Source organism: Mesorhizobium sp. M0833, assembly GCF_040319905.1.
Taxonomy (GTDB): Bacteria; Pseudomonadota; Alphaproteobacteria; order Rhizobiales; family Rhizobiaceae; genus Mesorhizobium.
Window position 1 is genome coordinate 1 of record NZ_JAMYOQ010000040.1, and the last position, 52,917, is coordinate 52,917.

The window sequence follows — 52,917 nt, forward strand, 5'->3', positions numbered from 1 at the left end:
CAGCCTGAAGGTGCCGACCAGATCGGTTCCCTCGACCACGGCCTCGGCTAGCGGCCTGTCCTTTTGCTGATGGAGGCCTGTGCCTAAAAGGGCCGCCCAGTTTTCTCGGGTGAGCCTAGCGGCCGTCAGGCCTGACAGTTTCTCGAATTCCGGATTGGCATAGACCACACGCTCCTCAGCGGCAAGGTCCGAAACGGCTATGGCGATCGGCACCTGGTCAAGGAATTTCTTGAACTGTTCGCTTTCCAGTGCGGTTGCAAGGTCAGGTGTATCAAGCAACTGCTCGACCGCTTCGGCCTTCTCTGAATCAGATATCATTTGCGCGCCTGTTCTGCGCGTACAATATCAACGATGCAGCGCGCCCGCCATCGCGCCAAAGCTGTAATTCACGCTCCACGTCATGCACCTGACAACAAGCCCTGCGTCGCATAACGGCCGCACGTCTGACATTGCTGCCGGCCGAAGCAGAGCGGCAAGGGCCCGGCTGCAATCCTGGTGCCCTGAACGTTCAGGCGGGCCCTCGCTGCGTTGCCCATTAAAGTTCTGGTAACTCTCTCAAGTCGGGAGCCAAATGTTACTGGCTCGTTTTGTCCTCCAAAGGTAGCCTGATGTCGAGGCGAGACAGGCGAGACAAAGGAGAAGAACTAAATGGCCACCGTATTGAACGCCAAGGGTGTGCCACTCCCCTACAGCGGGTCCTCGGTAAAGTGGTATTCGGCGACGAATTCGGGCCCGCTACTTTATGGCAGCATCTATAACGACTCGATGTACGCCGACGGCGGCGTTGCCGTCACAATGTATGGCGGCAAGGGCGATGACATCTATTATCTGTATTCATCCAAAAACAAGGCGGTCGAGCTGCCCAACGAGGGTATCGATACCATCTCGACCTGGATGAGCTACAAGCTCCCGGCCAATTTCGAGAACCTGACGGTCACCGGGGACAAACACTTTGCTTTCGGAAACGAGCTAAGCAACATCATTACTGGCGGCTCCGGCCAACAGACGCTCGACGGCCTCCGGGGAGACGACGTTCTCAAAGGCGGGTCCGGGGCCGACATTTTTGTTGTGACCCCCGGGAATGGCAGTGACCTGATCCTCGACTTTGGCGCCGACGATACAGCGCGCGTCGGAAGCTACGGCTTCACCTCCTTCGAAGAAGTGCACGCCAACATGGTGCAAACGGGAGCGAACGTCCGACTCAACCTGTCCGAAAACGAGTTTCTCGTGTTCGCCAACAAGACCATCGACCAGTTCACCCCAGGCCAGTTCGATCTTGCCCTGGACAGGTCGCATCTGGAACTCACCTTTTCGGACGAGTTCAACACGCTGGACCTGTGGAATGGCTCGAGCGGCACCTGGGATTCGAACTTCTGGTGGGGTGCCCCGAATGGCAGCTCGCTCACGAGCAACAAGGAGCTTCAATGGTATATCGACACCAACTACGCTCCGACGCGTTCCGTTAACCCCTTCAGCATCGAGGATGGTGTTCTTACGATTACCGCCGCCCGGGCTCCCGCGGCTATCCAGCCCTACATAGACAATTACAAATACACGTCAGGTTTGCTGACGACCTATGAATCGTTCGCGCAGACCTACGGCTATTTCGAAATTCGGGCCGACATGCCCGAAAAGCAAGGTGTGTGGCCGGCCTTCTGGCTGCTGCCGGCAGACGGCTCCTGGCCACCGGAACTGGACGTCGTGGAGATGCTCGGCCAGGATCCAGGCAAGCTCATTATGACAAGCCACTCGAACGAGACGGGAACTCATACGACAGTGTCCTCGACGGCCTTTGCCGCCGATACGGGAGGGTTCCACACGTACGGGGTGCTGTGGACGGAAGACGAACTCGTCTGGTATTTCGATGATGTGGAAGTTGCCCGTGCCGCAACCCCTTCCGACATGCACGACCCGATGTATATGCTGGTCGATCTGGCAGTCGGTGGTCTCGCGGGGGCGCCTGCCGACGGGCTTGCGACACCTGCGGAGATGCAGATCGACTACATCCACGCCTACGCGCTGAACGATTGGCTTATCTAGGCGCGGCGCCTGGCTGCGGCGGTATGTAGACGTTGTCATCGAGCCTGATTTCGGGCACGATCCTTGCGCGTGGGACCGAACTGAAACCGATGTGAAGGCGATGTCGCATTCCCATTCGTCCGAGCCGCCGCGAACAACGCTCGCTGCGGTCTTGGCCTCTTTCCGCCGCGCGATCGCTGGAATCGCCCTGATGAGCGGTGTCGTCAATGTTCTGGCGCTGACCGGCTCGTTCTTCATGCTGCAGGTCTATGATCGGGTCATACCCGGCCGCAGTGTGCCGACACTCATCGGACTTGCTGTGTTTGCCGGCACGCTTTTCGTCTTTCAGGGTGTCCTTGAACTCATCCGGTCACGTTTGCTTGTACGCATCGGCATGGCGCTGGACGCGCGGTTGAGCGGGCAAGTGTATACCGCCCTTATGCGTTTGCCGTTGCGCACGAAGCTCCCAGGCGACGGCCTTCAGTCTTTGCGGGATCTTGATCAGGTTCGTTCGTTTCTGTCGAGCACTGGTCCGACAGCGCTTTTCGACCTGCCCTGGATGCCGCTGTATTTGATAATTTGCTTCCTGTTCCATTTTTGGATCGGCATGACGGCGCTGGCCGGCGCCATCGTTCTCGCCAGCCTGACTCTGCTTGCCGAAGTTCGCACGAGGGAGCCGGCGAAGAGGGCAAACAGCCAGGCGGCGGCGCGCAATACGCTTGCGGAGGCGACGCGCCGCAATGCAGAGGCTCTGCAGGCGATGGGCTTTGGCGCGCGCATTGCCGAGCGCTGGGCAGGCGTCAACGCCGATTATCTCAACACGAACGCAACAGCCAGCGACCTGGCTGGGACACTCGGGACGATCTCGAAGGTCCTGCGCATGATGCTGCAGTCGGGTATACTGGCGATCGGCGCCTATCTGGTCATTCATCAGGAAGCGACAGCCGGTATTATGATCGCCAGTTCGATTATGATGAGCCGGGCGCTCGCACCGGTCGAACTGGCTATCGCCCATTGGAAGGGCTTTGTCAGTGCTCGCCAGGCATGGACCCGGCTGAGCCAGCTTTTGGCCATGCTTCCCCAGACCGCCACGAGTGTCTCGCTGCCCGCGCCGGTATCTGCTCTTGCCGTCGAAAGCATCAGCGTCACGCCACCCGGCGAGCGGCGTGTGGTTGTGCAGGATGTCGGGTTCGCGCTGGAAAAGGGTGCCGGCCTCGGCGTCGTCGGACCGAGCGCGTCTGGAAAATCTTCACTTGTCCGGGCAATCGCCGGAATATGGCTCCCCATCCGGGGAACGGTCAGGCTCGATGGCGCGACCCTCGACCAATGGTCGCCGGAAGAGCTCGGCAACCACATCGGCTATCTGCCGCAGGATGTGCAGCTGTTTGATGGCACCATAGCCGAGAACATCGCGCGCTTCGAATCTCGCCCCCCGTCGGACAAGATACTGGCGGCTGCGCAAGCCGCCGGCGTTCACGATCTCGTCGTCCATCTGCCTGAAGGTTACGAAACTCGCATCGGCGAGGCTGGGGCGGCGCTTTCGGCGGGCCAGAGACAGCGAGTTGCACTCGCACGAGCCCTCTACGGCGACCCGTTCCTCGTGATTCTGGACGAGCCCAATTCCAACCTCGATGCAGAAGGGGAGGCCGCGCTGGCGGCGGCAATTGAAGAAGTGCGGGCGCGAGGCGGTATTGCTGTGGTGGTTGCGCATCGGCCGAGCGCGCTTGCAAGCCTGGATCAGGTCCTTGTCATGGCTAACGGCCGTGTCCAGGCGTTTGGGCCCAAGAATGAGGTCCTGGGGAAGGTAACCCGCCCGGGAGGCGTTCCTCTGAAGGTCGTCTCCGGCCCTGAGGAGGCGACACAGTGATGACGCAATACGCGGCGCCCGCGATCGATCGGACCATTCGCCGCTATCTGTTCGGTGGTGTCGCGGTGTGCGTGCTTCTGGTTGGTGGGGCGGGAAGCCTGGCCGCGGTCACGGAGCTTTCCGGAGCCGTCATTGCTTCGGGAAGGCTGGTCGTCGATTCCAGCGTTAAGAAGGTGCAGCATCCAACGGGTGGCGTCGTCGGTCAAATCCTCGTTCGAGAAGGCGATGCCGTGAAGGCGGGCCAGGTCTTGATCCGTCTCGATGAAACCGTCACCCGGGCGAATTTAGCCATCGTCACCAAGAGCCTGGACGAATTCGAGGCCCGGCTGGCCCGCCTCGAAGCCGAGCGCGAGGGCAATGACACCATCGCCTTCCCAGCTTCGCTGAGCTCGCGGCAGGGCGATCCTGAGATCCGGCGTGCGATGGGAGGCGAGCAATCCCTGTTCGAGTTTCGTCGCCAGGCACGCGCTGGCCAGAAGGCTCAGTTGGAAGAGCGCATTGCTCAGCTCAGCGAGGAAGTTTCCGGTCTGACCGAGCAAAGGGATGCTAAAAGCCAGGAAATCGAGCTGATCGGGCTTGAGCTCGACGGGATGCGCAAGCTCTGGCACCGCAAGCTGGTTTCAATCGATCGCATAACGACACTTGAGCGTGATGCAGTCCGGCTTGAAGGCGAGCATGGCAAGCTGACTGCGGCAATCGCGCAATCGAAGGGTCATACGTCCGAAATCCGTTTGCAGATCATTCAGATCGACCAGGATTTGCGCAGCGAGGTGGCAACCGAACTCCGTGACGTCCAGGCAAAGCTCGCCGAGTTGGTTGAGCAAAAGGTCTCTGCCGAAGATCAACTCAGGCGTATCGATATACGCAGCCCGCAAACTGGCGTCGTCCATCAGCTTGGCGTGCATACGGTCGGCGGCGTTATATCTGCCGGAGAGCTCATCATGCAGATTGTCCCTGTGACAGACGACCTGACCGTGGAAGCGCGTGTGGCACCGCAAGACATCGATCAGCTGACACCAAGGCAGAGCGCAACCTTGCGGCTTTCGGCTTTCAACCAGCGGATAACGCCTGAGCTAAATGGTGTAGTCAGTGAGATCTCCCCCGATCTCAGCATCGATGAGCGAAGCGGCACGAGCTTCTATACCGTGCGGGTCACACTGCCGCGCACAGAGCTTACACGGCTGAAAGGCCTAACCTTGGCGCCCGGCATGCCTGTCGAGGTGTTCTTCTCGACCGGCAGCCGGACAATGCTGTCTTACCTCGTGAAACCTTTGGAAGATCAAATCCAGCGGGCATTCAGGGAGGAGTGAGTTCGCGCGCCGGCCTCGGCCATACTGCCGACACTCTCGACCGCATGACCGCATGCGGAGCGGAAAGAGCAACGCATCGCTCCAGCGGAAGTTAAGCCCATCGGTCGCATATGTTGAGACGACTATTGCCGATGCGCCAATGCCGAACTCGTCATGGCACTCGTTGTGACCGGAGGCGCTCGCTTATGGGCTGTGCTGGAGTACGCGTGAAGTATCCGCCTGCGCGCCGCTTCGTTGATTTCCCGGCCTTTTAGGAAGTCGTCAATCTGATCGTATGTGAGACCATATGCATCTTCGTCAGGCCGAAGCGGGACGAGGTTCTCCAGGTCGGCGGTCGGGATCTTGTAAACAAGTTCAGGCGGAGCGCCCAGATGCGCTGCCAAGGCGCGAACCCTGCGTTTGTTCAACCCGGAAAGAGGAAGAATGTCGGCGGCACCGTCACCGAACTTGGTGAAGAAACCCATCAAGGCCTCAGCCGCATGATCGGTGCCGATGACCAGCCCGCGCGTGGCGCCGGCGAGCGTGAACTGGGTGATCATGCGTTGACGCGCCTTGATGTTGCCAAGCAAGAAATCCTCGCGGCCGGCATCGCCAAGCTCGACCCCAGCCAGCTTGATCGAATCCAGCATCGCGTCGGCAGCCGGCTTGATGTCGACCCGGTGCACTTCATCCGCCGCTATGGTGTCCAAGGCCCGCTGGGCATCATGCTCGTCCGCCTGGGTGCCGTACGGGAGACGAACGGCCAGGAATGTAGCGTCGTATCCTGTCATTCGCAGTTCCTCGACGGCGCGTTGAGCCAGAAGAGCGGCGGTGAGTGAATCCACTCCGCCGCTGATCCCCAGCACATAGGTGCTTAGGCCCGATGCACGCAGATAGGTGCTGAGAAAGTCCATGCGCCGGCGCGCTTCCAGCGCGACGTCGAAGCTCGCAGTGACGCCCAACGCTTCGATAATCATTTCCTGTTCTGTCATTCGCCGAGGTGCTCCCGATGTCACAACATTCTGTCCAGTCGAGCGGCCAGGAGGTCGGCGGTGGTCACTGTCTCGACCTGCATACCGTAGCGGCTCTCATAGATCGCCAGCATGGCATCGTGGGTCGAGTCAGCTCCGGAACATACCGCGTCAGCGACGATGATCACCCGGTAGCCGAGATCGATCGCTCCCATCACAGAGGCGAGCACGCAAACCTCCGTCTCCGCGCCCGACACGATGAGTGAATCAATGCCCGCAGACCGCAGGCGAGCATGCAGTGACCCGTGCCAAGCGGACATGACTGGTTTGTCCTCAAGCAAAGCGGGCGGCACGAAGCGCGCCAGTTCCGGAACGAGATCAATCAGCTGACAATCAAGCCGATCGCGGGTCATCGTCTCCCACTTTTGATAGTACCGTCGCCAGGCGCCGCCAACGTCGTCGGGAGATCGAGGGGGAATAAACCGGGTGAATATCGTCCGCGCCGGGTCCAATTCGACGAGGGCGACGACATTGGGCAATACGCGCTCCATCCACGGCGTGTGCCATTGCGTCGGTTCGGCAAACATCCGTTGCATGTCGACACAGAGGTGAACCCAGCGCTCACGAAGCGGTCCAAACCGCAGGCCTTCGTCCAATTTCGTCAATGCCGGACCACTTTCCTGGCAGTGCTCTGCGCCTCGGACTGTTCCAGACCAGCCACGATCTTGGCTTCCTTGCCATCCGTGGCTTGGCAGCCGGGGAATAACTCCCCGATATTCCAAAGCTTGTTCAGTGGCATGTCGGCGAACGCATATACTGGATGAACCTGGTGCAGCAGGAGCGGAGCTGCCCCTAGGTTATCCTGTTTGGCGGTTCCCCCGCTCGACTCCTCCCGCCGCCCACACACAAAGAGATTTTGTTGATCGACGTGGTCATCCAATTCGACCATTTGCATTCCTCGCAGTCAATTGAGCTCGATCCAGGCCGGCGCATGGTCGCTTGGCTTCTCCCACCTGCGAAGCTCGACGTCCACGCCAGCATTGCGCAGCCGGTCGGAAAGGGAGGGGCTCACCAGGAGATGGTCCATTCGCAGGCCGGAACTCCGATCGTAGCCGCCACGGTAAGAGAAGTTCCAATAGGTGTAGATGCCCTTCTCCGGATGGATGCGCCGCACGGCATCTATCCAGCCAGCTTGGAGCATTTTGGCATAGGCCTGCCTGCTCTGCGGGAAATAGACCGCATCGCCCAGCCATCGGCTCGGCACCACGGCGTCGATCGGGGTTGGAACGACGTTAAAGTCGCCGCAGAGAACACTTGGCACCCGGTCCTGGAGCAAGTGCTGGCCGTAGCTGATGAGACGATCGAACCAGCGCAGCTTGTAGTCGAACTTTGGGCCAGGCGCTGGATTGCCATTGGGCAGGTAAAGACAGCCCACGACGATCCCATCCACCTCGGCCTCGATATAGCGGCTGTGGGTATCGTCGGGATCCCCGGGCAGGCCGCGTCGACGTTCCATCGGCTCGATTCCGCGAGCGAGGATTGCAACACCGTTGTAGGATTTCTGACCGTGCCAGATCGCGCCGTAGCCCGCCTCCCTGATCGCGTTGGCAGGAAACTTGTGGTCTGACGTCTTCAATTCCTGCAGGCACACAATGTTGTGGTCAGTTTCGCTCAACCACCTCAGGAGCACAGGTAGTCGGCCGTTGATACCATTCACATTAAAGGTGGCGATGCGGGTCATGTGAATGCCCTCTCATGACTACTGGCGGCAGTCGGCGCACAGGGCAACGTGGCCTATGCCCCTTCGCTGAACCTCGAGCTTTTGTCGCCAATTTCGCCGGCGTCCTGTGCGGCCCAGGCTCACTCCTTGCCCAGCTTATCTTCGGCCTTCTTGCGATTGTTGCCGAGCGACTTCACCGCCGATTTGGGGTCGGCTTTGCTGGCGCCGGTTTTGCTTGCCTCGTAATTCATGTCGTGGCCGTGCCCACCAGCGACCCTTTACCCGGTCCTTGGTTGCGTCCACGCGTTGTGCCAGTGTTCGCCATTTCCATCTTCAACAATTGCCATTCCAGTCACCAGACAACGCGGCCGGACTCTTCCGGTTCAATCCGGCGACGCGCGTGGTGCCAGCTCCCCGGCAAGGGTATCGAATGAGCCCATGTATTCGGATCCGGCATGTCACTACCGCGGGGCGGCCTAGCGGCCCGAAGGCCTGGGAGGACTATTTCGACCTGGATGATCTTGCGCAGGACAGCCGTGCTCCTCTCGCTCAACACGTCACGCTCCGCTCGTTGTTTGCGTTCGCCCACGGCGCTGCATCACCTGGCGACGTGTAGGAAAGGGCCTTCGTCTGGGAGGTCGACGCGTACCCAAAAGGCCCACCATCTCCTAATTGGCGCCGTCACCTTCCCAACTGGAGACTTGAACATCAGAGATCTTCGTCCCGGAACTCCCAGGCCAGACGACCGTTTCGCTTTGTGTGATACAATGGAGGATATGTCATGGACTGGAATCGCGTCGAAGGAAATTGGAAGCAGGTCAAGGGTAAGATCAAGGAACAGTGGGGTAAACTTACCGATGATGATCTTGATCGCATCGCTGGCAATCGCGATCAGCTCGAAGGCAAGATCCAGGAACGATATGGTATCGAAAAGGACCGTGTTCGGCAGGATATTGACGACTGGTGTGACCGGCAAGTCTGGTAGGATCACATTAGGCAGCCATTTACAAGAAGAGGCGCTGTTTACTTAACGGCGCTCATTGTTGCGCTGGCGGTTGCAAAGCCATAGCCAGCTCGTGTTGAGACGGCCTGAGGTCTGACCGGCTGCCGCCCGACCTTCCATGATAACGCCATAGGCGCGAGCGTGGCCGCTGTTAAGTTCTCCGGGCGGCGGACCTGATGTCCCGGTTACCTGCTATTTGGATTCGTGCTCACTCCGGCGTCCTTGCCCTTGGCGGTACGCGAGGCAATCTTCGGTTGGCGCTGGATCGCTTTTTGGTGGCACGCTTATCCGCAGCGTGGCCTGAGTTAACTGTCCCATACGTCGCCAGCACGGCTTGCTCAGGAGGAGCAGTCTTCCGAGGCCTCGTTTGCGGGCGAATGCCTGTCCGCGGGATTTCCTCACGACCGGGGCGCAAATGATCCCGCGACATCCGTCATTATGCAAGACGGCACGCGCGTCGAGATGGCCCGCCATACGGTCCTCGGTACCACACTTCTGCAGCAGGCCTTGGCGTGGATCGTCTCGCCCAAGCCGGAAGACTTAACCACCTGCTGCTTGCAACCCTTTGATCTAAATGCAGTCTACCTCATTCAAACAGACGAGGACAGTAGGCCAGCCCGCCTCTACCGTCAGTGGTCGTTGTGTCGAACTCGCCGGGAGCAATTATTCTAGGTTGTGCGGAAATTGAAGCAACATGCAGACACTGTTGCACTTCATACGCTCGCATCCCGTAGGGGGGACATTGTCGAAGAACGATTGGGGGAACAACGATTTTCTCGGTGTGACCGCAAAAATCTACAAACCCCATTCGGTGATATGCCACCAAGATGACCCCAACGATGGGATATTCATCGTAAAATCGGGTTGGGCTCTCCTTTATCGCGGACTACTGGACGGAGAACGGCAGATCATCGACACTCCTCTGCGCGGGGACATTGTCGGTTTCCGTTCCGTGGACGGACCCCGTTTAGCGTCCCTGGCGTCCATAACCGAACTGGCTGTTTATGAAATTTCCAGCAAAAAGCTGCTAGAGGCCATTTTGTCGGAAGGTCGCCTCGCTAAGAAGATCGTCTGCTCCCTGGCCCGACTGAACGCCATCCTTGCCGAACATCTCATGAATGCCGGGCGGCGGAACGCGATGAGCCGCACCGCCCATTTCCTGCTCGAGTTGGAGGAGAGGCTCTCCATCGTTGGCCTGTCGGCCCATGGAAGATATGAGTGCCCCCTTACCCAGCATGAATTGGCCGACATCCTCGGAATGACCACCGTTCACCTCAACCGGACATTGAGGGAACTCCGCAAGGCCGATCTCGTCGCTTTCAAGGCAGGCCATGTAGAGGTGATCAACCGCAAGAAGTTGGTCAAAATAGCCGGGTTCGACAGCGAGTACCTCAGGTAAAGGTTATTCCCTCTGCCTCGGGCGTTCGCATCGCCTCCCCTGCGGGCGGTGCTGTGCGCCAACGCCTCGGCCATCAGCAAATTTTCTGCTGGAAGACGACAGTGCTCCGTCGCTGGAGCGTTCCAGATGATGTTTTCCGAACGACTGGTAGTGCGGTGCCACGAACTGCGCCCTGCCAATATTCACCTTCAGGAATTCTCGTCTACAATCGCGAGGCGCTGCCGATCCTCCTTCGAATGCCTGCTGGGGCTGGGGTTGGCTGGAATCGTTTCAACGGTTGGCATGCGGCCAAGAGATTGAATCTCGCCAGTCCCGCGCGTCACGATCGAACTCGCGGGACCTTCAAGGCGGGGTGACGCTGCCTCGACACGTGCCCTCTCAGGCGAGACCGTTGGCGAGAAATTTACCGAAAATTAACTTATGTTAGAGAACGCTTATAAATACTCTGTAGGCTGCACAAGCTGTTCTCGTTGGGGCGAAGAACTGCTGGAGACACGGAGCTGGGGTAGCCTCACGCTCTCACAAGGGCTGGGTATTCATCCAAAAGGAACTCAAACAAGGCGCTATTCAAACTTTCAGCTCCGAGAGAAATGGGGGTATTTTGGCAGCCGCAGGGCGGCTTGTGTGGAAAAGAGCGGAAGCGGATATTGATATGGGTTCCACCACAACAGGACGGCATAGTTACACTTGGGCCAATCGGTCAGGAATTCTGTCCAGCGGAACGAGCGTCCACCGACAAGCAGGCAGGGGGTGCCTCCTCATCCTGGACGAAAGGGCCCTTGACTGCGTGTGTCTCGCATCGGCCCTCGCGGACCACAACCTCGGCATGGAAATCGCCGCCATGGGTTCGATCGATGACTGGCGCGTGAAGAAGGGCTCGGCCCCTCCCCTTGCAGTCATACTCCTCAACCTGGGCGGCCGGAAGGTCACGGATCATGGCACCGCAGACGAGATTAGGCATATTTCGTCCGAGTTCAAATCAGTCCCGGTGGTTATCCTGGCCGACACCGAAGACCTTGCACACATACTGACCGCTCTCGAATGCGGCGCACGCGGCTACATTCCGAGCTCGGTCGGAATCGATGTCTGTGTCGAGGCTATCAACCTTGCGAAAGCGGGAGGCATCTTCGTCCCGGCGAGCAGTGTCCTTTGCATGCGCCACCTGATAGGTTCGGGCAGCCGCGACACGCAGCCTTTAACAGGCATGTTCACGCTTAGGCAGGCCGAGGTCGCCCAAGCGCTCCGACGCGGAAAGGCGAACAAGATCATCGCCTACGAATTGAACCTGCGCGAAAGCACCGTGAAGGTCCACATCCGGAATATCATGAAGAAGCTGAAGGCGACCAACCGCACGGAAGTCGCCTACAAGGTCAACGATCTCCTCGCGGAAGGAACTCTGGCTGACGCCTATCCCAAGCAGTAAGACGGCCCGCCTTGGGTGGAGGGAAATGCGCGACTTCCGCCAAGTCGGAAGGTTAACTTCCTGCCGCTGAATCCGCCGATCCCTCTGCAATGTCGGGGAAACTGTGTCTGGCCACCCAACTTATGGCTTCTTCGATCGTATCGAAATTCTTGTGCTGCCCGCTCAGCAGTCCGAAGCCTGTCTCAAGGAACCATTTGCCCTTCGTGGAGTAGGCTTCCTCGTCGATCTGAGTAAGGACCGCGACCAGTTGGTCCCATTTCCACACCAGAACCCCAGATTCTCCGCCCTCGACCGTTCCGATCCGGGCTTTTTTGAACGAAAATCCATGAGCAATTTTTGCTTCGCCCACTTTGAATGAATCCCTCAACTCAAAAGGGAAAGTAAGAACGGTCGGCTTGAATCGCCAGTTCTGTACTGTCTTTCCTTGTAGATGTCTTTTGCCGGTCCGCTGTAGACGAATTGTTAGCAGATCGCCCGGTGAGTTCAAGGCCTCGATTTTTTGTTTGCGAGAGAATGTGTGCATACTGCTAAAGAATTTTGGCCTCCGGAGCGAGAAAGCCTCGGCGCGAAGGATCATATGTCAAGCGCGGAGGCTGTCACATCGGATGAGTGTTCTTGACAAGGTGGTACTCCTTTTGTGCTTCAAGTAGCTCTTGAAGATGGTGACAAGGCTAGATAACCGTCTTTTCGGTCCCCTGACGACCCATTGCCGGGAGCGGAACTGAGCATACCATGGTTCATCGCCCAAACTGCAGCCTGCGTACGGTTACCTACCCGAATCTTTCGAAGGATGGCCTTCACGTGCACCTTCACCGTCGCTTCGGCAATGTTAATCTTGCGCGCGATTGTTTTGTTAGAATCCCCTCCGATCAAGCAACGTATAATACACTCTTCCCGAATTGACAACATTGATGGTTCTCGCTCTGCCTTCTCCTCTGACACAGCCAAATTTGCAACCTCATTTACAGAATTATATTTCAGACCATGTCTTATGTCCTGAATAAACGTTGAAGTTTCTGCAGGTAGAACCGTTTGTCCTAGCATAACTAATTCGAGAGCTTTGATGAAGGCGTCGTGAGCGGCAACTTTCGTCAAATACGCGTCAGCCCCCGCACGAAGGGCTGAAACTATATCGTTCGGTCGACAGTGGTCGGCTAGCGCAACGACATGGCTGGTGGGATAAATCCCTTTAAATTCCGAAATTTGTGCGAATCCAGCATCCGTATCAGAATCGTCGACATCCATGATGAGCAAGATGGACCGATGCGTGGGTAGCGGCTTCTGCAGAAGGTCCTGAACACAAGGTGCAGAGAACAGAACGCGAAACTTTGCTGCATCCAAAATTAGAACAAGACCCTCTCGGAGTAACTCGCTTTGACTGACAAGCACTGTTACAAAAGATCTTGTGGTCACCAAGGATTTCGTTGCCATTGTAACCTCCCTTGACGCGATTGGGGTACCCGCGTCTCGCAAGGCGCTCCCTCGCGTAGTTTCTTTTTTGACCATGTTTACCTTACGCCAGGAGAACCCTAGACAAGAACACCCTCTTTAGGCGTAGCGTAGCTTCGTCGAGGGTTACCCCGGATTCTAAACCTGAGGGGTGCGAGCCCTGGCTTGCGCCGGATGCGTGCGCGGCAAGGGTTGCCGGGCCTTGATCTCCCGTCGGCCGTGACTACTGCTGCCCGCTGGCGCGGGCGGCGCGGCGTCACGGGGCCCAGGGGGCCGCGCCGTGGGCCAGTTTGGGATGAGGGCACAGGCCAAGGACAAGGCGGCGCGCGCTGATCCTGACCAGCGCCCGAACCTCAGCAGCTTGAGGAACAACGTGCCACAGCTGGCAGTGGCGACTGGGTGTGGACCAGGAGGATGTGGCGCAGCGCACACCACAGCACGCAAGCACGGTTGCCTTCCGGCCATCAAAATGGGCGATGGTCTGCCGGCTCTGTCCTTGCGTTGCACCTACTGCGATGAGCAATAGAGGAGTTGGCTCGGGCGGCCCGGGGCCGGCCCATATCGGGCAGCGCTGCCGGGGAAGTCCTTTGGCAGGCAGCCTGGTGAGATCCTGCGAGAATGAGTGAGGCGGGCCAGTTCTGCTATTACTACCTCGATAAGGCTGTCAAGATTGACGGCTTTGTCGAGGTCGCCACTTCATTCATCAGAGGAGTCGAGCCGTCAATCAGGTCATCGACGTAGCGGAAGGATCGGAGCGGGAAACCGTCATCTGCTCGTTCTCCAGGGCCTGGACGACGAAGTTGGAGACGGCCAGCCATTCTGCGAATGCATGTTGGCCGCCCGGTTCAAGACGCTGCGTCGGACCACTATTCCGGCTCTTCGTTGCGTTCGATCGCCTTTGTCCCGTTTGCCATCAAAGAGGTTCTCCTTCAGCGCAGCAATCTGCTCATTGGACGAGTTCGCCGGAGCGGTGTTTATCCTGAAGGAGTGCCTACAAAGGGATAGTTGTGCCGCTAGCGGTGAAGGGACACGATAACGCAGAGCCTTCCTCGTCGACCGATGCTGCCACTTCGGGACGGGCTGGCCACCATTGAAGTGAAAGCCACGCGCCATGGACATGAATAGAAAATTCAATTCCGAGCCGGTCGCTCCCTCGTCACAGGCAGCCCACGGCAGGGGATTGAGGGCTGTCCTGCTTGTCTTCGGGCTTTCCGGGGTCGCCGCCCTGGGAGGGGCCGCGGCCAAAAACTTAGCGGCAATAGAGGTTTCCAGAGCCGTGGCACAGGTCAGGGATGTCTCTGGAGCCGTGATGCAGAAGGTCGAGGATGCCTCCGGAGCCGTGATGCAGAAGGTCGAGGATGTCTCCGGGACCGTGATGCACAATATCGAGGATGTCTCCGGAACCGTGGTGCAGAGGGTCGACGATGTCTCCCGAGCCGTGATGCACAATATCGAGGATGTCTCCGGAACCGTGGTGCAGAGGGTCGACGATGTCTCCCGAGCCGTGGTGCAGAAGGTGTCTGCTGGTATCGATAGCTGGCAAGAACAGCCGGGCCACGCCACGGCTGAACCCTCCCGTGCGATCGTGTCGGGACAGGATGCGTCGGCCGCGACGTTCGTCGAACGGAGCGCCGTCCCTGCGGTCCCCACTAGTGCCGAGCCCCCCAAAACCCTCAGCACGGGACCGGATGCATCCGCCGCGCCGTTGGTCGAGCGGAGCGTCGTCCCTGCCGTTCCCACCAGCGCCGAGCGCCCCAAAACCCTCAACAAGGCGGGCATGCCAACCGGAGCCCTGTTTGGCGTAGGCGACCGGCTCAAGGTCGCATTCTACGAGCGCGTCGACGTCGAGGAAGACAAGTGGGGGAGAGCGTCCTCGGCCTTGCACGGCATCCTGCAGCGTCCGGAACTGAGCGGCGAATATATTGTCCAAGAGGACGGCACGATTTCCGTGCCCTTGCTTGGCTCCATTTCGGTCGCCAACCGGTCGACGCAACAGGTACAGGCCGACCTGGTGGACACCTTCAATCAACTGCTGGGCCGCGAGGGACTGGTTAATATCCTGCCGCTGGAGCGCCCGCCCATTTACGTGCTGGGGCCGGTCAAGAATCCAGGCTCGTTCAAATACGCGCCCGGCATGACGATCCTCCACGCAATCGCGCTGGCCGGCGGACTCGACCAAGCCGAGAGCGAGCCGTGGCAGAAGATCGAAGCCGTGCGTGAGACGCAGAAGCGGAGCGGGGCGATCGATACCTTGTTGAAATTGCTCGCGCGCGCGGCAGTACTGAAGGCCGAGCGCGACGGTACAGCACCCACCATCCCGCGCCAGTTGCTTGAACTGGCCGGCGCGACCGAAGCGGCCAACCTCGTCAACGAGCAGAGCGAGCGGCGCAAAGCCGTCGCCACGGCGCACAAGGATCGCGAGCGCGCGAACCTGCGGGCGCTGGAGGCGGCCAAGCAGGATGTTGTCGCTTATGGGCGCATGGAGTCGCTCGACAAACTCGTCAAGCTGCGCCAAGAGCGCGTCAACAGCATGCGCACGCTCGTGGACCGCAAAGTGCTCAGCATGGCGCTGATGGATCAGATCCAGAGTGAGTTGTCCGACGCGGAACAGCGTCGGCAGGACGCCCTCAACCAGTACGCGAGCGCCAACCAGCGCCTCGCTTCGCTGGAGTCTGAGGTGTTGCGGACCCGGGCCGACCTCAGGAACGATCTGGAGGTCGAGATCGAGACAACGGAGAGCCAGATCGCGGCCAATCTGCGCGAGTTTAACGTCAGCGAAGGCGTCCTGTACACGTTGCCGGTGACCCGCGTCCAGTTTGCCCAGGACGCGAACAGCGCAACCTATCAAATCGTTCGGCAATCGGCAGCCGGGCCGGTCAGCATCGAGTCCGTCGGGATGACCCTGTTGCAGCCAGGCGACCTCGTCAACATCATCGTGGGCGAAAGCGCGCCAAGAGAGCCGGCCGGTTCGCCGGTCCCGACCTCGTCGCCGACCGGCGAGAGCTTGCCGGCCGCGTCCAAGCCCAATGACGTCGAGCCTTCCCGCGTGGTGAGGGAGTAGAGGATCGGTCCGAATTTGATGCCCGGCAAGGAGATTGGCCCGCATGGCTGGTCTGCGTAGATGAACTCGTCGGGACGAAGTGGGAAGCGAAACGACCACTCGCCGTCGCCGACAGCTTGAACCGCTTCATGAACGAGCATGTCCGCCTCCGCTCGGGAGTTCGGATTGAGATGACATCGAACGGGACAAAGGTGCCTATCAAGCGAGATTGGTCAAAGATTTCGGAAATTGTCACGACGCGCGCACGCCCGAGCGGATATTTGCGCACTATCAAATCGAGAAAGCTCTGGCTGCTCAGCTGCTGAATTCGAAGACGCTCGGCTCAGCCTCTATGCTGAAGTGTACGGCAAGCTTTTCACTTCCCTTGAAGATCGCCCCCAAAATAGGAATGAATACAGAGACGATCGTATAGTCGATCTTCAGACCGCCCTTCTAAGAACTCTTATCCAGAAAGGCGCGCGTTTCGGCGAATTGGGGGCGGGCGATTGTAAGCTTAGCCTCAGTATGTGCAGTCACTGCCTTAAGTAAATGCAATAGACGTGACTGACGCATTACTGCCACCTGGGGAGAAGCCTGCAAATTTTCAATTCGTCAGGATCGATGGCATTCATCTACGTTTCGCCGATAACAGTCTCGATTTTATGTTCAGCGATCAGTTGATGGAGCACCTCCACCCCGACGACGATCGGCAGCTTTCTGAGGTGTATCGTGTTCTTTCACCCGGCGGTGCTTACTATTGCACACTCCAAACGCCGTCACGGGTCCTCACGACATTTCGGTGTACTTTGACAAGGTTGCATGTGGATTCCACCTGAAGGAATATAGCTATCGTGAGCTGTCACGCGCGTTTACGGGGATTGGCCTTCGAAAGCAGGCTGTGGTGTTCGGCCATGGGGCCGTTAATGTGCTCGTTCCTGCCAAAATTGGGATCATGCACAATGGTCATGCAAGGAGTTTGGCGGCGGCGATCGAGACCCACTACGAATTCGGTACTTCGGCATCTCATGGGGATTCGCCTGCTCGGCTATAAATGAGAGCACGGTTCGAGACAATGCCTCGCAACCGCCTTCGCTGGTCCTGGCCGCTCTAAAGGGGCCGCGTGAAGCGGTCGTACTCCTCAAGCCGGCACAACTAGCTCTCCGTGAGTAGTCAAGAATTGGGTCTTCACTTTTAGCACCTCCTGACATGAAGTCTTCTCCAAACAGGAAACCCGAGTGCTCCATGAACGAACAGCAGCGCGCAGCAAGGACATTCCTGGCATTCCCGCCGCAATGCGAAAAGTATCAGGAAGATGGTTGTCTATCAGGACCTCTTGATGTCTCAGCCATCGGTGCGGAACCCTATCGCGTGGCTTCAGTAGAACAAGCCATGCGCCAGGATACGGTCATCGACGTTACCGTGGAGGCCTTGCCGGACATCGGGATACTCGAGACCCATTGGAAGGAGCTCGAAGCGCGAGCAACTCACTCATTCTATCTGTCCTGGCTCTGGATCGGAACTTGGCTGCGGCATCTGCCGGGGGGCGCGCAACCACATGTTCTAGTCGCTCGGACGTCAAGCAGGATCGTTGGGTTGGCGATTATTTGCCGGCAGAGGGCATGGAGTTTCGGGCGGCATGCACGGGCGCGTTGGCTGCTCAATGAAACCGGAGATGTTCGATTCGATCGATTGTTCATCGAGTACAACGACATTCTTGCGGAGCGATCCCTGGCCGATGCCACTCGAGTGGCATGCGTCGAAGCCTTGGCGCATCGCTTGCGCCGCTCTGACCAACTGGTGCTCTCCGGAATTGATCCGGACTTCGAGTTGGCCGCTTGTCGCACCGCGGGCCGGTCCGGGCTCCTTACCGAGGTGAAAGCAGAAGATACGGCACGGTGGATCGATTTCGTCAAAGTCCGCCAGAAAGGCGCAAATTACCGGGCCACATTGGGCCGCAGCACTCGCCAAGCGGTAAGCCGTGCCATGCGGTTATATGGGGAACGCGGCCCCATTGCGTTCCGGACTGTCGAAGTGACATCGGAGGCGCTCGCCGCGTTTGATTTGCTCGCCGAGCTTCATCAGGCGCGATGGGGACGCAGGGGAGCCTTTGCCAACCCGAGCTTTCGCCGATTTCACGAGGAGCTCATTACGCGCGGCGTTCCCACCGGGACCGTCCGCATCTCACGGACCTTGGCCGGGGACCAGACAGTTGGGGTCCTGTACAATTTCGTGTATGACGGGCGTGTTCTCAACTATCAAAGCGGCTTTCTTTATGAGCGCGATGGCCGGCTCAAGCCCGGGCTTATCAGCCATGTGCTGGCTATTGAGGACAGCATTAGACGCGGGGAGTGCGGCTACGATTTTCTGGCAGGTTTCGCCGGGCACAAGTCCCGCCTGGCTAATGCGGAGCGTCCCATGAAGTGGATCGCAATAGGCAGAGACAGTCCAGAGCGCCGCATCGAGGCACAGCTGCGCGGTGCCAAGCGGGTGCTAGGGACCATTGCTGCTCGCCTGAAACAGGCCGCCGCTTGAAGCGTCGACCGAAACAGGGGAGCCGCCACTTATATCAAGTATTGGGGGCAGGTTCTTGGACAATCGGGCGGCGGGTTCTGCCCTTCGGCAGGCGAGGACCAAGGGGAGTTGGATTTGTCTACGCTATGCGATGTGACCGTTGTCGGGGCTGGCCACTTTGGACTATCGGTAGTGGCGGACAAGCACAGCGCGTATTCCTTTCAATTTCGGGATCAGAGCACCAGTCTGCGCGGCGGGCTCTCTTATCTATGTTTCAGCGTGGCGGAATTGGTAGACGCACCGCACCGTTAATGCGGCGCCGAAAGGCTTGTAGGTTCGACTCCTACCGCTGGAGCCATAGATTACAAGTAGCCGCGTAGCCACCATATTAAGTGGTTGAATAGGGGTCTTTCGGCCGCCTTTCTGCCCGTGCAGGAATAAGTACCCTTGGTCTACGTGATGCAACGCCCGGAGGGCGAGGTTCACGGCAGCGGCCGCGGCGCTCGTGATGCAGCAGCTGGAGCTGCGCCGCAGCGAGATCGCGCGGGGCGATAATGGGCTCTGCCGGCCGCCACGGAGCTTGCGATCCTCACCTTCGACGTCCACGGCGTCATCGGGTTCGCCACCCTGCGGCCGGCGCGCTGTTTGGCTGGGACCTTGAGGAGATGATCAGGCACCGATTGACATGATCGTCCCCGAGCGGTCGCGTAAACGCCCACAATGCGGGACTGGTGCGCGTCGCCCGGGGCGGCGAATCCACGCTCGTCGGAAAGACGGTCGCGATCGCCACCCGCACCGCCCGCCTCTACTCTAACTGCTTGCCTCCACCGCCGAGCAGGTTTCGAACGGGACTGGCGATGCGGACTGTTCAGAACCGGTCAATTCCTCAGAAGAGGAAATCCGAATTGGATCTTTACTGACGGCGATATCGCGTCGTCCCCTGTAACCAAGTCTTCCATAAGGCATAGAAGGACAGGCAGGGAGGCTTCCATCGTCCAGCAGCAAAAGCCCATCGCCGAGGCGGTCACTCGGCCGCACAAGCGAAGCGCGGAGATTGCTTTGATCTGATGTAATTCCGCATCCAGGCAACTGCTCTTTGGAAAACCCGGCGCAGCAGCCTTGCTCGTCAGAGCAGGAGATGACCATTGGAGCGCCAGAATCCGGCAAGATAAATTTGGCAGTTTCGGCTCCGGCAGACCCCTTGCCAGCAGCAGCATGTCCGGGTCTTTTGATGTAGCCCATCAGTACATCAAAATATCCACCAGGCGCTCCTTGCTTTTGCCCTTACGTGGTTGTTTCATCAGGGAAATCCGCACGAATGGCGATGCCGTTCATAGAAAGAATTGCACTTGCGGGCATGAGCGCTCCCATCGATCGGAATCCACATATCACTCCTGGCGCATTGGGCGCGAGCTGGAATTTTCATGCTGTCTCGGAGCCTCGATCAATTCGACCCGTCAGATTCAGCGTCAGTCAGCCTCTTGCGGAGCCGGCACCGCCCCCTCCAAACTTTTTGGACAAAGTCGAACTGAGCCCCGGGATCATAATGCCGGTTCTCGAGATTGATGGTTTGGAAGTCCTGGCATTCAGGCTCGATGCGGAGCAGAACGTCATCCGCAAGATAGGCGTTTGCCTCAACGGAGAGGAACGTCGGCGCGCCGAGGAATTGAGACTGGAGCGGGACCGCCGCCGGTTTGTCGCTACCCGTGGGCAGCTGCGGCGGGTCCTTGCTTCCAAACTGGGAATCTCGCCGTCCGAGGTCGAACTAGAATATGGACGCCTAGGCAAACCCCACCTCTCGCGCCGCATGCCTTCTCGCGATTTGCGCTTCAGCGTCTCACGATCCGGAGATGTCGCAGTCGTCGCCCTCTCGACCAGGCAGGAGGTCGGGGTGGACATCGAGGCAGTTCTCCCTCTGCCCGAAGCGGACGAGATCGCAGCGCTCTGCTTTTCCGCCTGCGAATATGGGTCTTACATCGCCCTTGGTCCGCGAGACCGGCTGGAAGGCTTCCTGCGGCGCTGGACCCTGCTGGAGGCTGTGTCTAAGGCCCTGGGGTGCGGCTTAGGACAGCCCCTCTCTTGGGATGAAAGGGATTGGGCTGTGCGGAGGTTCGTACCGAAACCTGGGTACATCGGGACCGTGGTAGTCCGGAATTGAGTGGTAGTCCGGAATTGAAGTGTCCGCGATGCAATCATTCACTTACGATACCCTGCGGACAAACGAGGAGCCCAACCAATTCAATTGGACTGCACGCAAGTTCGTCGAACCGCACTTGTTTCCCATACTTCGCGGTCGAGAACACGGGACAGGCGCTTCACTGACATGTCCCGGGCGTACGGAGAAAGAGGCAGTTTCATCGATGAAACCGTCGCGCTGGAGCAGCTGGGACGCGGGAACCATCGGCTCCGTCGTAAATGATAAGAAAGTGATCGGATGGCCTATGTCGGCGGACGTGATGCAATTCCCAGAGCTCCTCGCAGACCTCGCGGTCAAAGACATCAAGATCTGGGTGGAGGGCGATCGGCTGCGGTGTAACGCCCCAGTTGGCGCACTTACGGCGGAGTTTCGCGACCAGTTGAGGGACCGGAAGGGCGAGATCATCGCGTTTTTGAATATGGCCACGGCGGCGGCCCGGCAACAACCCGCGATCATTCCCCTGCAGTCTGGCGGAACACGCACGCCAATTTACGCCGTACCCGGGCATGTCGGGGCGCCCTTCTCATTCTCGGACCTGTCGAAGCACCTGGGCGGCGATCAACCGTTTTACGCACTCCAACCGTGCGGCTTCGATGGGCAGAGCGAGCCGATGGACCGCGTCGAAGATATCGCTGAGTACTTCGCTCGCCAGATCGTCGAATATCAGCCCACCGGTCCGTACATCATCGCCGGTTACTGCTCCGGCGCGGCCACCGCTTTCGAACTGGCGAAAATGCTGAGTCAACGCGGAGCGGAAGTCCCATGCATAGCGCTCTTTGGCCCTCTTCACCCCGCCACCTATAAGGAATTGCCACGTCTGCTGTATTTCGTTGCCAGGCGCAGCGCCGATTCGTTCCTGCGAGAGATGGCGAAGCTGCCGACATTAGGCGCCCGTCTGCGATATTTCGGCAGTCGCCTCCGGAATCTCGGCGAGCGCGTCCGCGCCCTCGTGACCCTCGCTCGCAAAAGCAAAGAGCCTGTCACGATAGATCCGGTGCTGGCGAGCAGAGCTCGACTCAAATCGACGGCGATCACGGCTTTGCGGCGGTACATTCCCACTCCATATTCGGGTCGAGTATGCATATTCCTTCCGAATAAGGCCTGGCTGCGATCGGGGGCAGCACCGCACCGATGGCTTCGAGTGGCGCCCCACGCCGAATTTTATTTCGGGCCCGAGGACTGCAACGGTCCCCTTATGCTGGAGGAACCGGACGCACCTGCCATTGCAGAACTGTATCGCCAAGCAATCCAAAAAGCTGAACGATTGACGTGATTTGATTTTCTGATTTCTGCGATGGGGAGCGTGTCTCATGAATGAAGTCCTACCTATCGCGGCGGAGGGCGTAGCGCTTCCTCTGCTGAAAGATGCCGATCATCAGGCGCTGGTTGTCGAATACAACGCCACGGTAGCGCCCTACCCTTCGGACAGGACGATTATCGATCTCTTCCGCGACCAGGCGAGGCGTAGTCCTGACGCTGAAGCGATCCGCTTTGGCCACGCAACGCTGACGTACCAGCAGCTCAACGAACGCTCCGACCAGGTGGCCACGTATCTGAGCTCGACCGGCGTGGGGCCGGGTCGGATTGCCATTGTGTTCATGGAGCACTCCATTGAAGTCGTCGTCGCAATCTTAGGCGTCCTGAAGTCCGGCGCAGCCTATGTGCCGGTGGATGCGGCAACGCCGAAGGGTCGTCTGGCAACAATCCTGAAGGACATTGCCAACGGGACCGACGGGCGGGCGCCGGTGGCGATCACTCAGGCGCGCCTGCAATCCGCTATTTCCCCGAACCTTGCCGACATCTTCGTGCTCGACGCCGATTTCGGGTCGATTTTGAATTTGCCGGACTCGGCCCGACCGTCCGCTGCCACTCCCGACGGCGCCGCCTATATCATCTTCACCTCTGGCTCGACCGGCACGCCGAAGGGCGTCGTGATCGAGCACCGGAACCTGGTGAACTACATCTGGTGGGCCGCTCGGGTGTACAGTTGCGGCCAACGTCTCGCATGGCCCCTTTTCTCATCCCTCGCCTTCGACCTGACCGTCACGACGCTCTTCACGCCACTCATTACCGGCGGCCGCATCGTGGTCTATGTTGGTGATCCCGGAGTCCAGAGCATGGTCGTGCTCAAGGTCATCGACGACAATGCCGTCGACATCATGAAGCTGACGCCGGCGCATCTCGCGATGATCCGCGACCGCAATCTTGAGACCACAAGGCTGCGCAAGTTCATCGTGGGTGGCGAGGACTTCAAGTCTGAGTTGGCTCGCGATATCACAAAAGCCATCCCCCATCCTATTGAGATCTACAACGAGTACGGACCAACCGAAGCCACTGTGGGCTGCATGATTCACCGTTTCGACATCGACCGGGATCAATCCGCATCGGTGCCGATCGGCGTTCCGGCCGCCAATGCGGGCATCTACGTCCTCAATAAGGCACATCAGCCCACCGCCCCCGGCATCATCGGTGAGATGTTCATTGCCGGCGACGGTCTCGCGAGAGGCTATTTCAATCGCCCTGACCTGACCGACGAGCGTTTCCTCACGGCCACCGATCCCCGAGATGGGTTTTCGAAGCTGCGGCTGTACAGGACGGGCGATCTCGCCCGCTGGAACTCGGACGGGCGCCTGGACTTTCTCGGCCGCGTTGATCATCAGGTGAAGGTTGGTGGCGCGCGTGTCGAGCTGGGCGAGATCGAAGCGCGGCTTCTGAAGCACCCGCACGTTCAGGAATGCGCTGTCGCTGCCATCGCCACCTTGGTGGCGAAACCAGCGACACAACTGCGTTATTGCGAACGGTGCGGTGTTGAGTCCGGCCTGCCCGGCACGACATTCGATGCGGCAGGCGTCTGCAATCTATGCCGGGCCTTCGACACCTATGTCGACGAGGCGCAGACTTATTTCAAAACGTCGGACGACCTCCAGGTTCTCATCGCGGAGATGCAGGCTAACCGGAAGGGACCTTACGACTGCATCGTGCTGTTGAGCGGCGGCAAAGACAGCAGTTTTATGCTGTGCAAGCTCGTCGCCATGGGGGTAAAGCCGCTTACCTTCACCCTCGACAACGGTTTCATTTCGGAAGGAGCCAAGGCCAATATCAGGCGGCTCGTGAACTCCCTCGGCGTGGATCACCACTGGGGACGCACGCCGTATATGAACGAGATCTTCGTCGACAGCCTGAAACGGTTCGCGAACGTCTGCAACGGTTGCTTCAAGACGATCTACACCCTGGCCACGAACGTCGCCCGCGAACGAGGGATCGGGTACATCGTAACTGGGTTGTCCCGCGGCCAGTTCTTTGAGACACGCCTGACCGAGGAGGTCTTCAAGCGGGACGACTACGATCCGGCCCGTCTGGACGCGCTCATCGCCGAGGCGCGCAAGGAGTATCACCGCCGCGAGGATGCTGTGTCTCGCTATCTCGACGTGGATGCCTTCCGCAACGACTCAGTATTCGAGGAAGTGAAGTTCATCGACTTCTACCGCTACTGGAGCGTCTCTTTGGAGGACATGCTCGACTTCCTGAAGACGCAGGTGGGGTGGGATCGGCCTGCGGATACGGGACGCTCCACGAACTGCCTCATCAATGATGTCGGCATCTACGTTCATAAGAAGCAGCGGGGACATCACAACTACGCCCTTCCCTACAGCTGGGATGTGCGTCTCGGCCAGAAGACGCGTGATGAAGCCATTAACGAACTCAACGACGAGCTGGACGTACGCCGCATCAAGGAGATTATGGCCCAAATCGGCTATGTCGAACCGCCAGCGGCCGAAGACGGCATCGCACGACTTGTAGCCTACTATGTCTCGTCGAAACCCCTGACCGTGGCGGACTTGCGCGCCCACCTCGCCGAAGAACTCTTGGAGTCCATGATTCCGATGCACTATGTCCGCCTCGAACGGATGCCGCTCACGTCCAACGGCAAGATCGACCGCTCCGCGCTTCCCGAGCCGACGGCGGAAAACATCCAGCCTGCACAGGATTTCGCCGCCCCCTCGACGGAGACCGAGAAGACGTTGGCCGGGCTGTGGTGCGATCTCCTGAAGGTCGAGTCGATCGGCCGTGACGATAACTTCTTCGGCCTGGGCGGGCACTCGCTCCTGGTGATGCGGGCGGTGTCGCGCATGCGGGAGACCTTCGGCGTCGACGTGCAGCTTCGCAACCTCTTCGAGCGCCCGACGGTGGCCGGACTGGCGGAAGTGATCGACGCAATGCTCTGGGTGGCCGATTCCAGAGCCCCTTCAGTCTCGGAAGGGCCGAGAGAGGAAATCGAATTCTAGCTTGCCGGAAAAAATGGCCTTGGGGAACCAATCCGGACGGAAGCTTTTGCGTTGGGCTGCATAGCAGAACGGGTGAAGTTGATGGACAAAGCTTGGGTAGCGGCGCGCGGACCGGGGCTGCCTTGGGCGGCGGGGGAATATGAGCTCTTACGCGATCAGGTGCGCCGGTTCGTCGAGGAGGAGATCAAGCCCCGTGCGGATCGCTGGGAGGAGGACGGGTTCATTCCCCGTCCGATCCTGCGCCGGATGGGCGAACTCGGCTTCTTCGGCATCCGCTACCCTGCCGAGTATGGTGGTGCCGAGATGGACGCGGTGGCATCCACGATCTTCGCCGAGGAGCTCGGGCGCTCGACTTATGGCGGCGTCGCCGCCGTGACGCTGGTCCATACCGACATGGCTTCCGCGCATGTCTTTCACGACGGGACCAAAGCCCAGCGGGCCCGCTGGATGCCGGGGATTATCAGCGGCGAGGTGATCACCGCGGTCGCGATCACGGAGCCGGATGCGGGCTCGGACGTGAAGGCCATCCGCACGCGCGCGCGCCGAGAGGGCGACTCTTACGTCCTCGACGGCACGAAGGTCTACATTACGAACGGCGTGCACGCGGATCTCTACTGCGTCGCCGCCAAGACCGATCCCTCGGCAGGAAGCCACGGGATCACGATGTTCCTCGTCGAGAAGGGCACGCCAGGCTTCAGCGTCGCCCGCGAGCTGGACAAGCACGGCTGGCGCTCCTCGGATACGGCGGAGCTCATCTTCGACGGTTGCCGTATCCCCGCCGAGAACGTGCTCGGCGCGGAGGGACAGGGCTTCTACTCCATCATGCGCAACTTCCAAAACGAGCGCCTTGTCCTCGCCGGCATGGCGATAGGAGCGGCCGGGGCGGCGATCGATATGACCCTCGCCTGGGTGAAAGCTCGCCGCGCATTCGGGGGCGTCTTATGGGACATGCAGGCGATCCGTGAACGTCTAGCGATGCTCTCTGCGAAGGTGGAGGCAGGCCGCCAGTTTCTCTATGCCACCGCTTGGCGCATGGCGGCGGACGAAGATTGCCTGCGCGAAGTTTCGATGGTGAAGGCCATCTGCGGCGAACTCGTCAACGAGGTCGCGTATACGTGCGTGCAGTTCCATGGCGCTATGGGCCTCATGCGCGAGAGCCCGATCGAGCGCATAGCGCGTGACGCCCGCGTCCTATCGATCGGCGGCGGCGCGACGGAGGTGATGCTGGAGGTGGTCGCGTCGATGTCGTGAGCCTGATGCGCAGCATCCCACCGCGCCAACCGTCCGGCTCTCCAGTTCGTTTCAACTCGAATACAATTCGTCATGGCTCGGCGGAGTGGAGCACCGGTCTCCGAAGCTGGCCAGTTAAGTGTGGCCGACGGGGCGGGTCGCTACGACCAGGGTTGAAACGCCGAATTTCCGCAAAGCCGTTTTTTCGATCCGTGGCATGAGCCGCCGGTAGGTCGGTATCACGCTAGCCGGCAGCCATTGATAACGCTCCAACACCGGCAGCACATAGTCGACCTTCTGTATCTCGAAGCCCGCCGCAGCCACAATATTCCGCAATTCATGCGGCCAGTAGTTCCGTGCCGCCATAACGCGAGCCGACCACGAACTCGGCAGCCAAGGAAGCAGTGGGATAGGGAAACCGAAATTGCGGCCCAGAAACCGCATCCCATGGCCCTCGAATGGAAACCAGCGATTTGGACTCATCACGACCAGATGACCGCCGGGCCGCAGGACTCGCCAAATTTCGCGCAGCGTGGCCGCCTCATTGGCGACGTGCTCAAGAACCTCATTCAACAATGTCGCATCAACGGACGCATCCGGTAATGGGAAGTCGTCGGTGCAGCAGTGGTATTCGATCGCATCTGGCCGCCGATTAAGCTTCTCATCATTCACCAGCTTGCGAGCGATGGCCTCGTCGATCCTCGATCGTTCAGGATCGACGCCAATGGCTTTCTGGGCACCCCAGGCGACCAGGGCCTCGGTGTAGCCGCCCTCGGCACAGCCGCAGTCGAGCCAGACTCCCTGTAGCAGTCCCAGGTCTCTCAACTTGCCGAGCCTGTAAGCAACATTGCTTCCGATCGCGGTCGAGTCGCCGGGATGGGGGTAGCGTGGCGCAGTACGCGCGCGCGATAAAGAATTCTCGCTTGTCGCGATGACCGGCAGGCCATCCAATTGCGGTCGATAACGTTGCGCCATGAGCGGTGTCTCCTCAAGTCTCAGATGGTTACGCAACCGGCGGCCCTTCGTGCACAGGACCGCCGGCGGAATTCAGGTTCATCGCGAAGGCCAAAGGCAGGGCCGCGCACACGCCCTCGATGCTAACGGCGAGCGTCCAGCCCAGGACCAGGCCTTGAAGTCCGCCAAGCTTCGCCCCCGCGATCACGAGGCACAGCTCCAGCAACCCGCCCAGCGCGAACCAGCGAGATGCCTTGCGCATCCTGTCGCCCAGCCGCGCCAGCGTGCAGGCATGAAATTTGAGCGTTGATCCCAACAGGCTGAAGCCGAGGAAGCGCAGGCTCGAACCGGCGATCTCAGGATAGGCCGGATTGAAGACCGCAAGGATCTCCTGCGAATAGGTGAAGACGAAGACGGCGCAGACCAGCGAGAAGAGCAATGACGCCGTCAGCGACATAAGGATGTCGCGTCTCGATTGTTTCGGGCTTGTTCTGACCACGGGGAACAGGATCGTGGCCATGGCTGCGGGAATCAACGAGGCCAAGGAGACCAGCATCCACAACGGCATGAAGGCGGCATTGGTGGTCGGCGACAGGAGAACCAGCACAAGGTAGGGCATGATGGTGCCCGGGGCCTGCAAAGCCACATCGAGCGCGTAGTGGTCGAACACCTTGCGTCGGAGCGTATGCAGCAGCTGGAAATCAGGGGTCCCAAAGAGGCGACGCGCGCCGCCCCGGGTCAAGAGATCGACGCCGATAGAGGCCGCCAGCAAGCCGGCCACCCAGGTCAGAAGAAGAGCGGCATTGGAGGCGTAGCCGGCGGCCGCGGCGAGCAGCATCAGCTTGAACGTGGAGAACAGCACTTGCCGGATCATCTTGCCTGTGCTGCGCAGGTTGCCCATGAACGCCGTATCGGCCACGATCCCGAGAACGGTCAGGCCGCAGCCGAGGACGAACGTAGCGCCCACGAACAAGCCGTCGATCGGCCCGGTCGGGCTGTTGAGGTACGCCTCCCCGAAGACAAACAACAAGGCCAGGCCGACCGCCAGCGCCACCCCGACGCACGCTGCAGCGGCCACGAGGCCGCGCTCCTTGCCGGGATGCCGGACGATTTCACCCATCAGCAACGTCCCCAGCCCGGCGTCCCCCAGCAGGCCGATGAGCGCCATCACGGACAGGAGGGCGGAGACGTTGCCGATCACCTCAGGCGGAAACAGCCGGGCCGCGAGCCACCAATAGACAAACCCGAGACCGGCCGTTGCAATCGTTCCGATCGCCAGAGCGCCGGAATTCATGACGAACGCGGCGCTCTTTCGAAGCTCCCGGCGCAGGCGAATAATGGCCGTCCCGGCGGGGTCTACCGGCATGACGGCTCTCCCGAACCTTGGTTTGCCGGCACCGCAGGCCTGCTGGCGGCTGGGCGCAGGACGTCCCGGTAGACCTGCTCGATCCGGGTCACGACCGCTCCGGCCTTGAGGCGTCCAACCCTGGCGAGGCTTGTCGTCTCCAGGCGGGCCAGCAAGGCGCGGTCATCCAGAAGTGTCTGCATTGCGTGGGCGAGGGCGTGCGCGTCGCCGGGCGGCACGAGAAGCCCTGTTTCGCCATGATCGACGATATCCGGCATGCCGCCGACGTCGGTTGCGACGACTGCCTTGCCGGATGCCATCGCTTCCATGATGACCGTCGCGCAGGCTTCGGGCCCGACCGACGGCAGCACGCCGAACAGTGAGCGCCGCCATGCATGCATGATGGCGGAATGCGGCCACGTACCGATGACGCGGACGTTCGGCGGAAACTCGGTTGGTGTGTCGGCGGCCCGGCGCCCGATCAGGACCAGCTGCGGCGCCCGCTCCAGGCCGGCATAGGCTTGCAGGAGAACGTCAATGCCCTTGAGGCGCGCCATGTCGCCGACGAACAGGATGAATCCGTCCCCGGGCAGTTCCCGCAGGCAGGGATCTTCCGGGCCAAGCACCCCGACATCGTCGGGCACGAAGTTGGGGATGACCTCGTAGGGGGCGCGGCCTTGGGTGAGTCCGGTGTGATACGCCACCGCGTGGCTCACCGCGATGAAGCGGTCCACCACGCGCCGAGCGGCGAAGCTCGACGCCCAGTTGCCCAACGTGGTCGCGGCTGCCTTCGCAGCCCCGTAATGCCCTGTGGCGCAGGGCAGGCACTTAGCCGGCGCTGGGCCACTGCAGAGATGGGTGCCCAAGTGCATGAAGTTCTTCTTGGCGCAGACAAGGCCGTAGTCGTGGAGCGTAACCACGAGGCGTGCCCCACTCAGAACTTTGAGCGGCAGGAAGGATGCATAGATCCAATTATGGGCGTGGACGATGTCCGGCCTCTCCTGGGCGACCAGCCGCTTCAGGGCCAGCACCAGTTCGGGATCCGGGAAGGGCGGTGCATGCCGGCGCTCCGTATCGGTGTGGAGGCCTGACAGACGCTGGAGCGTGCCGCGCAGGCGATGCACGCGGACCGCGCCGTCCAGCTCGGGTTCGGGCGATCTGGCATGCATCAAGGTGCCGACGCTGACATGATGGCCCCGCTGCGCCAGCGCCGCGCCGAGGTTGCGGACGTGCCGTTCCTCCCCCCCGATCACCGGAGGATAGAACTGCGACAGCAGCAGGATGCGCATGGTCGAGCCTCGTTTCAGATGGGCGGCACCAGCGTCGAAACGCTGCGGTAAAGTCGGTTGTCTGCCGGCCGATAGAGCCGTGCCTCCGCCTTCTGCGGGGTGACCAAAGCGAGCACCGGGATCTCCCGCGCCCAGGTGTCGCCCGGCGCGATGGTGAGCGATCGGAAGATGGCGAACGGTTGCCCGTCGAGGGTGATTTCCAGGTCGAATCGCTGAGGTTGATCCTCGGCGCTCCTGATGCCGACGGTGATCCGGCCGGACTCGCCACTGGCCGACGGCAACAACCAGAACGCGGTGTATTTGAATTCCCGGTAGGCCCCTTCGTCCCGGACGGCCAGCGCATAGGCACCAGTCGCCACAAGCAGCGCTAGCATGAGCGCGGCCCCCTGCCAGAGCCGGACCCGCGCCGGAACCGGCCAGGCTGGCAAATCGGGAGTGTCGCGGCGGCCGGCGGCCACCAGTGCCGCGGCGGCCGTCACGGCCCAGAACCACACCGCCCAGCCGAGCGGCGTAAGGAAGCCTGCGGCGTTCAGGGCAAAGCCCCCGGCGATGCCGGCGGCGAGGCTTGCTCCGACCGCGTAGACGAGGTGTTGCAACGCGGAGGTTGTCCTGACGCCAATGGCCCGCAGCACCGTGTGGCCCGAGACGAGGAACACCATGGGCGCGCCCAGGGCAGTACGGAGGAGCAAGCTGTCGCTGACCGCAACGGCCGCCACCGCGGCCCCCGCCCACAGGCACGGGGCCAGAAGGTCCCACTTGCTACAAATTCTCATGCAATCCCCTCACGTCATAGATGACGATCCAGCCGTTGTCGTAGATGCGGGTGACGCCCTTGACGTCATTGAACTTGAGCAGCGCTGCGCCCGAGAGCGGCGCTCCCTGCCGCGCTTCCCACAGCTGGAAGTAAAAGCCGAGCACCGGCGGAGCCGTAGTCAGGCGCAGGTCAATCAGCAGGAAATCGATGTCGCTTCGCGCCAAGGCCCAAAACTCGTCGGGCCCCAATGTCTCGGCCTCGAAAATTCGCGCGGGATAGACGCCTTCGACGATGGTGGCCCTGACGTCCTGCCGGCCGTAGCCCGCAAGCAGAAGGCGGTTGATGCGGTCGGTGGTGAAGCGGTTGCCAGCACCGAGCCATTCCTTGGCCCAGCGTGCCGTTTCGATCCCCATTGGCTCGATCGATTCGTGATCCGCGGCCACCCTGTAGCGCCCATGGATCGGATTAATCGAAGAGCTCGTGACGCCGCCCAGGACGATGATCACCAGAGCAACGGCCGGTGCGATGCGGCGCCACCCGCGTGGCGTGCGGCCCTGCCAGAAGTGGACGATGCTCACCGCGACGACCAGCCCGACGGCGATGAACACGAACGTTCCCATGCGGTTGCCGATTTCCCATCCAGCGCTGGTCAGTCGGAAGGCGACCGAGACTGGGAGCCCGAAGGCCAGCAAGCTGAGGAGCACGATTCGGCTGTCGCGCCAGCGGCGTTTAAGAATGTCCTGGATCGGACGCCAACCGGAGCGCGGGCCACTCGGCGCTGCCATGGCCAGCGACCGAAAGAATCCGGTTGCCAGTCCGAGGGCCACCAGCAGGAGCGCCAGCAAGGTGGTCAGCCGCATGTAGAGCGCCTTGTCCGGCGCTCCGAGGTGCTCCGACCGCGGGGTGGGCGCGCCGAGGACCTTCCCGAGCAATGTGTCGAAACCGGACTCGATCACCGGGCCGAGATAGCCTGTGAGGGGGATGCCACGGGCCTGCACCCACAGGGACGGCAGGGCTACGGCGAGGATCGCTGCGAGGCCCACGGCAATGCTGGTGTTGATCCGCAGGGGGTCGTGCCGGCGCAAGGCTTCGAGGCCCGCCAGCGCTCCGAAATAGATGGCGGCGAAGGCGGCCGAGAGGTGATGTGTGACCGCGAGGCTAGCCAACAGCAAGGCTATCAGCCCGAGCGACTTCAGCCTCGGTCGCCCGACGAGACCCTTGGACGCTGCTTCGACCGCGAAGGTCAGCACGCACAGCACGATGCCGAGGCTCTCGTAGGAGAACATCGAATCGAACAGGAAGAAGGTTGAGCAGCCCATATAGGCCAGACAGGCGATGGCCGAGATACGCGGCGATCCGGCGATGCTCTCGAGGAACAGAAACAGGGCACCGATGAACGTGCCCTTGAGAATGACCAACAAGAGCGTCCCCGACACGAACAAGGGCAGTCCCGTCAGATCGACGATCGCCGTTGTCAGGATTTCCAGGGCGGGATACGTTGGCCCGATCGGGAAAAGCGGGTTGGACAGGAACAGCCGGCGGGCCGTGATGAGATCCTCGGCCGCGATCCAATGCAAGACCTCGTCGTAACCGATGAAGCTCGTCGGGGAATAGACTATCTTGCAGTAGAACAGGGCTTCGGCAAGCAGGAAGAGCAGGAACAGGCGCTCACCCCGGGCTGCTGTCGGCCAGGCGATGCGAAGGCTGGTCGGAGCGACCAGGAGAACGACACCGGACCAGAAGAGCGGCGGCGCCACGTCATAGCCGCGGCGCCCGGCCGCGTGACCGGCCACGACCAGGAGTAGAGCCGCGGCGGTCGTCAGGCATAGAACCGCGATCCATCCGGAATTGGCGCGTTGCGACGGGGCATCGGCACTGCCGTCGCGAAGGTCGGGACCGACAACGGCCGAGACGAATCGTATCCCGGCCCGGAGCGGGTTGATCCTGGTTCCTGCAGTGAAATGAGCCGGCATCATCAGCCTTACGCCCCGGTCGCAGGAGGCCGCGACATTACGCCGTCGGGGGGCAAGCGGACTCTGGATCGGCTGCTCACGACGTCACAATAAACATCACTCAGCGCTTGGGCGCAGGCATCCCAGTCGGGCAGCGCCAAATTCGGGACCTCCCGATGGGCCTCCAGTTCCTGGGCCATGGCGGCGGCCAGCTCTGCCGGACCGGCGTTGCACGGAATCGCCCGGCACAGGCCTTTGGCGGCCAGCTCCCGCAGACCGGACGTGTCGCTGACGAGGACCGGACGGCGCAGCGACAGGGCTTCCATCACAGCGATCGGATGGGCTTCGTATTCGCTGAACAGCACGAATAACGCGGCGCCCGCCAGGAGGTCAGCCATTTTCTGCCGCTCGGATCCGGGGATGCCCGTAATGGTGACCCGCTTCTCGAGGCCGAGCGTCGCGACGAGGCGCCGCAATTCTCCCTCGTACGGGCCTGTTCCAACGATGTGCAGTCGCACGTCCGGTACCCGGCGGATCAGTTCGGGCAAGGCCGCGATCGCCCGGTGATGGCCCTTGTAGCGCTCCAGCCTGCCGCCCGAGACGATCAGGTGAGGATCGACCTGGACGCCGGGACTCGCAACTGGCATCGCAGCGCCGTTCGGGATGACGACAAACCGTTCCCGCGGCATGCCCATCCTCACGCTGAAGAAGTCGGCTTCGAATTCGGAGACGCCGATCAGCCGCGCGGCCCGGGCCACCAGCGGCCGGAGCAGCGCCTGCTGTGTGCCGCGGACGGCGTTGCGCAGCCGGGAGGAATGCCCGCCGCTGTGGAAGGTCAGGATGAACGGAAGGTCCCCGCGGACGGCCGCCAGCAGCCCGATCGGCGCCACGAAGCTGTTGTAGCCTTGGAAATGGATCAGATCCCAAACCCCGCGCCGGATCGCGGTATAAATGCCGGGCGCAACATAGAGGTCCCGTCCCCTCGGCCAGGCCCGCACACGCCGCACGCGCATGCCGCGCACGTCCTCCTCAACCGGCAACTCCCCCGAGGGATCGGTGGTGAGCACGTCGACGGCGTGGCCGCGCGCCGCCAAGCGGGGACCGACTTCCTGGATGTGAGTTTCGATGCCGCCTATGAGGGGGTAGCAGCGAGCGGCAACCATCAGGACTCGCATCAGGTCTGTCCACCGGCAACACAGGCTGTCGCGCTCCGCCTGCGCTGTTGGTGCACCCTCTCGCGCAGGATGGTTTTCAGGACGCGCCAGCCGTCCGGCATGGCGCGCAGATGGCTCACACCGCTGATGCGCGGAGCCTCGAAACTCGCCACCTCGACAATATTGAGGTGGTTCTTCAACGCCCGCACGTTGATGAGGGTCTCGATCTCGAACCCATCGCAATCGCAGTCCAGGGTGGCGACGTGCTTGGCCCAGAAGGCTATGTATCCGTAGCAGAGATCGGAGAACCAACCGCCATAGAGCAGCCGCACGACCAGGGTCAGCCCCTTATTGCCGAGCATCCGGAACAGCGACATGTCGTCGGTGCCGGCGCCCTGGATGAAGCGTGAACCCTTGACGAGATCCGCGCCGGCCATCAGCGCACTGACAAAGACGATCGCCTCCTCCGGCACCATGGAGCCGTCAGCGTCCAGCATGACGATGATGTCGCCTGTGGCGGCCAGGAATCCCGCTTGCAGCGCAGCACCCTTGCCCCGCCGGGGCTCCATCACAACTTTCACGTCCTCTCGCAGACGGCGCGCGACCGCGACCGTGTCGTCAGTCGAACGACCATCCACAATAATGATCTCATGCGCCCAATTGGGGATGCGCGGCAGAAGCCACGGGAGGTTCTCGGCTTCATTGAGCGTCGGGACGACGAAGCTGACTCGGGGCAGAGTCAGTGATCCCCGTATCGCGACATTTACCGGGTCAGGCGGCGATGCAACACCGACAGGGGCGAGGATGCTGGGGAGACGGGCGTTCATGGCAGCGCTTCGAGGTCGTACGTTGGGACCCATCCGGGGGGCATATTGTGCTTCCATGACTCCATGAGCTCGCCGAAAATCCGGTGCCCCACCTCGCGCGCACGCAAATGCGCGGCCAGCGACAAGCCGCAGCGGCCAGCTCCAATGACCGCCACATCCACGGATGTGCTTGATCCAACCATATGCGGACTCCCGGCCATTATGAAATGAAGATGAAATGGAAGAAGATCGTTACCCTTGTGGCCCCCTATTCTTGGTTTCGTTATGCGACGATTACTTATACAGATCTGAGATTACTTATACAGATCTGAAATGGAAGGACTATATATGGTTAGGAAAAGAAAATAGATGATTAGCTATTTTTGGGTATCTCTTCGGGTTATTTTCAGCCATACGACCAGCGCGGATAGTACGGCAGCGGCACCGATCACCTTCAGCAGCTGCGTTGGCAGCGTTGCCTACCCGGTTAGACTGGGTCCACCTTCAACCCCAGCGAGGACATTCATCGACCCGCCGGCTGGGACTAGCTCACAGCGACAATTTCTACCGAGCGAGCCGCAGAAGGCCGCGAGGGTCGCCGGCGCGAAGAAATGAACGTCCAGCGCAACGCTGACTTGCCACAGGCCGGAAGCCGCGAAGTCCAGGTGGGCTCGCTCCTTCATTCGGCCGTGATTTCCGAGCTTAAAGCGCGCCCGGCCCTTCGCAGGCCGGGCACATTGTGCTCGACCGCCTGGCTACGGGTAGCTAACCCGGGCGAAACCGGCCAAGAGAGGGACTGCCCACGCGGTCCCGAGACCGGCGCGTCGGGTACCAGCAAACGATACGAGGTCGTGACCTCTCGCAAACCCCGGATATGCCCGAACACGTCGATCACCTCCAGGCCAGACCGGCGGTTGTAGGTGTGACACCCCAGCGCTCCGGACCAAATGCGACCGACGGGGACCTGGGCAAACTCCGACGCGCCGAGCGCATCGATCTGGCAGAACGTCACCGCGCCGCCATAGCCGCGCGCGCAGTCTTGGACCGGGCGTAGCGTGCGTCCGCCGTGTCGAATGACGGCGCCTGCGGGGCGGCTGAGCCTTGCATCGAGCAGGACGGGGTTGGCGGCATGGGGTGTCCAAGACCCGGTCAGGCTCTCGGCACGGTAGAGGCTGAGGACATCCCAGGATGTGGACCTCCAAAGCCTTGGGCTGACGAAAAACCAAAAGCCGCCCTCGTGCCAGAGCGGCGTGGTATCGTAGCCCTCGATGCCTTCCATGAGGTAGGCCTCCCGCGTCCAACGGTAAGGGAATTCCACTGCCCTGTAGAGGCTGACATTCCTGGCCGCCCCCGATTCGGGGATCATCCAGATCTGCCCATCCTGCTCGAAGACGAACGGGTACGAGAGGTGATGCGGTTCCTCCACGACGATCCGGGATGCGCCGGCTGTCCCGTCCCGGTTCACTGTCACGACCGCAATGCACCCCCGGTTCTTCGAGTAGAGGTACTGTTCGACAAAGATGAAATCCTGCCCCCGGTGCCGGAACGGGAACGGGTCGGCAAGGTAGCTGTCGGCATTTCCGGTGAGCACCCGGAAGGCCGCTTCGCCTTTGTCGAGCAGGCTCGCCGATTCATCGAAGCGCCAGCCAATCCCCCACATCCTCCCGCCCCTCGCCAGGACGTCCAAAAGCCCGATCGCCTTCGATCCAACCGTGCCGGTCGCCCTTGCAACCGCCGAAAGCGCGCCAAACGAAGGCACTGCCGTCCGTGGACTGGGGACACCGGACGCAGCTGAACCGGTTTCCTCGCACAGGGCTTTGAGGATCAGCGGCACAGCGCAGGAAAGGGCGCTGTCGAGCCTCGCTGCCAACACTTCATGGTCTACACTGGCCGGACGCGCCGTCCACGGCCGCAACGGGCGCGCCGTGTCATGCAGGTCGATGAGAAGATCCTGATGATTCATCCAGGCCGCCACGACTCCGATCTCGCCGGGTGCGCTGTTGAAGACCGGGGTGAGCACGCGCCGCCCTGCCGGGAGCGATTCCGCCGCGCTCAAATCAATCACCACATCCACTTGGTCGGCCGGGGGCGGCGGCAGGCACCGCAGCGCCGCCTCGACGGGGTCGATGGCGCCGTTCCCACGAAAGCCATAGACCAGTCGTTCGAGTTCGAGCAGCAGACGGCAGATTAGCGGCAGCGGGCGGCGACCGGCCGCCAAGGCGCAGGAGACTTCGTTGCCGGGCACCTCAGCAAGCGCTTCTGCCAGCCAGAGGTGCCACCGCAGTAGCCGGGACGGATCGAGACTCAGGCAAATGCGCATTGTTGTTCTCACGGCGGATTTCAAAAGGACGCCAGCTCACCTCAGGCGATCGCCTGCACGGACTCCGCCGCTGGTCGGCGAGCCAAAGGCGGCAGATGGAAAGCCGCAGCGAGAGGATGGTTTCCACCTGCTGCGGTTGCGGGGGCTCGCATGTAGGGGCCGAACACTTGATTGGGAGATACCTGACAGCACGGGTCCATACTCGAGCGGCTGGAAGCGGCAAGCACCACTATGCCCGAACGACGCCGGGCTGTGCGAGGTCAGAGGAGGTAATCCCTAGGGGTTCTTGTGCTGTGGCTCCGGCAAGGGTCATGTGGAGGGATGATTATCGATTGGCAACGGGCGAAATACGGACTGCGCAAGGCATGGTTGTGTGCGCTCGTGTTCGCGTTCGTATCCGTTTCGGCAGTCGTGAGCGCCGCGGATGATCCGTCGGCAACGTCCTTCATCAAGACTTCCGGAACGAACTTCACCTTGGACGGCAGGCCGTTCTTCGTGACCGGCGTAAACAACCACTATCTGACCTACGGGTCGCCGGATGAGGTCACCCGCGTTCTCGACGACGCGGTGGCGATGGGCGCCAATGTAGTCCGCACCTTCCTCCAGCCGGTGATCGGGTCGCTCGACGGAAGCAAGCCTACGATCTGGGATTGGCGCCTTGAAGGCGAAGCCAGCAATCTCGCGGTCAAGGGCACGTACCTGCTCTACTGGGACCCGAGCCAAAACAGGATGGCGGTCAATGACGGCCCCGACGGCATGCAGAAGGTTGATTTCCTCATCGCCGAGGCCGGCAAGCGACGCCTGAGGCTGATCATCGCCGTCCTGGATTTCTGGGCCTTCACAGGCGGCGCCCAGCAGATGCGGGCCTGGTATGGGAGCCGGGACGCCCCAGGCGTGCAGAGCCAGTACAACACCGACCTCAGCAAAGAGAAGTCGGAGTTTTTCTTCCAGGATCCGCGCACCAAGCGCGACTACAGGACCTGGGTCAGCCATGTCGTGCAGCGAGTCAACCCGCTCACCGGGCTCGCCTACCGGGATGATCCGACCATCATGGCCTGGGAGCTAATGAACGAAGGCAATGCGCAGCCGGAGGCCTTACGATTGGCTTGGACCAGCGAAATGACGGCCTACGTGAAGTCGCTCGATCCCAACCATCTCGTCACCTCAGGGCACGCTAACGTTGAGTCGAAGCTATCGGATCTGACGATCCCGACTCTCGATTTTGGGACCTGGCACGGCTACCCGCTCTACTACAAGCTCACCGTCCAGCAGTTCGACAGCTTGATCACCGAGTTCTGCCGGTTGGCAGTTCGCGCCGGAAAGCCGGTGCTTCTGGAGGAGTTCGGCTATGCCCGCTCCAATGAGAACTTTGCCCAGGCTTACGCGATGTGGCTCGACACGCTGACGCGCGAACGCAACTGCGCCGGCTGGATGGTGTGGCGGCTGGTGTCGCGGCAGGACAGCGGGCGCTATCCCGTCGACGAATATGACAAGTTCGATATTCACAACGACGGAGGTCCGCTCTGGAACATCCTCAAAGCCGCCACGGCTCGGGCGACGCAGACACGCGAAACCAGCCCGGCCTCAGAACCCAGCCGGCAGTTGCCATGACCGAAGCCTCCGTCGTGATCTGCGCCGACACACTCGATCGCTGGGACGATTTGAACGCGGCCATCGCGTCGGTGCGCCGCCAGACCTGCCCGGCCCGCGAGATCATCCTCGTCGTCAACAACGATGAGGCGCTCTTGGAGCGCGCCCGGCGCGAGATCGAGGGTGTCGTCGTTGCACCTAATACCAACGTGCGTGGACTGTGCGGCGGTCGCACGACGGGAGCCGGATTGGCGTCCGCGCCGGTCGTGGCGTTTCTCGATGACGATGCGATCGCCGATGAGCGCTGGCTGGACGAGTTGCTGATGCCCTACGCCCACCCGCGCGTGCTTGGCGTCGGCGGCCGCCTCGAGCCTCTGCGGCGCAAACCTCGGCCCTGGTGGTTTTTATGCTGAAAACCGGCTTCCGGGTAGGTCGAATCCCGCAGGGAAGCCTGGCTTTTCAAAAACCAAGACCATCGCACCGTCTATCGAAGAGTTTGGGCAGACATTGGCAGCTCAAGTCGGGAGAATTGCTAGATGCGTATTCTGATGCTTGCGCAATCCTATATGCCGATTGGCGTTGGCCAGCGGGGCCACGTCCGGAACCGAAGTGTCGGTCTCGCCCGCCGCGGTCATGACGTTGCCGTTGCCACAACCGGCCAGCCTGGATCCAAAACCGGGCAGCCCGAGGATGGCGTCAGCAGCGAACGCCGGCAGGTCCTGCCCCACCCTAGGATCTCAGTGATTATCTGTGCCTACACCGAGGACAGATGGGAGCTGATGCTTCAGTCGGTGGCCTCGGTTCAGGAGCAGACCTTGCAACCCTGCGAGATCATAGTATGCGTCGACCAGCCCCTGTTCCGCCGTTGTGCCGCCTACTGGGCTGACTTCGCCGCATCCACCCCTCCGCTACGGGTGATCCAGAACAAGTATGACGGGCACCTGGGGTCGGCCCGAAACACGGCAGCCGAGGCAGCTGCCGGAGAGATCCTGGCGTTCCTGGATGATGATGCAGCGGCCGACAAGGACTGGCTCGAGATTCTCACCGACCCGTACCAGGATGAGCGCATCGGCGCCGTCGGCGGGCGTCCCATACCGGTCTTCGAGGCTGGCCGCCCGGCCTGGTTCCCTGTGCAGTTCGATTGGGTGTTCGGATGTGCGTATGATGGCCTTCCGACTAGCCGAGGCCCTTTGGCGCACCTCATAGGAGCCAACATGTCGGTACGGCGGTCCCTCCTCGAGCAGGTGGGAGGGTTCCATTCCGACAAACACGATGACATGGACATGTGCCACCGCGTGGCGCACATCAAGGGCAGTGAGGCGGTCATCTATGAACCGGCGGCGACTGTCCGCCACTTTGTACCCGCCTCACGGCCGACCTGGAAGTACTTCTGGCGCCGCTGCTTCTTCGTCAACAAGGGGAAGGTCGAGGCCTTTTCCCAGATGGGCGACGCCGCTACTCTGGGCGCAGAGGCCCGCTTCGTCTGGTACGCGCTGACCAAGGGCGTACCGCGGGAGATTTTGCAAGCGGCCAAGGGTGACGGCCATGGGCTGGCCCGGTCCGCGGCGATAGTCGTGGGTGTGGGGCTGGCCGCGGCAGGCCACGTCGCCGGCCGGATCGAGCTGGTGCGGCGCTTGCGCCGGCGGCGCCAACAGGCAACCAAGCAGATACTGGATACAGCCACGCAAGGCGATAGGCGCGGGAAGTAAATGCCGTCTTCGATAGTCATTGGTTCGGGTCCGGCTGCAGCCGCCGCCGTGTTGGCGCTGTCCGAGAAGCCGGACGAGAAGATAACCGTGTTCGATCCAGGCACCGTGCTCGACGCCGAGACGCAGGAGGTAATCTCCAGGCTGTCAAAGCTGCGTGTCGACGACTGGGATGCGGAGGACGTCCGCCGGGTCAGCCTGCAGCCCAAGCAGGTCCGGTCCGATTCGCTACCTGAAAAGAGAAGCAACGGATCCGATTTCCCCTTTGTCAACAAGGGCCAGCTCGACGGCGTCCACTCCCAGGGTAGAGTCAACTCAGCTGTCATATCCAGCGCCTACGGGGGGTTCAGCAATGTCTGGGGGGCCCAGATCATGCCCTTCAGCGCCGCCACGTTCAAGGGATGGCCGTTCGGCTTCTCGGATATGGAAGAGCACTACCGCACCGTCCTGGGTCACATTCCTTTCGCCGGAGAGTCCGACGATCTCGAGGAGTGGTTCCCGCTCATCGGATCCCCGGACCCGCTTCCGCCGCTGGCGCCGCGGACGCAGATGGTCCTGGCCAACTACGACCGGCATCGCGATCGTGTGCGCTCCACGGGAATAACGATAGGCCGCGCCCGCCTCGCCTTCTCAGCGCCCGAATGCCAGCCCTGCGGCCTATGCATGACTGGGTGCCCGCGGTCGCTGATCTTTTCGGCCTCGCACAGCTTCGATCGCTTCAGGCGCAGCGGGAGGATCGACTACCACAGCGGGCTGCTCGCGGTGCGAGTCGACCAGGAGCGCGACACGGCCGTCGTGCAGGCCCGGGAGCTGTCCAGCGGCCGGATCCAGCGATTCACAGCCGACCGGGTCTTCGTGGGCTGCGGAGCAATCGGGACCACCCGGCTGATCCTGGGCTCGCTCGGATCGGACCAGCCGGTCCATCTTTCGGAATCGGCTCAGTTCGTTCTTCCAATGATCTCCATGAAGCCGACCCCCGACCCACGGACAAGGCGCGAGTTCACACTCAACCAGTTCAACATGGTCATCGGCCGGGACGAGGAGGGCTTCGATGTCTCACAGATTCACTTCTATCCATTCAACCAGGCGTACTATGATGCGCTGCCCGCCCTCCTCCAACACCGCGCCGCCGCCTTCGCGACGGATCGGCTCCTCAGCCGGTTGACGGTAGGCCTGGGCTACTTGCCGTCCTGGGCATCACCCAAGGTCCGGGTCACCGCCCAGCTGTCCGCAGCTCCCGATGAGCTACCCCAGATCACCCTCACTTCGGAGGGCTTCAGCGAGGCCAAGGTCAGGGGCAAAGACGTGCCTCCGATGCTCCCTGACGTAATAAAGCGGATCCGCAGGGCGGCACCTTACCTTGACTTGTGGCCAGTCACGCCGCAGATGCTGTGGTCGGGCGCGGCCAAGAGCTACCACTTTGGCGGCAGCTTTCCCCACGCCAATGAGCCGGATTCTGGGAGTGCGACGACAGACCCCCTCGGGCGGCTGGCGCGCTGGGACCGGATTCATCTCATCGACGGGTCGGTTTTCCCAAATGTTCCGGCTACTACCTTTACCCTGACTGTGATGGCCAATTCGCATCGCATCGCCTGCGAAGCGATGCAGCTGACGGGTTGAGCGTTCAATGCGGGTCGGAATCACCGGAGCCAACGGATATGTCGGGACCATCCTGCGTGCCGCCTTCGCCGAAGAAGGGCATGAGGTCATCGCGTTCGCCCGTTCGAACCGGGTGACCTCCGAATCTGCCGCCGCGATGGTCGGCGTCGCCGAGTGGCGCCCATACGAGATCAAGCGCCCGCCGTCGGGCGCCGCATTCAGCGACCTAGATGTGCTCATCCACGGTGCATGGGACCTGACTCTCGTCAACGCCGGCGATGTGTGGGGTGTCAATGTGTCCGGCTCGCAGCACCTTCTACGCAATGCCGCCGACGCAGGGGTTCGCCGGGTCATTTTTATCTCCTCGATGTCCGCTTATAAGGGAACCCGACAGTTATACGGCCAGGCGAAGCTGGCCTGCGAGCGCACCGCCAGCAGTCTGGGAGGTGTCTCCACCCGGCTCGGACTGGTGTACGGCCCCGGTTGGGGCGGGATGGCAGGTGCGCTCCGCAAGCTCACCAACCTGCCGGTCACACCTCTCATCGGCGCGCGCTCCCACCAGTTCACCGTGCATGAGGCGGACCTGGCAGCCGCCATGGTGCGTATTGCCGAGTCGGACATGCCCCTGCCGGAACCGGTAGGGCTGGCCAACCCCGAACCGGTGCCGTTCCGACGGCTCATGAAAGAGATCGCCGCGTCACAAGGCAGAACACTGCGCGCCGTCCCCGTGCCCTGGCAGTTTGTCAGTGGCGTCCTCAAGGCAGCTGAGGCCCTGCATGTCCCCCTACCCTTCCGATCCGATTCCATCCTTGGGCTCGTGCACCCGGCGGCAGGGGTTCCCGGTGTACAGCGGCTCAAGCAACTCGGAATCGAGTTTCGGAGCTTCTCGCTGGACGGCGATCGACCCTAAACAGTATGGGAGATCCCCCGGCCTTGCGAGTGACCGTAGCAGTTTGACGTTTTCCGGGGACCACTGTCAACTTTGCCTTTGTGAGCCTCCACGCACACAAAAGGTCAGTTCGCGCTAGACGAGTTTGAGTACCAGCCGAGACTACAAATTGCCACGTCGCTTCATGCTGAAGTATCAGCGCAAGAGGTGGTATGGGCATCTGCGCAAGCACCGTGGCGAGGTTCCGCGAATAGCGAATTCATGCGGTCGGTGCGATCGCAAGGAGCAAGCCGACCCGATCTCGGGAACACCCGACATTGCTGAAGATCGCCGGCGTCGAGCAAAATACGATACTGCAGCGTCTCGCCCTCGGGTCTCGCCATCTCTCCCTTGCTGCCACTTGGAGTCGGTTGTTCTGACGCCTAACACGGCCTCAGCTAGTGAGGACCATCAGTGAGGCGCCGCCGAGTAAGCGCACCGACAGATCCTCTCCGGCAATAGTCCGGACAATGCGTCGTGCGGCGCTACCGAGGATGGCTGTCGTGGTTCGCCATTCGGGATGGATCAGCAGGACATCTTCCGTCCTAGTGTACTGTGCGTCGATAATCTTAAACCCTGTGTCGCGCAGAGTCGCTAGAGCTGTTGCCCGATCAAAGTAATGCAGGTGACCGACCTCCTTGCGTTGCTTAAGGTGCTGACCGCGCAGAAGGCCTAAGATACTGATATCGAGAGGAATATGAAACGCATAGTATTTCGAATGTCCTCTGAGCCTCCGAAGAAAGCCAATATAGTCATCGATGTGCTCGAAAACATCAATGCACAAAAGAAGATCATAATTTTCGTTGGTTTGCAGGAAGTCGCTGCAGTGAAATCTTAGGTTTTTTCTTTCTCGCTGCTTCGCCAAATTTATAGCATAGGGAGCGATGTCGTAGCCGATGGCCTCTGAGTCACGGAAGATATCGTGTTGAAGAAGGGCATTCAGAACGCCTCCCGTCCCGCAACCTGTGTCTACGATTTTCTGGCAACTGATGTTGTTGGCGCGCACGATCTTGGCGATGTTCGCGGCCTTAACACCGCCGTCTTCGTCATGCCAAGTCGGATTGGCAGCGGCATAATCTTTTCCGGTATAGAGGTCATTACTTGACATCATCTCTGCCCATTTCATTATGCTTGAGCCAGATTAAGTTGCCTCTTCGAATGCTTCGACCCAACAATTGCTTGTGGCTTTGAATGAAAACGACCAGCGATCGAAATCTCTGCATGGCCCCAAGGGGACTCCAAAGTCGTCCCTGTTGATCGAACTTCACATTTTGGGAATGAACGAATCTTAGGACGGCACCGGCCCCCCTTGAGGTCGCTCCAGAGTTCTAGAGTTCCTCCCTTGCCCGGGCTGCACGTTAGGTGCGAATCGCGCACCTCGGAAAAGTGGGCGCAACCGGATAAAAACAAAACCTAGTCATTACAAATGTAACGACACCCTCGATGCCGTCAAGCCGCCAGGCTGCGACGCTTCCGGGGCAGGCACCCCTCAAGCAGGCGGCCCATCTGAGGTAGCTCATAAGAAGAACCAAACTCTTCACTCCACAGCGACGCTGCCGGTAGAATGTTGTCGCCGATCAGTGACAGGCGATGCCGCATTGTCCCTGCGCGTTCTGAACGAAAACGGCCAATTCTGGGTGCGGTCAATCTAGCCTGCATTGGGCTGCGCTCGATAACGGTGCCAGGTTCCACCTTCGCTCATTGTCGGATGATGGGGACACCGCCGCCCCGTGCCGCCGGCGACGTCGCTCAGCAGGCCGAGCTTGGCGGTCAGCACGTATAGCCTGATAGCCGAATCTCTTAGGGAAGCTTTGAGCATTCAGGAATCATCCAATGATACCGATACAGGATTTGTGGCAGTGACTTGTCGGGGGGCCCGCTCGGAGGGCGGCATCGCAACGATCTTCGTTCGGCTATGCAGACTTTCACTCGATCAAGGCCTGATCCCGGGAATAATGAGGCACCTCCGGAGGATCGGCATCGACACACCGCCCCAAGACCACCTCGCTGGATAATGCCGCCACCGCCACCAGCCGGAGGTTTCCCAATTACGAACATCAGGAGCACTTCCTCGCATCACCGGCTGGCGTGGCCCAGCTCGGAAAACCATTGTTTGGTCCCGGCGAACAGCTTCGCTGAGTACGAACCCGAGCCGAGCCCGGTAACCAAAAAAAACGTGTCTGGTTTGCCCTCAATGAGGTATGTGGATGACATTCAACGGCGACCGACGGACGCAGTCCAAACCCTTGCCCGGACCGCACTACGTTTATGGCTTCCTCACGACGGCGCTGAACGAGCCGATCCATCCCAAGGTCATGCCGTGATCACACCACGGATGATAGCACGACGTTTGGATGTGGGTGCGACATGGGATGAGGCGAAGGCGTTGCTGCAGCCGGATGATGCGCGCGGCGAGGACAAAAAGGGGCAGGCAGCAGCCTTAAACCGACTGAGACCTCTATAACCTCATGGCCTATGGTCGCATCGAGGCCCACCCGCCGCGGCGCACTATGTGCGCCGATCCTTAGTGGGGATTGTCGCTAGATCGACCCCAATCTCTTTGCGTTCGGCGAGAAGGTCAAAGGCGCGCTTCACGCAGGTGAGCATGCCGAGAGCGAGCACATCGACTTTCGTGAACCTCAGGAGGTCGATGTCATCCTTGTCCCTTTCGATCACCTGCGATCGATCATGGCAGCCGGTTCGATCGGGACGGGTTCGTCGACCCGCACCGCCTGCGCGGGGTTAAACTGCGGAGCGCCTTGACCGTTTTTAGGATCGCCGTTGGCGTCGCCGCACAGGCGAGCGCAGTGCAATTCAGTCCGGATCAGCAAAATGGGGCTACCCCTGAGGAACGATCGCGGATCGGAGAAAACCATGCGATGAATTCAGAATGACGCATGAGACGCATGACCTTAACGACGAGCGCAGAGCTTAACGCCAAGCCCGGTCGAACTCCCGGCTCTCTAGCGGTCAAGGCTTGTAAATGGAAGTTGTCATTGCACAATCCCGAAGACTTAAGGCGCCAAAGCTTACGCACGAATAAAGGCAAATCCGATTGGGTGAACCGCACGCTATTCTTGTATCGGGAGTTGCGGGCTTCGTAGGAAGCAAGCTCGCAAGGCTCTTTGTTGATCGGGGATATTCGGTCTTCGGCTTTGATGACCTGTCACGAGGTTCTCGGCAAAACCTAAGTGGCCTCCTTACGCATGAGAGGTTCATTTTTGAGAAGGTGGATCTCTCAGACGCCGGTGCAGTGAGAAGCCGCTTTATGAATTGTCACAGTCGCATTCCGATTTCCGAAGTTTGGCACATGGCTGCCAATTCGGACATTGCTGCCGGAATCGCCGATGCCTCTGTTGATCTACGCGATACCTTTCTATCCACGTTCAACGTGTTGAACGCGATGAAGGAGGCGGGGGTTCCCTTTCTAGCTTTCGCTTCCAGTTCAGCAGTATACGGCGATTTGGGGGAGGCTCCGATTAGAGAGGATGTCGGGCCGCTGCTGCCCGTTTCGAATTACGGTGCTATGAAGCTCGCATCGGAGGCGCTCATCAGCGCTGCCGTCGAGAACTGGCTAGCTCGGGCTTTGCTTTTTCGCTTTCCGAACGTGATCGGCGTTCCAGCAACACACGGTGTCATTCTAGATTTTGTGAGAAAGCTAAGGATCACGCCAAACAAGCTGAATGTTTTGGGGTCGGGGCGACAGCAGAAAGCGTATCTTCACGTCAATGATCTGATTAATGCAATTGTATACTTGCGTGCGAACGCATCCGAGCGGCTTGGCTATTACAATATCGGACCCGGGGACAACGGGGTAACCGTCAGCTTTATAGCGGAGACGACCGTCGGGGCTGTCGCACCGGGCGCAAGCATCCAATATGGAGTTGAAGACCGCGGTTGGACGGGGGATGTGCCCCGATTTTCCTATGACATAGCAAAAATCAGTGCACTCGGTTGGCGGCCCCAGCTTGGTTCGGCTGATGCGGTTCGAAAAGCCGTCTTAGAAATCGCGCGACAGGAGGCACACCTGTGATGCAGGCGGTTGTACTTGCGGGCGGTCGAGGGACGCGGCTCAGGAGCCGGACAAGTGACTTGCCTAAGTCGCTGGTCAGCGTTGGTGGCAGGCCACTTCTTGAGCATCAGATCCTCCTCGCCAAGCAACATGGTATCGAGAGTATTTTAATTCTGGTGAACCACGCTGCCGAGCAAATCGTGGAGTTTTGCAATCAGCGCGAGAATTGGGGGATTGACGTTCTTTGCGTAAATGACGGTGCGCCTCGCGGGACTGCTGGAGCAGTTCTGTCCGTTTTGGATCTGCTCGACGACGACTTCCTTACGATCTATGGCGACACGATGCTCGACATCGATCTCACCCGCTTCAAGTGGTTCCATGAAAAACACAAGGCAGCAGCCGCAACAATTTTCACCCATCCGAATGACCACCCGCATGATTCCGATCTGATAGAAACGTCAGAAGACGGTATGGTTACCGCGTTCTATCCATATCCACACGATCCCGGTTGCTATTACCCCAACAAAGTCAGCGCGGCTCTTTACTATATTCGAAGACAAGCTTTATTCCGGTGGCGCGCCACAGTAACCCCGTTCGACTTTGGCAAAGACCTTTTTCCTCAAATGCTTCGGGCCGGTATGAAAATTAGAAGCTACAACAGCCCTGAGTACATAAAAGACGCTGGGACCCCGGCGCGACTTGACAAGGTTTGCGCCGACTTTGAATCGGGCTGCATAGCCCGAGCTTCCCTCACTTCTCCGCAGAAAGCAGTATTTTTGGACAGGGATGGGTGCATCAATGTTGACTATGGACACATCGATCGTCCCGAACGCTTCGAATTGATTGAGGGCGCTGCGGACGCGATCGCTTGTTTCAACCGAGCCGAATATCGGGCAATTGTCGTCACTAACCAACCCGTGGTGGCCAGAGGCACTTGCTCTGCACGAGACTTGCGGATGATCCATAACAAGATGGAAACTGAGCTTGGCCGTTGTGGGGCTTTTGTTGATGCCATCTATTTCTGCCCGCACCATCCAGATCGCGGCTTTCTCGGTGAGGTGGAAGAGCTGAAGATCCGCTGTGAATGCCGCAAGCCTTCTACTGGGTTGATTAACGAGGCGGTCGAGGCGTTCAATATTGATCGCAGCCAATCCTGGATCATCGGCGATTCATCTACGGATGTCGCTCTCGCAAAGCGGTCTGGCATCAGATCGATCCTAGTCGAGACGGGCGCGGGCGGGTTGGATAGCAAGTATCACGTCACGCCCGACTATACCGTCTCAGACTTGTTGGAGGCAGCTAAGTTCATTCTCGCCGTTCATCCACCTTTGATAAATTCAGCATCTGATCTGATCTCCCATGTGAAGCCAGGTGATGTTTGTTTCGTAGGGGGCCTTTCCCGGAGCGGAAAGAGTTTTCTTTCCAGCGCTATCGCGGAGGTTCTTCGCGGGCGCGGCTTTGAGACGGAAATCGTTGCTCTTGATCGCTGGATACGGTCCGTCGCGGATCGCGAACCAAAAGTGGTAGGTCGCTCCAATTTGGACGAGATCAGGGGCGTTCTGAGCCGCTTGGTGGGAGTCCGCTCTCGCGAGACGCACGAACTGCCCTTTCACGAAAAGCTCAGCCGCATATCGCATAGAAGATCGGAAAGGATAACCATTTCTCCGGAAACCGTCCTGGTCGTGGAAGGAACCGTCGCTCTTTGGCTATCTGATGTAGTTTTGGGCGATCGTGCACACACATTTTTCGTTGATATTGATGAGGAGGTGCGGATGTCCAGAGTAACTCGAGAATACTTGCGGCGAGGTATGGATTGGGGGACTGCAGCGAGTATTTACAGTTCGCGCCAAGAGGACGAGACACCGATCGTGTTGGCATCGCGGGCGCATGCTAAACATTGCGTCCAATTGCGGGCGATTGAGCTGACAGAGGCAGTTCAATGATCATTAGTCAGACGCCGTTTCGAGTCAGCTTTGTGGGAGGTGGTAGCGATCTTCCTGCCTTCTATCGGCAGGAAGGTGGCGCCGTCCTAAGCGTTGCTATCGACAAGTACGTCTACGTGAATGTGAACCGCAAGTTCGATAGTGGCACTCGAATCGCTTATTCCAAAACGGAAGAAGTAGATAGTGTTGAGCACATCCAGCATCCGATTGTAAGGGCGGCGATGGGATATCTTGGGATCCCGGGAGGAATTGAGATAACCACCATTGCCGATATTCCATCGAAGGGAACAGGACTTGGATCCTCAAGCACTTTTACCGTCGGCCTTCTGCATGCACTAAACGCATTTCGTGGGCAGTATGTCTCCAAGGCAAGGCTCGGCGCTGATAGTTGTCGCATTGAGATCGAACTTTGTGGCGCTCCCATTGGAAAGCAAGACCAATACGCCGCCGCTTTCGGGGGGTTGAATCTTATCGAGTTTCACCCTGATGAAAGCGTCTCGGTGTCACCGCTCATATGCCCAGGTGATTTTATCGCTTCAATTGAGAAACAAGTTCTCATGTTTTACACCGGCATTACGCGCAGTGCTTCAGACATTCTCGTTCGGCAGTCAGAGGGCATCGCAAGAGCACCGGACAAGCGGAAAGCGCTCAGGCGGATGGTCGAACTCACGTATCACCTTCGTGATGAACTGCATCGATGCAACCTCGACGCCTTCGGCGAAATTCTCCATGAGAACTGGCTCTTAAAAAAGAGCCTCTCTGAAGAAATCACGAACGATGTAATCGATGGCTGGTACCGAACTGCGTTGCGAGCAGGTGCGACGGGCGGAAAGTTACTTGGAGCAGGTGCAGGAGGTTTTCTCATGTTCTTCGCGCCTCTCGATCGCCACGACGCAATCAAAGTAGCCCTCGGGGAGCTAAAGCATATCCCTGCGAAGTTCGACTTCCTCGGGAGTCGCATCGTTCATTATCAACCGACATGGGAGGCCACCCAATGAATGACTTCAGCGGCAGCGCTCAAGTATACTTCGAGAAGCTCGAGACCGTTCTGGCTTCATTAGACCACGAAAGCTTTGATAACGCAGTGGCTTTGGTCGCCCAGGCACAGGAAGACGGCAAGCAAATAATCACACTTGGAAATGGCGGCAGCTCACTGACAGCGCTACACTTTATCACGGACTGGAACAAGAGCATCTATCTCTCTACGAAGCGCCCGTTTCGTGGTCGGACTCTGATCGACAATGTGGGCCTTACATTTGCGTACGCGAACGATGTTTCTTTCGAGGATGTATTCGTCGAGCAGCTGAAGAACATCCTGAACGACGGCGACTTGGTCATTGCCATTTCGGGCAGCGGGAACTCGGAAAACGTTTTGCGCGCTGTTCGATACGCTAATGATCATGGCGCAGTGACGTTGGGTCTTTGTGGATATAGTGGAGGAGCGCTCAAGCAGATCGTTCAACACGTAGTTTGGGCGAATGTGAATGACATGCAACTCGCGGAAGATATACATTCTATGTTCGGGCATGTCGTTATGCAGCGTCTTTGTTTTGGAAGTTCACAAAAGTGGAGCGATTGGCGACAACGGCTCAGCGCTGCTGGAGGCCTCAATCCAAATCGAGCTGGCGCCGAGACGGCTTGGCAACCCTGAACAAGCCATGCCGCCAGTTGGACGAACGCGGTCAATTTTAGGTGGGTCAACCTTGCCTGTACAGACGACGATGCGGCGAACGAGCAGGCCAGGCGGTTCGCGGACGCCGCAAGGTGGAGCTTTGGCGCCTGGTTGCGCAGTTCAAATTTGACAAGCCGCGGGACCGTCCCGCGGCTACGAGGCGCTCTCGCGCCCGAGGGCTACGTTTCAGCCAATTCAAGAGCCACTTATGCAAACATACTTCCCTTGGGTCTTGGCGCTGTTCAGATCTTGAAAAATTCGAACCTGATGCAGGCCGCTGGCGTTGCGATCAACGCCTGTCGGGGCAGCCGGAGTATCTGCCGTTGCTGCGTGGCGAACTAGAGCACGTCCTGTGATCGATGAATCGATTGTGATGTGACGGCTGCGTTTTGTGCTGATTCAACATCCACCTCGATGGAGGTGGACGATGGGAAGAGCATTGAGCGGTGATCTTCGGTCGCGGGTCTTGAAGGCTTCGGACGAGGGCATGTCGGCGCGGCAAGCGGCGGCGCGGTTCGGCGTGGGAGTGTCCAGCGCGATCGTAAGCGCTGTTCTCAGGCCACGGCCTTGAGCTCGAGCTTGTCGATGTAGGCCCAGGGCAGGAGATCGTCGATCTGGCTGTTAGGATGGCCGTTGACGATCCTGGTGAGGACATCGGCGACATAGCCGAGCGGCTCAACGCTGTTGAGCTTGCAGGTTTCGATCAGCGAGGCGATGACGGCCCAGTGTTCGGCGCCGCCGTCAGAGCCTGCGAAGAGCGCATTCTTGCGGTTTAGCGCGATCGGACGGATGGAGCGCTCGACGGTGTTGCTGTCGATCTCGATGCGGCCGTCTTCGAGGAAGCGCGAGAGGCCTTCCCAGCGTGAGAGCGTATAGCGGATTGCCTCTGCGAGCTTGGTCTTCTGACTGATCAGGCCGAGCTTCTCACGCAGCCATGGGTCGAGTGCCGCGATGATTGGAGTACTCTTTTCCTGACGCGCAGCGCGGCGCTCGTCGGCCGATCGGCCACGGATGCTGTCCTCGATTTTGTAGAGTTCAGCGATCCGTCTGAGCATCTCGCTGGCGATGGGCGCGGGACCGGCTGCCGCCAGTTCATAGAAGCGCCGGCGCACATGTGCCCAGCAGAAGGCGAGCGTCACGCCACTCTTCTCGGCCAGCACGCGATAGCCGCCATAACCGTCGACCTGCAAGATTCCGCCAAATCCTGCGAGATGAGCGATCGGCCGCTCGGCCTTTCGGTCCGGCGCATAGACATAGGCGACGCCCGGCGGGTCGCTCCCCTCCCATGGTCGGTCATCGCGGGCATAGGCCCAGAGCTGCCCAGTCTTGGTCTTGCCGCGGCCGGGATCGAGCACCGGCGCCGTGGTCTCGTCAGCGAAGAGTTTTGGTGAGGTCTTCAGCTTGCCAAGCAGCCGCTCATGCACCGGACGCAGGTGCCAGGCGGCGCGGCCGACCCAGTCGGCGAGCGTGGAGCGATCGAGATTGATGCCTTGCCGGGCATAGATCTGCGCCTGACGATAGAGCGGCAAGTGATCGGCGTATTTGGAGACCAGCACCTGGGCGACCGTTGCCTCGGTCGGAAGACCACCCTCGATCAGCCGCGCCGGCGCGGGAGCCTGAACGACCACATCCTCACAGGCGCGGCAGGCATATTTGGGCCGGCGCACGACGATCACACGCAGCTGCGCCGGAACGATATCGAGCCGCTCGCTCACGTCCTCACCGATCCGGTGCAAGTCATTGCGGCAGCACGGGCAGGCATGGTCCTCGATGTCGACCACCATCTCCACGCGCGGCAGATGGGATGGCAGCACGCCCCGGTTCGCTCGGCGCTTTGCGACACGCGCCTGATGTTCGCCATGAGCGGTCTGTGCCTGCTCTTCGTCACCGGCGGCCTCGATCTGCTCGGCCTCTTCGAGCCCCAGCAGCAATTGATCCTCGGGGAGCGTCTCAGCACGACGGCCGAAGCGGTGGCGCTGCAATTCCTTGATGATCTGGATCAGCCGGGCGTTCTCGACGTCGCGCGCCAGGACCATCGCCTTGAGCGCATCCGGATCGTCGGGAAGCTGGTCCGCCGTCATCGCCATGACCGGATCAGACCATATTCGCCGACAGCCCGCGACAGCGGAATCCAGGCTGATTCACTTCGTCGCGGGTCAGCCGGCCTGGGCTGGAACACGGGTCCGGCGCGCCTCATGGACGCGCCGCCAGTCGAGACCTTCGAGCAGCGCCGAGAGCTGCGCGGCCGTCAGCCGCATCATGCCGTCATGCACCTTCGGCCAGCGGAACTCCCCATCCTCCAAACGCTTGGCATAGAGGCAGACGCCAGTGCCGTCCCAGAAGATCAGCTTGATCCGGTCCGTCCGCTTGGCGCGGAAGACGTAAACCGCCCCACTGAACGGTTATGTGGCACGCCACATAACCGTTCTTATGCGTCGGGCGAGATTATGTGGCGGAGCCGCCCTGACGCCCGTCAGGGCCGGCCAAAC

At 60.3% G+C, this 52,917-nt stretch carries 40 protein-coding genes, 1 tRNA gene and 3 pseudogenes; 24 read left to right on the plus strand and 20 right to left on the minus strand.

Going from position 1 to position 52,917, the window contains the following annotated elements; translation table 11 throughout:
* The coding region (locus NKH98_RS28990; RefSeq protein ID WP_352903640.1) for a PAS domain-containing protein at window positions 1-318 on the minus strand (318 nt) is incomplete at its 3' end.
* Window positions 319-648: 330 nt separating this feature from the next.
* Between NKH98_RS28990 and eglC the strand changes: the two genes are divergently transcribed.
* From eglC to NKH98_RS29005, 3 genes are all read left to right on the plus strand, one after another.
* On the plus strand, window positions 649-2,040 hold the full coding sequence (gene eglC, locus NKH98_RS28995; protein WP_352903642.1) for an endo-1,3-1,4-beta-glycanase EglC: 1,392 nt from the start codon (window positions 649-651) through the stop codon (window positions 2,038-2,040).
* A 100-nt stretch (window positions 2,041-2,140) separates the two neighbouring features.
* Window positions 2,141-3,886, plus strand: coding sequence for a type I secretion system permease/ATPase (locus tag NKH98_RS29000; protein WP_352903644.1), 1,746 nt, complete (start codon window positions 2,141-2,143; stop codon window positions 3,884-3,886).
* Entirely contained in the window at window positions 3,886-5,196 is a 1,311-nt protein-coding gene (locus NKH98_RS29005; RefSeq protein ID WP_352903646.1) for an HlyD family type I secretion periplasmic adaptor subunit, read from the plus strand. Before NKH98_RS29000 ends, NKH98_RS29005 begins: the two co-directional genes overlap by 1 nt.
* A gap of 122 nt (window positions 5,197-5,318) precedes the next feature.
* Here the strand turns inward: NKH98_RS29005 and nadE are convergent, their stop codons facing one another.
* Genes nadE through xth form a run of 4 tightly spaced genes read right to left on the minus strand, consistent with a single transcriptional unit; the run spans window position 5,319 to window position 7,887 of the window.
* Complete coding sequence (gene nadE, locus NKH98_RS29010) at window positions 5,319-6,167, minus strand: NAD(+) synthase (protein WP_352903648.1); 849 nt, start codon at window positions 6,165-6,167, stop codon at window positions 5,319-5,321.
* Between the two features lie 20 nt (window positions 6,168-6,187).
* Entirely contained in the window at window positions 6,188-6,811 is a 624-nt protein-coding gene (locus NKH98_RS29015; RefSeq protein WP_352903650.1) for a cysteine hydrolase family protein, read from the minus strand.
* Window positions 6,808-7,095 (minus strand): hypothetical protein, encoded by a 288-nt coding sequence (locus NKH98_RS29020; protein ID WP_352903652.1) that lies wholly within the window; start codon window positions 7,093-7,095, stop codon window positions 6,808-6,810. Before NKH98_RS29020 ends, NKH98_RS29015 begins: the two co-directional genes overlap by 4 nt.
* A 15-nt stretch (window positions 7,096-7,110) precedes the next feature.
* The gene (gene xth, locus NKH98_RS29025) at window positions 7,111-7,887 is read right to left on the minus strand and encodes an exodeoxyribonuclease III (protein ID WP_352903655.1); all 777 of its coding nucleotides are present in this window, start codon (window positions 7,885-7,887) and stop codon (window positions 7,111-7,113) included.
* Between the two features lie 760 nt (window positions 7,888-8,647).
* Between xth and NKH98_RS29030 the strand changes: the two genes are divergently transcribed.
* The 3 genes from NKH98_RS29030 to NKH98_RS29040 all read left to right on the plus strand — a co-directional run bounded on the left by NKH98_RS29030 (window position 8,648) and on the right by NKH98_RS29040 (window position 11,691).
* Window positions 8,648-8,851: a CsbD family protein gene (locus NKH98_RS29030; protein ID WP_352903657.1), complete on the plus strand. Its 204-nt coding sequence runs from the start codon at window positions 8,648-8,650 to the stop codon at window positions 8,849-8,851.
* A 760-nt stretch (window positions 8,852-9,611) separates the two neighbouring features.
* Window positions 9,612-10,268, plus strand: a complete 657-nt coding sequence (locus NKH98_RS29035) for a Crp/Fnr family transcriptional regulator (protein ID WP_352803759.1) — start codon at window positions 9,612-9,614, stop codon at window positions 10,266-10,268.
* A 652-nt stretch (window positions 10,269-10,920) separates the two neighbouring features.
* Window positions 10,921-11,691 (plus strand): LuxR C-terminal-related transcriptional regulator, encoded by a 771-nt coding sequence (locus NKH98_RS29040; RefSeq protein WP_502894342.1) that lies wholly within the window; start codon window positions 10,921-10,923, stop codon window positions 11,689-11,691.
* Window positions 11,692-11,743: 52 nt separating this feature from the next.
* Here the strand turns inward: NKH98_RS29040 and NKH98_RS29045 are convergent, their stop codons facing one another.
* Together NKH98_RS29045 and NKH98_RS29050 are read right to left on the minus strand one after the other, a co-directional pair.
* On the minus strand, window positions 11,744-12,040 hold the full coding sequence (locus NKH98_RS29045; protein ID WP_352478583.1) for a hypothetical protein: 297 nt from the start codon (window positions 12,038-12,040) through the stop codon (window positions 11,744-11,746).
* Window positions 12,041-12,333: 293 nt separating this feature from the next.
* Window positions 12,334-13,122: a LuxR C-terminal-related transcriptional regulator gene (locus tag NKH98_RS29050; RefSeq protein WP_352903660.1), complete on the minus strand. Its 789-nt coding sequence runs from the start codon at window positions 13,120-13,122 to the stop codon at window positions 12,334-12,336.
* Between the two features lie 1,327 nt (window positions 13,123-14,449).
* Here NKH98_RS29050 and NKH98_RS29055 point away from each other — a divergent pair.
* The 4 genes from NKH98_RS29055 (at window position 14,450) to NKH98_RS29070 (ending at window position 19,049) form a co-directional block, all read left to right on the plus strand.
* Window positions 14,450-16,201: a polysaccharide biosynthesis/export family protein gene (locus NKH98_RS29055; protein WP_352903662.1), complete on the plus strand. Its 1,752-nt coding sequence runs from the start codon at window positions 14,450-14,452 to the stop codon at window positions 16,199-16,201.
* A gap of 539 nt (window positions 16,202-16,740) precedes the next feature.
* Complete coding sequence (locus NKH98_RS29060; RefSeq protein ID WP_352903664.1) at window positions 16,741-17,016, plus strand: class I SAM-dependent methyltransferase; 276 nt, start codon at window positions 16,741-16,743, stop codon at window positions 17,014-17,016.
* Between the two features lie 406 nt (window positions 17,017-17,422).
* Entirely contained in the window at window positions 17,423-18,712 is a 1,290-nt protein-coding gene (locus NKH98_RS29065; protein ID WP_352903666.1) for a GNAT family N-acetyltransferase, read from the plus strand.
* 252 nt (window positions 18,713-18,964) lie between these two features.
* Window positions 18,965-19,049 (plus strand) — tRNA-Asn (locus NKH98_RS29070).
* A gap of 452 nt (window positions 19,050-19,501) precedes the next feature.
* Here the strand turns inward: NKH98_RS29070 and NKH98_RS29075 are convergent.
* On the minus strand, window positions 19,502-19,933 hold the full coding sequence (locus NKH98_RS29075; RefSeq protein WP_352903668.1) for a hypothetical protein: 432 nt from the start codon (window positions 19,931-19,933) through the stop codon (window positions 19,502-19,504).
* A 304-nt stretch (window positions 19,934-20,237) separates the two neighbouring features.
* Between NKH98_RS29075 and NKH98_RS33050 the strand changes: the two genes are divergently transcribed.
* The 4 genes from NKH98_RS33050 to NKH98_RS29095 all read left to right on the plus strand — a co-directional run bounded on the left by NKH98_RS33050 (window position 20,238) and on the right by NKH98_RS29095 (window position 26,425).
* Complete coding sequence (locus tag NKH98_RS33050; RefSeq protein WP_502894343.1) at window positions 20,238-20,849, plus strand: 4'-phosphopantetheinyl transferase family protein; 612 nt, start codon at window positions 20,238-20,240, stop codon at window positions 20,847-20,849.
* Window positions 20,850-21,051: 202 nt separating this feature from the next.
* Window positions 21,052-22,161, plus strand: coding sequence for a TubC N-terminal docking domain-related protein (locus tag NKH98_RS29085; protein ID WP_352903670.1), 1,110 nt, complete (start codon window positions 21,052-21,054; stop codon window positions 22,159-22,161).
* Between the two features lie 37 nt (window positions 22,162-22,198).
* Window positions 22,199-25,174 carry an amino acid adenylation domain-containing protein gene (locus NKH98_RS29090; RefSeq protein ID WP_352903672.1) on the plus strand — a complete coding sequence of 992 codons (2,976 nt, stop codon included), beginning with the start codon at window positions 22,199-22,201 and terminating at the stop codon, window positions 25,172-25,174.
* 81 nt (window positions 25,175-25,255) lie between these two features.
* On the plus strand, window positions 25,256-26,425 hold the full coding sequence (locus NKH98_RS29095) for an acyl-CoA dehydrogenase family protein (RefSeq protein WP_352903674.1): 1,170 nt from the start codon (window positions 25,256-25,258) through the stop codon (window positions 26,423-26,425).
* A 114-nt stretch (window positions 26,426-26,539) separates the two neighbouring features.
* Here the strand turns inward: NKH98_RS29095 and NKH98_RS29100 are convergent, their stop codons facing one another.
* The 8 genes from NKH98_RS29100 to NKH98_RS29135 form a co-directional block, all read right to left on the minus strand.
* Window positions 26,540-27,379, minus strand: coding sequence for a class I SAM-dependent methyltransferase (locus tag NKH98_RS29100; RefSeq protein WP_352903676.1), 840 nt, complete (start codon window positions 27,377-27,379; stop codon window positions 26,540-26,542).
* Between the two features lie 28 nt (window positions 27,380-27,407).
* On the minus strand, window positions 27,408-28,724 hold the full coding sequence (locus tag NKH98_RS29105; protein WP_352903678.1) for a lipopolysaccharide biosynthesis protein: 1,317 nt from the start codon (window positions 28,722-28,724) through the stop codon (window positions 27,408-27,410).
* On the minus strand, window positions 28,715-29,992 hold the full coding sequence (locus NKH98_RS29110) for a glycosyltransferase family 4 protein (protein ID WP_352903680.1): 1,278 nt from the start codon (window positions 29,990-29,992) through the stop codon (window positions 28,715-28,717). Before NKH98_RS29110 ends, NKH98_RS29105 begins: the two co-directional genes overlap by 10 nt.
* 14 nt (window positions 29,993-30,006) lie before the next feature.
* A complete protein-coding gene (locus tag NKH98_RS29115) occupies window positions 30,007-30,651 on the minus strand; it encodes a hypothetical protein (protein WP_352903682.1) in 645 nt (214 codons plus the stop codon).
* A 100-nt stretch (window positions 30,652-30,751) separates the two neighbouring features.
* Entirely contained in the window at window positions 30,752-32,722 is a 1,971-nt protein-coding gene (locus NKH98_RS29120) for a putative glycosyltransferase family protein (protein ID WP_352903684.1), read from the minus strand.
* Between the two features lie 5 nt (window positions 32,723-32,727).
* Window positions 32,728-33,873, minus strand: a complete 1,146-nt coding sequence (locus NKH98_RS29125) for a glycosyltransferase family 4 protein (protein WP_352903686.1) — start codon at window positions 33,871-33,873, stop codon at window positions 32,728-32,730.
* Complete coding sequence (locus NKH98_RS29130) at window positions 33,873-34,679, minus strand: glycosyltransferase family 2 protein (RefSeq protein WP_352903688.1); 807 nt, start codon at window positions 34,677-34,679, stop codon at window positions 33,873-33,875. Before NKH98_RS29130 ends, NKH98_RS29125 begins: the two co-directional genes overlap by 1 nt.
* 658 nt (window positions 34,680-35,337) lie before the next feature.
* Window positions 35,338-36,978, minus strand: coding sequence for a glucosamine inositolphosphorylceramide transferase family protein (locus NKH98_RS29135; RefSeq protein ID WP_352903690.1), 1,641 nt, complete (start codon window positions 36,976-36,978; stop codon window positions 35,338-35,340).
* A 288-nt stretch (window positions 36,979-37,266) separates the two neighbouring features.
* Between NKH98_RS29135 and NKH98_RS29140 the strand changes: the two genes are divergently transcribed.
* The 5 genes from NKH98_RS29140 to NKH98_RS29160 all read left to right on the plus strand — a co-directional run bounded on the left by NKH98_RS29140 (window position 37,267) and on the right by NKH98_RS29160 (window position 42,783).
* Window positions 37,267-38,589, plus strand: coding sequence for a glycoside hydrolase 5 family protein (locus NKH98_RS29140; RefSeq protein ID WP_352903691.1), 1,323 nt, complete (start codon window positions 37,267-37,269; stop codon window positions 38,587-38,589).
* The gene (locus NKH98_RS29145; RefSeq protein ID WP_352903692.1) at window positions 38,586-38,981 is read left to right on the plus strand and encodes a glycosyltransferase family 2 protein; all 396 of its coding nucleotides are present in this window, start codon (window positions 38,586-38,588) and stop codon (window positions 38,979-38,981) included. The genes NKH98_RS29140 and NKH98_RS29145 overlap by 4 nt, the downstream gene beginning before the upstream one ends.
* A 123-nt stretch (window positions 38,982-39,104) precedes the next feature.
* Entirely contained in the window at window positions 39,105-40,277 is a 1,173-nt protein-coding gene (locus NKH98_RS29150) for a glycosyltransferase family 2 protein (RefSeq protein WP_352903693.1), read from the plus strand.
* Window positions 40,278-41,894: a Rossmann-fold NAD(P)-binding domain-containing protein gene (locus tag NKH98_RS29155; protein WP_352903694.1), complete on the plus strand. Its 1,617-nt coding sequence runs from the start codon at window positions 40,278-40,280 to the stop codon at window positions 41,892-41,894. It begins immediately after the preceding gene.
* A 7-nt stretch (window positions 41,895-41,901) separates the two neighbouring features.
* Entirely contained in the window at window positions 41,902-42,783 is an 882-nt protein-coding gene (locus tag NKH98_RS29160; RefSeq protein ID WP_352903696.1) for an NAD-dependent epimerase/dehydratase family protein, read from the plus strand.
* Window positions 42,784-43,195: 412 nt separating this feature from the next.
* On the opposite strand, the gene NKH98_RS29165 is transcribed toward NKH98_RS29160, so the two are convergent.
* Together NKH98_RS29165 and NKH98_RS29170 are read right to left on the minus strand one after the other, a co-directional pair.
* On the minus strand, window positions 43,196-43,927 hold the full coding sequence (locus tag NKH98_RS29165; protein ID WP_352903698.1) for a class I SAM-dependent methyltransferase: 732 nt from the start codon (window positions 43,925-43,927) through the stop codon (window positions 43,196-43,198).
* A gap of 1,382 nt (window positions 43,928-45,309) precedes the next feature.
* Window positions 45,310-45,527: pseudogene (locus tag NKH98_RS29170) on the minus strand (PHP domain-containing protein); the annotation flags it as partial.
* A 329-nt stretch (window positions 45,528-45,856) separates the two neighbouring features.
* Here NKH98_RS29170 and NKH98_RS29175 point away from each other — a divergent pair.
* From NKH98_RS29175 to NKH98_RS29195, 5 genes and pseudogenes are all read left to right on the plus strand, one after another.
* Window positions 45,857-46,834, plus strand: a complete 978-nt coding sequence (locus NKH98_RS29175) for an NAD-dependent epimerase/dehydratase family protein (protein WP_352903700.1) — start codon at window positions 45,857-45,859, stop codon at window positions 46,832-46,834.
* Entirely contained in the window at window positions 46,834-48,756 is a 1,923-nt protein-coding gene (locus NKH98_RS29180) for an HAD-IIIA family hydrolase (RefSeq protein WP_352903711.1), read from the plus strand. The genes NKH98_RS29175 and NKH98_RS29180 overlap by 1 nt, the downstream gene beginning before the upstream one ends.
* The gene (locus NKH98_RS29185) at window positions 48,753-49,754 is read left to right on the plus strand and encodes a GHMP family kinase ATP-binding protein (RefSeq protein WP_352903702.1); all 1,002 of its coding nucleotides are present in this window, start codon (window positions 48,753-48,755) and stop codon (window positions 49,752-49,754) included. Before NKH98_RS29180 ends, NKH98_RS29185 begins: the two co-directional genes overlap by 4 nt.
* Window positions 49,751-50,407, plus strand: coding sequence for an SIS domain-containing protein (locus NKH98_RS29190; protein ID WP_352478533.1), 657 nt, complete (start codon window positions 49,751-49,753; stop codon window positions 50,405-50,407). The genes NKH98_RS29185 and NKH98_RS29190 overlap by 4 nt, the downstream gene beginning before the upstream one ends.
* A 448-nt stretch (window positions 50,408-50,855) precedes the next feature.
* Window positions 50,856-50,996 (plus strand): annotated as a pseudogene (locus NKH98_RS29195) (IS630 family transposase); the annotation flags it as partial.
* Here the strand turns inward: NKH98_RS29195 and tnpC are convergent.
* Window positions 50,983-52,515: an IS66 family transposase gene (gene tnpC / locus NKH98_RS29200; protein ID WP_352903705.1), complete on the minus strand. Its 1,533-nt coding sequence runs from the start codon at window positions 52,513-52,515 to the stop codon at window positions 50,983-50,985. The pseudogene NKH98_RS29195 and the gene tnpC sit on opposite strands and share 14 nt — an antisense overlap.
* 69 nt (window positions 52,516-52,584) lie before the next feature.
* A pseudogene (gene tnpB / locus NKH98_RS29205) lies at window positions 52,585-52,818 on the minus strand (IS66 family insertion sequence element accessory protein TnpB); the annotation flags it as partial.
* Window positions 52,819-52,917 lie beyond the last annotated feature (99 nt).

Bases quoted from the DNA above. Each gene is read 5' to 3' on its own strand.
- eglC (WP_352903642.1), top strand. From the start codon at position 649: ATGGCCACCGTATTGAACGCCAAGGGTGTGCCACTCCCCTACAGCGGG.
- NKH98_RS29000 (WP_352903644.1), top strand. From the start codon at position 2,141: ATGTCGCATTCCCATTCGTCCGAGCCGCCGCGAACAACGCTCGCTGCG.
- NKH98_RS29005 (WP_352903646.1), top strand. From the start codon at position 3,886: ATGACGCAATACGCGGCGCCCGCGATCGATCGGACCATTCGCCGCTAT.
- nadE (WP_352903648.1), bottom strand. From the start codon at position 6,167: ATGACAGAACAGGAAATGATTATCGAAGCGTTGGGCGTCACTGCGAGC.
- NKH98_RS29020 (WP_352903652.1), bottom strand. From the start codon at position 7,095: ATGGTCGAATTGGATGACCACGTCGATCAACAAAATCTCTTTGTGTGT.
- xth (WP_352903655.1), bottom strand. From the start codon at position 7,887: ATGACCCGCATCGCCACCTTTAATGTGAATGGTATCAACGGCCGACTA.
- NKH98_RS29030 (WP_352903657.1), top strand. From the start codon at position 8,648: ATGGACTGGAATCGCGTCGAAGGAAATTGGAAGCAGGTCAAGGGTAAG.
- NKH98_RS29040 (WP_502894342.1), top strand. From the start codon at position 10,921: ATGGGTTCCACCACAACAGGACGGCATAGTTACACTTGGGCCAATCGG.
- NKH98_RS29050 (WP_352903660.1), bottom strand. From the start codon at position 13,122: ATGGCAACGAAATCCTTGGTGACCACAAGATCTTTTGTAACAGTGCTT.
- NKH98_RS29055 (WP_352903662.1), top strand. From the start codon at position 14,450: ATGCAGAAGGTCGAGGATGCCTCCGGAGCCGTGATGCAGAAGGTCGAG.
- NKH98_RS29065 (WP_352903666.1), top strand. From the start codon at position 17,423: ATGAACGAACAGCAGCGCGCAGCAAGGACATTCCTGGCATTCCCGCCG.
- NKH98_RS29075 (WP_352903668.1), bottom strand. From the start codon at position 19,933: ATGGGCTACATCAAAAGACCCGGACATGCTGCTGCTGGCAAGGGGTCT.
- NKH98_RS33050 (WP_502894343.1), top strand. From the start codon at position 20,238: ATGCCGGTTCTCGAGATTGATGGTTTGGAAGTCCTGGCATTCAGGCTC.
- NKH98_RS29085 (WP_352903670.1), top strand. From the start codon at position 21,052: ATGAAACCGTCGCGCTGGAGCAGCTGGGACGCGGGAACCATCGGCTCC.
- NKH98_RS29090 (WP_352903672.1), top strand. From the start codon at position 22,199: ATGAATGAAGTCCTACCTATCGCGGCGGAGGGCGTAGCGCTTCCTCTG.
- NKH98_RS29095 (WP_352903674.1), top strand. From the start codon at position 25,256: ATGGACAAAGCTTGGGTAGCGGCGCGCGGACCGGGGCTGCCTTGGGCG.
- NKH98_RS29100 (WP_352903676.1), bottom strand. From the start codon at position 27,379: ATGGCGCAACGTTATCGACCGCAATTGGATGGCCTGCCGGTCATCGCG.
- NKH98_RS29105 (WP_352903678.1), bottom strand. From the start codon at position 28,724: ATGCCGGTAGACCCCGCCGGGACGGCCATTATTCGCCTGCGCCGGGAG.
- NKH98_RS29110 (WP_352903680.1), bottom strand. From the start codon at position 29,992: ATGCGCATCCTGCTGCTGTCGCAGTTCTATCCTCCGGTGATCGGGGGG.
- NKH98_RS29115 (WP_352903682.1), bottom strand. From the start codon at position 30,651: ATGGTGTTCCTCGTCTCGGGCCACACGGTGCTGCGGGCCATTGGCGTC.
- NKH98_RS29120 (WP_352903684.1), bottom strand. From the start codon at position 32,722: ATGATGCCGGCTCATTTCACTGCAGGAACCAGGATCAACCCGCTCCGG.
- NKH98_RS29125 (WP_352903686.1), bottom strand. From the start codon at position 33,873: ATGCGAGTCCTGATGGTTGCCGCTCGCTGCTACCCCCTCATAGGCGGC.
- NKH98_RS29130 (WP_352903688.1), bottom strand. From the start codon at position 34,679: ATGAACGCCCGTCTCCCCAGCATCCTCGCCCCTGTCGGTGTTGCATCG.
- NKH98_RS29135 (WP_352903690.1), bottom strand. From the start codon at position 36,978: ATGCGCATTTGCCTGAGTCTCGATCCGTCCCGGCTACTGCGGTGGCAC.
- NKH98_RS29145 (WP_352903692.1), top strand. From the start codon at position 38,586: ATGACCGAAGCCTCCGTCGTGATCTGCGCCGACACACTCGATCGCTGG.
- NKH98_RS29150 (WP_352903693.1), top strand. From the start codon at position 39,105: ATGCGTATTCTGATGCTTGCGCAATCCTATATGCCGATTGGCGTTGGC.
- NKH98_RS29155 (WP_352903694.1), top strand. From the start codon at position 40,278: ATGCCGTCTTCGATAGTCATTGGTTCGGGTCCGGCTGCAGCCGCCGCC.
- NKH98_RS29160 (WP_352903696.1), top strand. From the start codon at position 41,902: ATGCGGGTCGGAATCACCGGAGCCAACGGATATGTCGGGACCATCCTG.
- NKH98_RS29165 (WP_352903698.1), bottom strand. From the start codon at position 43,927: ATGAAATGGGCAGAGATGATGTCAAGTAATGACCTCTATACCGGAAAA.
- NKH98_RS29180 (WP_352903711.1), top strand. From the start codon at position 46,834: ATGCAGGCGGTTGTACTTGCGGGCGGTCGAGGGACGCGGCTCAGGAGC.
- NKH98_RS29185 (WP_352903702.1), top strand. From the start codon at position 48,753: ATGATCATTAGTCAGACGCCGTTTCGAGTCAGCTTTGTGGGAGGTGGT.
- NKH98_RS29190 (WP_352478533.1), top strand. From the start codon at position 49,751: ATGAATGACTTCAGCGGCAGCGCTCAAGTATACTTCGAGAAGCTCGAG.
- tnpC (WP_352903705.1), bottom strand. From the start codon at position 52,515: ATGGCGATGACGGCGGACCAGCTTCCCGACGATCCGGATGCGCTCAAG.